At 67.4% G+C, this 55,790-nt stretch carries 54 protein-coding genes and 4 tRNA genes (2 of these 58 only partly in view); 17 read left to right on the top strand and 41 right to left on the bottom strand.

Annotated elements, in window-relative coordinates; all coding sequences use genetic code 11:
* The 4 genes from U5771_RS20690 to hpnI form a co-directional block, all read right to left on the bottom strand.
* On the bottom strand, window positions 1–1,025 hold the 5' portion of the coding sequence (locus U5771_RS20690; protein ID WP_322025692.1) for a lysylphosphatidylglycerol synthase domain-containing protein. Its footprint begins 16 nt before the window's first position; only the first 1,025 of its 1,041 coding nucleotides appear in the window; it begins with the start codon at window positions 1,023–1,025; its stop codon lies beyond the left edge, outside the window.
* Window positions 1,022–1,906 (bottom strand): hopanoid biosynthesis-associated protein HpnK, encoded by an 885-nt coding sequence (hpnK, locus tag U5771_RS20685; RefSeq protein ID WP_322025691.1) that lies wholly within the window; start codon window positions 1,904–1,906, stop codon window positions 1,022–1,024. The genes U5771_RS20690 and hpnK overlap by 4 nt, the downstream gene beginning before the upstream one ends.
* Before the next feature lie 3 nt (window positions 1,907–1,909).
* A complete protein-coding gene (gene hpnJ, locus U5771_RS20680; RefSeq protein WP_322025690.1) occupies window positions 1,910–3,352 on the bottom strand; it encodes a hopanoid biosynthesis associated radical SAM protein HpnJ in 1,443 nt (480 codons plus the stop codon).
* A 165-nt stretch (window positions 3,353–3,517) separates the two neighbouring features.
* A complete protein-coding gene (gene hpnI, locus U5771_RS20675; RefSeq protein WP_322025689.1) occupies window positions 3,518–4,693 on the bottom strand; it encodes a bacteriohopanetetrol glucosamine biosynthesis glycosyltransferase HpnI in 1,176 nt (391 codons plus the stop codon).
* A gap of 639 nt (window positions 4,694–5,332) precedes the next feature.
* Here hpnI and U5771_RS20670 point away from each other — a divergent pair.
* Window positions 5,333–6,331, top strand: coding sequence for an LLM class flavin-dependent oxidoreductase (locus tag U5771_RS20670; RefSeq protein WP_322025688.1), 999 nt, complete (start codon window positions 5,333–5,335; stop codon window positions 6,329–6,331).
* A gap of 43 nt (window positions 6,332–6,374) precedes the next feature.
* On the opposite strand, the gene U5771_RS20665 is transcribed toward U5771_RS20670, so the two are convergent.
* On the bottom strand, window positions 6,375–7,436 hold the full coding sequence (locus U5771_RS20665; protein WP_322025687.1) for an alpha/beta hydrolase: 1,062 nt from the start codon (window positions 7,434–7,436) through the stop codon (window positions 6,375–6,377).
* Between the two features lie 174 nt (window positions 7,437–7,610).
* Here U5771_RS20665 and pdxY point away from each other — a divergent pair, with 174 nt between their 5' ends.
* The 3 genes from pdxY (at window position 7,611) to U5771_RS20650 (ending at window position 12,414) form a co-directional block, all read left to right on the top strand.
* A complete protein-coding gene (gene pdxY / locus U5771_RS20660; protein WP_322025686.1) occupies window positions 7,611–8,471 on the top strand; it encodes a pyridoxal kinase PdxY in 861 nt (286 codons plus the stop codon).
* A gap of 295 nt (window positions 8,472–8,766) precedes the next feature.
* Complete coding sequence (locus U5771_RS20655; protein WP_322025685.1) at window positions 8,767–10,911, top strand: phosphocholine-specific phospholipase C; 2,145 nt, start codon at window positions 8,767–8,769, stop codon at window positions 10,909–10,911.
* A 354-nt stretch (window positions 10,912–11,265) separates the two neighbouring features.
* Window positions 11,266–12,414, top strand: a complete 1,149-nt coding sequence (locus U5771_RS20650) for a branched-chain amino acid ABC transporter substrate-binding protein (RefSeq protein ID WP_322025684.1) — start codon at window positions 11,266–11,268, stop codon at window positions 12,412–12,414.
* Between the two features lie 225 nt (window positions 12,415–12,639).
* Here the strand turns inward: U5771_RS20650 and U5771_RS20645 are convergent, their stop codons facing one another.
* Window positions 12,640–13,401: a FadR/GntR family transcriptional regulator gene (locus tag U5771_RS20645; protein ID WP_057927790.1), complete on the bottom strand. Its 762-nt coding sequence runs from the start codon at window positions 13,399–13,401 to the stop codon at window positions 12,640–12,642.
* 86 nt (window positions 13,402–13,487) lie between these two features.
* On the bottom strand, window positions 13,488–13,838 hold the full coding sequence (locus U5771_RS20640; protein WP_322025683.1) for a hypothetical protein: 351 nt from the start codon (window positions 13,836–13,838) through the stop codon (window positions 13,488–13,490).
* Between U5771_RS20640 and gudD the strand changes: the two genes are divergently transcribed.
* A complete protein-coding gene (gene gudD / locus U5771_RS20635) occupies window positions 13,825–15,177 on the top strand; it encodes a glucarate dehydratase (RefSeq protein ID WP_322025682.1) in 1,353 nt (450 codons plus the stop codon). The genes U5771_RS20640 and gudD overlap by 14 nt on opposite strands.
* A gap of 282 nt (window positions 15,178–15,459) precedes the next feature.
* Here gudD and U5771_RS20630 read toward each other — a convergent pair whose 3' ends face one another.
* The 3 genes from U5771_RS20630 to U5771_RS20620 form a co-directional block, all read right to left on the bottom strand.
* Complete coding sequence (locus U5771_RS20630) at window positions 15,460–15,924, bottom strand: DUF2214 family protein (protein WP_322025681.1); 465 nt, start codon at window positions 15,922–15,924, stop codon at window positions 15,460–15,462.
* 37 nt (window positions 15,925–15,961) lie between these two features.
* A complete protein-coding gene (locus tag U5771_RS20625) occupies window positions 15,962–16,762 on the bottom strand; it encodes a hypothetical protein (protein WP_322025680.1) in 801 nt (266 codons plus the stop codon).
* Between the two features lie 238 nt (window positions 16,763–17,000).
* Complete coding sequence (locus U5771_RS20620; RefSeq protein ID WP_322025679.1) at window positions 17,001–18,065, bottom strand: glycosyltransferase family 4 protein; 1,065 nt, start codon at window positions 18,063–18,065, stop codon at window positions 17,001–17,003.
* 562 nt (window positions 18,066–18,627) lie between these two features.
* On the opposite strand from U5771_RS20620, the gene U5771_RS20615 reads away from it, so the two are divergent.
* The gene (locus tag U5771_RS20615; RefSeq protein ID WP_322025678.1) at window positions 18,628–20,457 is read left to right on the top strand and encodes an ABC transporter ATP-binding protein; all 1,830 of its coding nucleotides are present in this window, start codon (window positions 18,628–18,630) and stop codon (window positions 20,455–20,457) included.
* 112 nt (window positions 20,458–20,569) lie between these two features.
* Here U5771_RS20615 and otsA read toward each other — a convergent pair whose 3' ends face one another.
* Window positions 20,570–21,946, bottom strand: coding sequence for an alpha,alpha-trehalose-phosphate synthase (UDP-forming) (gene otsA / locus U5771_RS20610; RefSeq protein ID WP_322025677.1), 1,377 nt, complete (start codon window positions 21,944–21,946; stop codon window positions 20,570–20,572).
* Complete coding sequence (gene otsB, locus U5771_RS20605; protein WP_322025676.1) at window positions 21,943–22,695, bottom strand: trehalose-phosphatase; 753 nt, start codon at window positions 22,693–22,695, stop codon at window positions 21,943–21,945. The genes otsA and otsB overlap by 4 nt, the downstream gene beginning before the upstream one ends.
* A 284-nt stretch (window positions 22,696–22,979) precedes the next feature.
* Here otsB and U5771_RS20600 point away from each other — a divergent pair, with 284 nt between their 5' ends.
* From U5771_RS20600 to U5771_RS20590, 3 genes are read left to right on the top strand one after another with little or no spacing between them, the layout of a single operon-like run.
* Window positions 22,980–23,627: an SCO family protein gene (locus U5771_RS20600; RefSeq protein WP_322025675.1), complete on the top strand. Its 648-nt coding sequence runs from the start codon at window positions 22,980–22,982 to the stop codon at window positions 23,625–23,627.
* Between the two features lie 15 nt (window positions 23,628–23,642).
* Complete coding sequence (locus tag U5771_RS20595) at window positions 23,643–24,083, top strand: copper chaperone PCu(A)C (protein WP_322025674.1); 441 nt, start codon at window positions 23,643–23,645, stop codon at window positions 24,081–24,083.
* A gap of 10 nt (window positions 24,084–24,093) precedes the next feature.
* On the top strand, window positions 24,094–24,966 hold the full coding sequence (locus U5771_RS20590; protein ID WP_322025673.1) for a cytochrome c oxidase assembly protein: 873 nt from the start codon (window positions 24,094–24,096) through the stop codon (window positions 24,964–24,966).
* Between the two features lie 18 nt (window positions 24,967–24,984).
* On the opposite strand, the gene U5771_RS20585 is transcribed toward U5771_RS20590, so the two are convergent.
* The gene (locus U5771_RS20585) at window positions 24,985–25,476 is read right to left on the bottom strand and encodes a GNAT family N-acetyltransferase (RefSeq protein ID WP_322025672.1); all 492 of its coding nucleotides are present in this window, start codon (window positions 25,474–25,476) and stop codon (window positions 24,985–24,987) included.
* A gap of 134 nt (window positions 25,477–25,610) precedes the next feature.
* Window positions 25,611–26,477 carry a pirin family protein gene (locus tag U5771_RS20580; protein ID WP_322025671.1) on the bottom strand — a complete coding sequence of 289 codons (867 nt, stop codon included), beginning with the start codon at window positions 26,475–26,477 and terminating at the stop codon, window positions 25,611–25,613.
* A gap of 110 nt (window positions 26,478–26,587) precedes the next feature.
* On the opposite strand from U5771_RS20580, the gene U5771_RS20575 reads away from it, so the two are divergent.
* Both U5771_RS20575 and U5771_RS20570 read left to right on the top strand, forming a co-directional pair.
* Window positions 26,588–27,505: a LysR family transcriptional regulator gene (locus tag U5771_RS20575; protein WP_322025670.1), complete on the top strand. Its 918-nt coding sequence runs from the start codon at window positions 26,588–26,590 to the stop codon at window positions 27,503–27,505.
* 163 nt (window positions 27,506–27,668) lie between these two features.
* Window positions 27,669–28,172, top strand: a complete 504-nt coding sequence (locus tag U5771_RS20570) for a GAF domain-containing protein (protein WP_322025669.1) — start codon at window positions 27,669–27,671, stop codon at window positions 28,170–28,172.
* Between the two features lie 130 nt (window positions 28,173–28,302).
* On the opposite strand, the gene map is transcribed toward U5771_RS20570, so the two are convergent.
* Together map and U5771_RS20560 are read right to left on the bottom strand one after the other, a co-directional pair.
* On the bottom strand, window positions 28,303–29,109 hold the full coding sequence (gene map / locus U5771_RS20565) for a type I methionyl aminopeptidase (protein WP_322025668.1): 807 nt from the start codon (window positions 29,107–29,109) through the stop codon (window positions 28,303–28,305).
* Window positions 29,109–29,345: a ParD-like family protein gene (locus U5771_RS20560; RefSeq protein WP_059523699.1), complete on the bottom strand. Its 237-nt coding sequence runs from the start codon at window positions 29,343–29,345 to the stop codon at window positions 29,109–29,111. The genes map and U5771_RS20560 overlap by 1 nt, the downstream gene beginning before the upstream one ends.
* A gap of 149 nt (window positions 29,346–29,494) precedes the next feature.
* Between U5771_RS20560 and U5771_RS20555 the strand changes: the two genes are divergently transcribed.
* The 3 genes from U5771_RS20555 (at window position 29,495) to U5771_RS20545 (ending at window position 31,496) form a co-directional block, all read left to right on the top strand.
* A complete protein-coding gene (locus tag U5771_RS20555; RefSeq protein WP_322025667.1) occupies window positions 29,495–30,154 on the top strand; it encodes a helix-turn-helix domain-containing protein in 660 nt (219 codons plus the stop codon).
* Complete coding sequence (locus tag U5771_RS20550) at window positions 30,151–30,699, top strand: N-acetyltransferase family protein (RefSeq protein ID WP_322025666.1); 549 nt, start codon at window positions 30,151–30,153, stop codon at window positions 30,697–30,699. The genes U5771_RS20555 and U5771_RS20550 overlap by 4 nt, the downstream gene beginning before the upstream one ends.
* Before the next feature lie 248 nt (window positions 30,700–30,947).
* Window positions 30,948–31,496, top strand: a complete 549-nt coding sequence (locus U5771_RS20545) for a hypothetical protein (protein WP_322025665.1) — start codon at window positions 30,948–30,950, stop codon at window positions 31,494–31,496.
* An 81-nt stretch (window positions 31,497–31,577) separates the two neighbouring features.
* On the opposite strand, the gene U5771_RS20540 is transcribed toward U5771_RS20545, so the two are convergent.
* From U5771_RS20540 to uvrC, 6 genes are all read right to left on the bottom strand, one after another.
* A tRNA-Cys gene (locus tag U5771_RS20540) sits at window positions 31,578–31,651 on the bottom strand.
* A 101-nt stretch (window positions 31,652–31,752) separates the two neighbouring features.
* A tRNA-Gly gene (locus tag U5771_RS20535) sits at window positions 31,753–31,828 on the bottom strand.
* A gap of 51 nt (window positions 31,829–31,879) precedes the next feature.
* Window positions 31,880–31,955, bottom strand: a tRNA-Gly gene (locus U5771_RS20530).
* 53 nt (window positions 31,956–32,008) lie between these two features.
* Window positions 32,009–32,084: transfer RNA gene (locus U5771_RS20525), tRNA-Gly, on the bottom strand.
* Window positions 32,085–32,228: 144 nt separating this feature from the next.
* On the bottom strand, window positions 32,229–32,816 hold the full coding sequence (pgsA, locus tag U5771_RS20520) for a CDP-diacylglycerol--glycerol-3-phosphate 3-phosphatidyltransferase (RefSeq protein WP_006757520.1): 588 nt from the start codon (window positions 32,814–32,816) through the stop codon (window positions 32,229–32,231).
* A 107-nt stretch (window positions 32,817–32,923) separates the two neighbouring features.
* The gene (gene uvrC, locus U5771_RS20515; protein WP_322025664.1) at window positions 32,924–34,954 is read right to left on the bottom strand and encodes an excinuclease ABC subunit UvrC; all 2,031 of its coding nucleotides are present in this window, start codon (window positions 34,952–34,954) and stop codon (window positions 32,924–32,926) included.
* A gap of 76 nt (window positions 34,955–35,030) precedes the next feature.
* On the opposite strand from uvrC, the gene earP reads away from it, so the two are divergent.
* The 3 genes from earP to U5771_RS20500 all read left to right on the top strand — a co-directional run bounded on the left by earP (window position 35,031) and on the right by U5771_RS20500 (window position 38,571).
* Complete coding sequence (gene earP / locus U5771_RS20510) at window positions 35,031–36,218, top strand: elongation factor P maturation arginine rhamnosyltransferase EarP (RefSeq protein ID WP_322025663.1); 1,188 nt, start codon at window positions 35,031–35,033, stop codon at window positions 36,216–36,218.
* A gap of 138 nt (window positions 36,219–36,356) precedes the next feature.
* Window positions 36,357–36,914: an elongation factor P gene (gene efp / locus U5771_RS20505; protein ID WP_057928039.1), complete on the top strand. Its 558-nt coding sequence runs from the start codon at window positions 36,357–36,359 to the stop codon at window positions 36,912–36,914.
* A gap of 271 nt (window positions 36,915–37,185) precedes the next feature.
* On the top strand, window positions 37,186–38,571 hold the full coding sequence (locus U5771_RS20500) for a sigma-54 dependent transcriptional regulator (protein WP_322025662.1): 1,386 nt from the start codon (window positions 37,186–37,188) through the stop codon (window positions 38,569–38,571).
* A gap of 154 nt (window positions 38,572–38,725) precedes the next feature.
* Here U5771_RS20500 and nagZ read toward each other — a convergent pair whose 3' ends face one another.
* From nagZ to U5771_RS20405, 19 genes are all read right to left on the bottom strand, one after another.
* Window positions 38,726–39,754: a beta-N-acetylhexosaminidase gene (gene nagZ, locus U5771_RS20495; RefSeq protein ID WP_322025661.1), complete on the bottom strand. Its 1,029-nt coding sequence runs from the start codon at window positions 39,752–39,754 to the stop codon at window positions 38,726–38,728.
* Window positions 39,755–39,770: 16 nt separating this feature from the next.
* The gene (acpS, locus tag U5771_RS20490; RefSeq protein WP_322025660.1) at window positions 39,771–40,211 is read right to left on the bottom strand and encodes a holo-ACP synthase; all 441 of its coding nucleotides are present in this window, start codon (window positions 40,209–40,211) and stop codon (window positions 39,771–39,773) included.
* A 69-nt stretch (window positions 40,212–40,280) separates the two neighbouring features.
* Window positions 40,281–41,057, bottom strand: a complete 777-nt coding sequence (gene pdxJ, locus U5771_RS20485; protein ID WP_322025659.1) for a pyridoxine 5'-phosphate synthase — start codon at window positions 41,055–41,057, stop codon at window positions 40,281–40,283.
* Complete coding sequence (recO, locus tag U5771_RS20480) at window positions 41,054–41,893, bottom strand: DNA repair protein RecO (RefSeq protein WP_014897645.1); 840 nt, start codon at window positions 41,891–41,893, stop codon at window positions 41,054–41,056. Before recO ends, pdxJ begins: the two co-directional genes overlap by 4 nt.
* On the bottom strand, window positions 41,880–42,779 hold the full coding sequence (era, locus tag U5771_RS20475) for a GTPase Era (RefSeq protein WP_122944846.1): 900 nt from the start codon (window positions 42,777–42,779) through the stop codon (window positions 41,880–41,882). Before era ends, recO begins: the two co-directional genes overlap by 14 nt.
* A gap of 60 nt (window positions 42,780–42,839) precedes the next feature.
* Entirely contained in the window at window positions 42,840–44,123 is a 1,284-nt protein-coding gene (rnc, locus tag U5771_RS20470) for a ribonuclease III (protein ID WP_322025697.1), read from the bottom strand.
* Window positions 44,124–44,276: 153 nt separating this feature from the next.
* Window positions 44,277–45,170, bottom strand: coding sequence for a signal peptidase I (gene lepB, locus U5771_RS20465; RefSeq protein WP_322025658.1), 894 nt, complete (start codon window positions 45,168–45,170; stop codon window positions 44,277–44,279).
* A gap of 16 nt (window positions 45,171–45,186) precedes the next feature.
* Entirely contained in the window at window positions 45,187–46,980 is a 1,794-nt protein-coding gene (gene lepA, locus U5771_RS20460) for a translation elongation factor 4 (RefSeq protein ID WP_322025657.1), read from the bottom strand.
* 223 nt (window positions 46,981–47,203) lie between these two features.
* Window positions 47,204–47,440 (bottom strand): glutaredoxin family protein, encoded by a 237-nt coding sequence (locus U5771_RS20455; RefSeq protein WP_257767790.1) that lies wholly within the window; start codon window positions 47,438–47,440, stop codon window positions 47,204–47,206.
* A 7-nt stretch (window positions 47,441–47,447) separates the two neighbouring features.
* Entirely contained in the window at window positions 47,448–48,953 is a 1,506-nt protein-coding gene (locus U5771_RS20450) for a DegQ family serine endoprotease (RefSeq protein ID WP_322025656.1), read from the bottom strand.
* A 16-nt stretch (window positions 48,954–48,969) separates the two neighbouring features.
* A complete protein-coding gene (locus tag U5771_RS20445) occupies window positions 48,970–50,022 on the bottom strand; it encodes a MucB/RseB C-terminal domain-containing protein (protein WP_322025655.1) in 1,053 nt (350 codons plus the stop codon).
* 5 nt (window positions 50,023–50,027) lie between these two features.
* Window positions 50,028–50,645, bottom strand: a complete 618-nt coding sequence (locus U5771_RS20440) for a sigma-E factor negative regulatory protein (RefSeq protein ID WP_322025696.1) — start codon at window positions 50,643–50,645, stop codon at window positions 50,028–50,030.
* 88 nt (window positions 50,646–50,733) lie between these two features.
* Entirely contained in the window at window positions 50,734–51,333 is a 600-nt protein-coding gene (gene rpoE, locus U5771_RS20435) for an RNA polymerase sigma factor RpoE (protein WP_014897654.1), read from the bottom strand.
* Between the two features lie 91 nt (window positions 51,334–51,424).
* Window positions 51,425–51,889, bottom strand: coding sequence for a protein YgfX (locus U5771_RS20430; RefSeq protein WP_322025654.1), 465 nt, complete (start codon window positions 51,887–51,889; stop codon window positions 51,425–51,427).
* 12 nt (window positions 51,890–51,901) lie between these two features.
* Window positions 51,902–53,134 (bottom strand): beta-ketoacyl-ACP synthase II, encoded by a 1,233-nt coding sequence (fabF, locus tag U5771_RS20425; protein WP_322025653.1) that lies wholly within the window; start codon window positions 53,132–53,134, stop codon window positions 51,902–51,904.
* Between the two features lie 164 nt (window positions 53,135–53,298).
* Window positions 53,299–53,538 carry an acyl carrier protein gene (gene acpP / locus U5771_RS20420; RefSeq protein WP_014897657.1) on the bottom strand — a complete coding sequence of 80 codons (240 nt, stop codon included), beginning with the start codon at window positions 53,536–53,538 and terminating at the stop codon, window positions 53,299–53,301.
* Between the two features lie 144 nt (window positions 53,539–53,682).
* Entirely contained in the window at window positions 53,683–54,432 is a 750-nt protein-coding gene (gene fabG / locus U5771_RS20415) for a 3-oxoacyl-ACP reductase FabG (protein ID WP_124611302.1), read from the bottom strand.
* Window positions 54,433–54,468: 36 nt separating this feature from the next.
* Complete coding sequence (gene fabD, locus U5771_RS20410; protein WP_322025652.1) at window positions 54,469–55,401, bottom strand: ACP S-malonyltransferase; 933 nt, start codon at window positions 55,399–55,401, stop codon at window positions 54,469–54,471.
* A gap of 85 nt (window positions 55,402–55,486) precedes the next feature.
* On the bottom strand, window positions 55,487–55,790 hold the final stretch of the coding sequence (locus U5771_RS20405; protein ID WP_322025651.1) for a beta-ketoacyl-ACP synthase III. The gene runs 686 nt beyond the window's last position; the window shows 304 of its 990 coding nt (coding positions 687–990); the start codon falls outside the window, past its right edge; the stop codon is at window positions 55,487–55,489.

Genomic DNA, 55,790 nt, shown 5'->3' with positions numbered 1-55,790 from the left:
GTTTGCACCTCGGCCTCGCGGCTCGCCTGCGGCGCGCGCGCCCCGGCCGGCACGGCCTTGATCCCGCGGCGCGTGCGCACCAGTTCGGCAAGCTGCCACGAACCGAGCGCCAGGCAGCCGAACAGCACCTCGCGGCCGCGCTTGACCAGCGCGAGCGACAGCGCCGTCTCGCGATCGACGCCGAACATCTGCGCGAGCAGCACGACGGTCGCCTCCTGCACGCCGAGGCCGCCCGGCACCATGAACGCCGCATGCCGCACGGCCTGCGTCATCGCCTCGATCGCGATCGCGCCGCCGATCGATACCGGATGACCGAGCAGCGCCAGCGCCCAGTAAATCTCGAGCGCGCCGAGCACGTAGCCGGACAATTGCCAGAAGAACGCGCTGAACAGCAGCGCCGTGCGCGACATCAGCGCGTCGATGTCGCCATCGAGGCGGCGGCCGTCGACGCCCTGCAACAACCGGTGCGAATCGCCGAGCAGACGCCCCGCGAACCGCTCGATCGCATGGAAGATCCCGCCGCGCCGCATCAGCACGACGCCGAGCACCGGCAGCGGCAGCGTCAGCAGCAGCGCGAGGCCGATCGTGCCGCCGCCCATGTCGTGCGTCGTCGCGAGCAGCAGCACGAGGCCGAGCGCCGCGAACGCATACTGCACGACGATCGTCACCAGCACCTCGACGATCACCGACGCGGTCACGCGGCTCGCGTCGGGCACCTGCCAGCGCGCCATCCGGATCCCGACCAGTTCGCCGCCGATCCCGACCACCGGCAGCAGCCGGTTCACGGCTTCACGCACGGTCGCGACCCACCACAGGAACGCCAGCGACGCGCGCCGGTCGAGCAGCTGGTGCCACGCATACGCGTCGAGCAGCAGCGGCAGCGCGTGAAACGGCACGAGCCACAGCAGCGCGAAACCGGCGCGCTCGAGCATCCGCGACACGTCGCCGACGCCTTCGTGCAGCCCGAGCGCGAGCAGGATCCCGATGCCGATCGGCCAGCCGAGCCATTTGATCCACTTGGTCATGACGCCTGCGCCCCCGCTTCGCGCGACGTGCGCGTGCCGCGCGGGGCCGCGCGCTGACCGAACACGTCCGCAAAACCGCCGGTCGCGACGCCGGCCGCCTTCAGCGCGGCCGCGACGCGCGGCGACAGCAGCGCGTCCAGTTCGTCGACCGGCCGGTAAGCGGCCATCGTCGGCGTGATCGGGCCGTCGCCGGCCTCGGCCGGATGACAGTAGATTTCGCCGACACCGGGCGGCAGCTTGGCAAGTGCGTCGAGCAGCACGGCCTCGTCCATCGCGCCCGTATGCTCGATCCCGACCACGTAGTCGTTGTGCGCGAGCCCCGCGCGATCGAGCCGCGCGCGCACCAGCGCGATCCACGGCTTGAGCAGCGCGGGCGCGCTCGTCTCGTACGGCAGCCGCACCGCGCGCAGCCCGTAGTCGCGGCCGATCTCGATGATCATCGACAGCACGGTCGGATGCAGGTGGAAATGCTTGTGCGCGTTCACGTGGTCGAGCGGCAGGCCGCTGGCCGCGAACGCGTCGAACTGCGCGCGGATCTCGCGGCGCAGCTGCGCACGCACGTGCGGCAGGAAGAAGAAGCGGCAGCCGTCCTTCGCCATCGCATCGCCGAAGCGCCCGTCGGGGCCGACGAGCGCGGGTATCTCATGCGCGGGCAGCGTGGCCGGCCCGTCCGCGAGGACCAGATGCAGGCCGACCGCGAGCGACGGCAGGCGCCGCGCGCGTTCGATCGCATCCTGCGCCGCGGGCGCACCGACCATCAGGCTCGCGGCGTTCAGCACGCCGTCGCGATGCGCGCGCTCGACCGCCGCGTTGACACGCGGATGCAGCCCGAAGTCGTCCGCGGTGAAGATCAGCGCCCGCGCCGCCGGCTGCGTCGTCACGAATCAGGCCTCGTGCGCGCGCAGGAAGCGGAAGAACTCGACGCCTTCGCGCAGGCGGCGCTTCATCATGTCCCAGCTCGTCAGCATTTCACGGACGATCTCCCAGATCTTCGACGGACGGAAGTAGAACTGGCGATAGAACTGCTCGAGGTGATGATAGATCTCGTCGCGCGACAGGTGCGAATAGCCGATCGCCGCCAGTTGCACGCCTTCCTTGCTCACCAGGTTGATGGTCTTGTTCTCTTCCATCCAGCCGTTTTCCACGGCCTGCTTGTAGAGCGTCGTGCCCGGATACGGCGCGGCAAGCGACACCTGGATCGTGTGCGGATTGATTTCCTTCGCGTACTCGATCGTCTTCCTGATGGTCTCCTGCGTCTCGCCCGGCAGGCCGAGGATGAAGGTGCCGTGGATCTTGATGCCGAGCTTCTTGCAGTCCGCGCTGAAGCGGCGCGCGAAATCGGTGCGCACGCCCTTCTTGATGTTCACGAGGATCTGGTCGTCGCCGGATTCGAAGCCGACCAGCAGCAGGCGCAGGCCGTTTTCCTTCATGACCTTGAGCGACTTGTACGGCACGTTCGCCTTCGCATTGCACGACCACGTCATGCCGAGCTTGCCCAGGCCGATGGCGATGGCTTCGGCGCGCGGCAGGTCGTCGGTGAAGGTGTCGTCGTCGAACATCAGTTCCTTCACTTCCGGCATGTTGTCGCGGATCCACTTCGCTTCCGCGAGCACGTTCTCGACCGAGCGCGTGCGGTAGCGATGGCCGCTGACCGTCTGCGGCCACAGGCAGAACGTGCAGCGCGACTTGCAGCCGCGGCCCGTGTAGATCGACACGTACGGGTAGTTCAGGTAGCCGATGAAGTAGTTGTCGATCTTCAGGTCGCGCTTGTAGATGGGCGCGACGAACGGCAGTTCGTCCATGTTCTCGAGGATCGGACGCGCTTCGTTGTGCTCGATCGAGCCGTCCTTCGCACGCCAGCTCAAGCCCTTGATCTCGGCGAACGGCCGGCCTTCGGCGATTTCCTTGCAGGTGTAGTCGAATTCCTCGCGGCACACGAAGTCGATTGCCTCGCTCGCCGTGAGCGAGTTGTGCGGATCGACCATCACCTTCGCGCCCACCATGCCGACCACCAGCGACGGCTTCATCTTCTTCAGATCCTGCGCGAACATCGCGTCGGTCGGAAACGACGGCGTGCTCGTGTGGATGATCACGAGATCGTAGTCGTTGGCGATCTTCAGCGTCTCCTCGACCGACAGGCCGTCGGCCGGCGCGTCGACGACGCGGCTGCCCGGCACGAGCGCGGCCGGCTGCGCGAGCCACGTCGGATACCAGAAGGAACGGATTTCGCGCTTCGCCTGATAGCGCGAGCCGGCTCCGCCGTCGAAGCCGTCATACGAAGGGGCCTGCAAGAACAGCGTTTTCATGAATGCTCCGGTAGCCTGCATAGTTCGATTCGTCACAACGATTCAGTCAAAAAACCGCGGGCCGCCCTGCCGGCGCCCGCCTCTCTGTCATGTCGCGTCGCGCGGCGGTGCCGCGCGGCGCGTCTCGGCCCTCGGGCCGGATTCGATCGGAAGCGGGCGCACGGCCGCTCCCTCGAGGAGCCGCGCTCAGCGGCCGTCCCCGCCCTCCACCGCTGCCGTCGCGCGTTCGCCGCCGACGACCGTCATCCTCGCGCCGCGCCACACGACGTGCGTGCCGAACGCGGCCGCGAGCCATTCGAGCGCGAGCAGCGTGTCGCGCACCGCGACGAGCGGCAGATCGCGCCAGAACGCGCGCCAGCCGTCCTCGCCGCGCGCGTGCAGCACGAGCCGCCCGAACGCCCCCACGGCCGCCGCCCCACCCGCCAGCGTGCCGGCCACGGTGCCGTCGAGACGCAACGCGAGCGCCGCGCCGATCGCGAGCCACGGCGCGGTAAACGTGATGAACAGGAACGCGAAGCCGGCCGGGTTCAGCGAACGGATCGTGCGCAGCCAGCGCGTCTCGCGGTGCCAGAGCGGGCCGAACGACGGCTCGATCACGTCGGTCGCGACCTCGACCTCGGACAGCACGGTGCGCCGCCCGAGGCGGCGCGGCAGCTCGGACAGCCAGAAGTCGTCGGCCAGCTCGTCCTTCAGCGCGAGAAAACCGCCGATCCGGTCGAGCGTGTCGCGCGTCAGCGCGAGCGTCGCGCCGAAGCCGAAGCGGCTCGAGTGGCCGAGGTGCGTGATCCGCACCGACGGCGCGAACCAGGCATCGACGAACTGCGCGCCGATCCGCGTCCAGAACCCGCCGACGCTGCGCGCATGATACAGGCACGTGACGACCCCGACCGACGCGTCGGCGAGCGGCGCCGTCACGCGCTCCAGATAATCCGGCTTCACCGCGATGTCGCTGTCCGCGATCACGATGCGGCCGTACTTCGCGCGCTCGGCGAGATTGATCAGGTTGCTGACCTTCAGGTTCTTGCCGTGCACGCGCGCGTCGATCACGAGCGTGATGTCGCATTCCGGATAGTCGGCACGCAGCCGCTCGACGACGGCGATGGCCGGATCGGCCGCCGACGCGACCCCGAACAGCACTTCATGGCGCGGATGGCGCTGCTCGCAGAACGTCGCGAGATTCTCGTACAGGTGCGGCTCCGCGCCGCACAGCGGCTTGAGCACGCTGACGGGCTCGAAACCGTCGCGCGCGGCGGTGCGCGGCGTGCGCGGGCGCGGCGCGAATGCCGCGACGAGCGCATAGCCGGCCGCGGCCAGCGTGAACACGGTCAGGAGCCAGTCAAGCAGCGTGACGGTCGGCGTCATGCGCGACGCCCTCCGGCAATGCGGGCGCGCTGCCGATCGATCGAACCGGGTTGAACGTAATTGGATATTCCGTCAGCAACGAACGCGGGCACGACCCGACTCCTTGTTCCAGCAGCGTCTGTAATGGGGAGGCACGGCCCATTCCCCGAAAGCGGCCATGCCCGGCTTCGCGTGGCACATCCTCGCGCGATGCCCGGACGGGATGCGGGAAGACTCGAATGGCTAGCCTCGGCACAACATGGGCAGGCGCCGGATTTTAGCAGCCCGCGCCAGCCCGCGCTTGGGCACCTCGCGAAACGGACTGGTGCGATTTCGGCAAAGCTGTGCGGCCGAGGAACCATTCTGGTACCACCACGTTCACGTTAGCGTAAGCGCTTTGCAGGCGTATTGCAGTCTTGAAAATCAAACGTTTCGTGGAATTTTGTACGTCGATGCGAAGACAAGCCCAATCTCAGTAAAGTTTGGTAATTATTCGGCGATTGGATCGATTTTTGCAACGATCCCCTGGCCCTACCTTGCACCCCTGAAAGGCGCATGGGTATCCGCGCGTCGCCAGCGCGTTCCGGAACCCTTTGGCAAAATCGTCGGCATCTGTTGCGCATGCGCATCACCGCGCCCCTCCCTTTCGAAGGCCACCCGATGATTCCGTTTTCCGTACTCGATCTCACCCCCATACCCGCCGGCGCCGACGCCGCGCAGGCGTTCCGCAACACCGTCGATCTCGCGCAGCACGCGGAGCGCCTCGGTTACCGGCGCTACTGGCTCGCCGAACATCACAACATGCCCGGCATCGCGAGCGCGGCGACCGCCGTCGTGATCGGTCATGTGGCGGGCGCGACGAAGACGATCCGCGTCGGCTCGGGCGGGATCATGCTGCCGAACCATGCGCCGCTCGTGATCGCCGAGCAGTTCGGCACGCTCGCGTCGCTGTATCCGGGCCGCATCGACCTCGGGCTCGGCCGCGCGCCCGGTACCGACCAGACCACGTCGCGCGCGCTGCGTCGCGACCTGATCGGCAGCGCCGACTCGTTTCCGGACGACGTCGCCGAGCTGCAGCGCTACTTCGCGGAGCCGGTGCCCGGCCAGCGCGTGCGCGCGGTGCCCGGTGCGGGGCTGGACGTGCCCGTGTGGCTGCTGGGTTCGAGCCTCTTCAGCGCGCAGCTCGCCGCGATGCTCGGGCTGCCGTTCGCGTTCGCGTCGCACTTCGCGCCGGACTACCTGATGCGCGCGCTCGAGCTGTATCGCGCGCAGTACCGGCCGTCGGCCGCGTGGCCGAAGCCGCATGCGATGGTCGGGGTCAACGTGTTCGCGGCCGATACCGACGACGAGGCGCGGCGCCTCTTCACGTCGCTGCAGCAACAGTTCATCAACCTGCGCCGCGGCACGCCGGGCAAGCTGCCGCCGCCCGTCGACGCGCTCGAGGCGAGCGAGTTCGAACTCGCGAACGTCGCGCATGCGCTGTCGTTCGCGGCCGTCGGCTCGCGCGACACGGTGCGCGACAAGCTGCGCGACCGGATCGCGCAGACGGGCGCGGACGAGGTGATCATCACCGCGCAGATCTACGATCACGCGGCACGGGTGCGCTCGTTCGAGCTGGCCGCGCAGATCCGCGACGAACTCGCGAACGAAACCCGCTGACCGGACGGTCGCGCCCGCGCCGGCAGGTGCGCCCGCCGGCGCGTCACTGCGGGTGCACCGCTTCCATCCCGTCGAGCAGCGCCTTGTGGAACGCGTCCGGGTCCTGGATCTGCGGCGCGTGCCCGAGCGCCGGGAATTCGACGAGCTGCGCGCCGGGAATCGCCGCCTGCGTGCGTTTCGCGAGCTCCGGATAACGGCCGAGCTTCGCGTGCACGTCGGGCGGGGCCACGTCCTTGCCGATCGCGGTCGTGTCCTTGTCGCCGATCAGCAGCAGCGTCGGCACGCGGATCGCGCCGAGTTCGTAGACCACCGGCTGCGTGAGGATCATGTCGTAGATCAGCGCGGAGTTCCACGCGACCGCGTCGCGGCCCGGGCCGCGATACATGCCGGCGAGCATCTGCACCCAGCGCTCGTAGGACGGCGCCCACTTGCCTGCGTAGTAGGTCGTCTGCTCGTAGCGGCGGATGCCGTCCGCCGTCGTCTTCTGCTCGCGTGCATACCAGTAGTCGACCGGCAGCGGCGGCACGCCGAGCGCCTTCCAGTCCTCGAGGCCGATCGGGTTCACCAGCACGAGCTGGTCGGTCGCCTTCGGGTACATCAGCGCGTAACGCATCGCGAGCATCCCGCCCGTCGAATGGCCGACGATCGTCGCCGACTTCACGCCGATCGACTCGAGCAGCCCATGCGTGTTGCGCGCGAGCTGCTGGAAGCTGTACTGATAGCGCTCGGGCTTCGACGACTTGCAGAAGCCGATCTGGTCCGGCGCGATCACGCGATAGCCGGCGCGGCTCAGCACGCCGATCGTGTCCTCCCAGGTCGCCGCGCAGAAGTTCTTCCCGTGCAGCAGCACGACGGTGCGGCCGTTCGGGTGCGCCGGCTGCACGTCCATGTACATCATCTCGAGGGTTTCGCGCTGCGAGACGAACGCGTAGCGGTGCACCGGCTCCGGATAGGCGAAGCCTTCCAGGCGGGGGCCGTACGCGGGCCCGTCGTTGCCGGCCGGTGCCGCGACGGCGGCCGCGGCCGACGTCGCGCATGCGGCGGCGACGCCCGCACCGAGCACGGCGGCGCGCGCGAGGGACAACATCTTGCAAGTCGAAGGCATGGCGATCACGATAAAGGGAAATGCACGCGGGCAGCCGGGCGGCTTCGTGATCCGCGATTCTACGCGGTCGGACTGACGACGGCGCGCAACACTCGATGGCCGCGCGACTTCCGCGCGCGCGACGAACTCGGGTATCGTGTGACGTGACCCTGAAACGCCTGCAGGCGAACGCTCATGAAAAACGTCCTCAGCATTCAGTCGCACGTCATCTACGGACACGCCGGCAACAGCGCGGCCGTGTTCCCGATGCAGCGCCTCGGCGTCAACGTCTGGCCGCTCAACACCGTCCAGTTGTCGAATCACATGCAGTACGGCCACTGGGCCGGCAGCGCGATCGACGCCGCGAAGATGGAGCAGCTCGTCGACGGCGTCGCCGCGATCGGCGCGCTCAAGCGCTGCGACGCGGTGCTGTCCGGCTTCCTCGGCTCGCCGGCGCAGGCGCGCGCGACGGTCGAGATCGTGCGCGCGGTGAAGGCGACGAACCCGAACGCATGGTACTTCTGCGATCCGGCGATGGGCCAGACGGGCGGGATCCGGCCCGAGCCCGGCGTCGAGGAATTCATCGTCCAGGAGATGCCGGCGCTCGCGGACGGCATGTCGCCGAACCACACCGAGCTGCAGAAGCTCGCCGGGCGGCGCATCGAGACCGTCGCCGAAGCCGTCGACGCCTGCCGCGCGCTGATCCGCCGCGGCCCGAAGGTCATCCTCGTCAAGCACCTGCACGACCGCAACAGCCCGGCCGACCGCTTCAACATGCTCGCCGTCACCGAGACCGAAGCGTGGATCGGCCAGCGCCCGCTGTATGCGTTTCCGCGCCATCCGGTCGGCGTCGGCGACCTCACCAGCGCCATTTTCGTCGCGCGCCGGCTGCGCGGCGACTCGGTGCGCGCCGCGTTCGAGCACACGCTCGCGGCCGTGCACGCGGTCGTGAAGGCGACCTACGACGCGCGCCGCTACGAGCTCGAACTCGTCGCCGCGCAGGACGAAATCGCGCGCCCGAGCGAATGGTTCGGTGCGTGGGTCACCGACGCCTGACGCGCCCGCATCGACTCGCCCCCCTGCCGCTCCGGCGTTCCACGCACGCCGCCTAACCGCCCCTTCGCCCCTTCGCCGTTTCGTCCCCCCTGCAGCCCGATCGTCGGCGCGACGCCGTCCGAATCCTGTCCGGCCCGCACGTGCAAACGTTTCCGGACTTCACATGAATGACACCGAATCCTCGCTATGCTCGCGGCGGCACGACCGGCGCAGCCGCATCCTGCGCCCCGGACGCGCCCGTTTTTTTCCGCATGTCCCGCCAACCGGCTCCCCCCTTTACCGCACGATAACGACCATGACCCGATCGAACCGTCGTGACTTCCTGCGCGTCGCCGCCGGCACTGCCGGCGCCGCCGCGCTGAACCTGTTCCCGCCCGTGATCCGCGATGCGCTCGCCATCCCCGCGAACCGCCGTACCGGCACGATCCGCGACATCGAACACATCGTGATCCTGATGCAGGAGAATCGCTCGTTCGACCATTACTTCGGCACGATGCGCGGTGTCCGCGGCTTCGGCGACCCGCGCCCGCTGCGCCTCGCGAACGGCAAGTCGGTGTTCCACCAGCCGGTCGGCCCGGCCGAGCTGCTCCCGTTCCACCCGGGCGCCGACAAGCTCGGCCTGCAGTTCCTGCAGGACCTGCCGCACGGCTGGCAGGACATGCACGCCGCATGGAACAAGGGCCGCTACGACCAGTGGGTGCCGAACAAGGGCACCACGACGATGGCGTACCTGAAGCGCGACGACATCCCGTTCCACTACCAGCTCGCCGATGCGTTCACGATCTGCGACGCGTACCACTGCGCGATCCCGAGCTCGACCGACCCGAACCGCTACTACATGTGGACCGGCTACGTCGGCAACGACGGCACGGGCGGCGGCCCGGTGCTCGGCAACGAGGAAAAGGGCTACGGCTGGACGACCTATCCGGAAGTGCTCGAGCAGGCCGGCGTGTCGTGGAAGATCTACCAGGACGTCGGCACGGGGCTCGACGCGAACGGCTCGTGGGGCTGGACGCAGAACCCGTACATCGGCAACTACGGCGACAACGCGCTGCTCTACTTCAACCAGTACCGCAGCGCGCTGCCCGGCACGCCGCTGTACGACAAGGCGCGGACCGGCACCAACATCAGCGCCGGCGGCACGCTGTTCGACGTGCTGCAGCAGGACGTGAAGAACGGCACGCTGCCGCAGGTGTCGTGGATCTGCGCGCCGGAAGCGTACTCGGAGCACCCGAACTGGCCGGCCAACTACGGCGCGTGGTACATCGAGCAGGTGCTGAAGGTGCTCGTGTCGAATCCGGAGGTGTGGAGCAAGACCGCGCTCTTCATCACCTACGACGAGAACGACGGCTTCTTCGACCACGTGCCGCCGCCGTTCGCACCGCAATCGCGCGACAACGGGCTGTCGACGGTCGCGACGACCAACGAGGTGTTCGCCGGCGACGCGACGCACATGGCCGGCCCGTACGGGCTCGGGCCGCGCGTGCCGATGATGGTCGTGTCACCGTGGACCAAGGGCGGCTGGGTCTGCTCGCAGACCTTCGATCACACGTCGCTGCTGCAATTCATCGAGGCGCGGTTCGGTGCGCAGTACCCGGTGACGGCCGCCAACGTGTCGCCGTGGCGCCGCACGGTATGCGGCGACCTGACGTCGGCGTTCGACTTCGCGACCGCCGACGCCGCGTGGCCGACGCTGCCCGACACGACCGGCTATGCGCCGCCCGACCGCCTGCGCCACCCCGACTACATCCCGGTGCCGCCGGTGCTGCAGAAGCTGCCGAAACAGGAGGCCGGGCTGCGTCCGGCGCGCGCGCTGCCGTACGAGCTGTTCGTGCACGGCCGCGTCGAAACCGCGAACGGCCAGTTCCGGCTGACCTTCGCGAACACCGGCCGCGCGGGCGCCGCATTCCAGGTGCAGTCGCGCAACCGCCTCGACGGCCCGTGGGCGTACACCGTTGAAGCCGGCAAGCGGGTCGCCGATACGTGGAGCGCCGCGGCATCGCTCGGCCTGTACGACCTCGACGTGTACGGTCCAAACGGCTTCTACTGCCATTTCCGCGGCCCGTTCGCGACCGGCGTCGGCAGCGCGAACGTGAACCCGGAGGTGATCTACGGCTACGACGTCGCGAACGGCAACATCACGCTGCGCCTGATGAACCGCGGCCACAAGGCCGTGCAGCTCAAGGTGACGAACGCGTACGGCCACGGCCGCGCGCGCACGTTCGACCTCGCACCGGGCGCGCACGTCGACGACTACTGGGATCTGCGCGGCAGCCACGGCTGGTACGACCTGACCGTCAGCGACGGCCGCCTGCTCGGCTTCCTGCGCCGCTTCGCGGGCCACGTCGAGACCGGCCGCCCGAGCACGAGCGACCCGGCCATCCGCACGAACGCGTCGCATGACGACGCCGAAGCCGCGTCGGACGCCCTGTCCGACTGACGACGGCGAACGCGGCGCGGCCCCGCCGGGGCCGCGCCGCCCGCCCGCACCCGCCTCCCGTCCGTTCGTGACGGGAAACTCCCGATACCGGCCGCCCGCGCTCGCGCGGAAGCTATGCGCAAATCCGCACCGAATGCGCGGCAAATTGCCAAGACCCGCGCATATCGGCGACCTATATATCGAGGCGATCGGGGCTCCTCGCCGAGCCTGACGGGAGATTCTTCCGGGAATCATCAGCATGCCGACCTCCCCGCCCGATTCCGAGAAGCGGTCGAACCGCCCGCCCGTCGCACGCATCCGGCCCGCCGGCTGCGTGCGGTATCCACCCGCTGGTGTAGAACAAGAGGAACGAACATGAAATTCCGTCATTCCCTGTTGTCGGTATCGGTCGTATCCGCGGTAGCCCTCCTCTCGCAACAGGCCGCCCAGGCCGCCGACGCAACCGACGTGAAGGTCGGCTTCGCCGCGCCGCTCACCGGCGTGAATGCCGGCTACGGCAAGGATCTCCAGAACGGCGTGCAACTGGCGCTCGACGACGCCGCCGCGCAGAAGGTGCAGATCGCCGGCAAGCCCGTGCACTTCAACCTCGTCGTGCAGGACGACCAGGCCGACCCGCGCATCGGCGTGCAGGCCGCGCAGGCGCTCGTCGACCAGAACGTGTCGGTGGTGGTCGGCCACTTCAACTCGGGCACGACGATTCCGGCATCGGTGGTCTACGACAAGGCCGGCATCCCGGTGATCGACCCGGCCGCCACCAACCCGACGCTCACGTCGCGCGGGCTCGCGAACATGTTCATGGTGATCGCGACCGACGGCCAGAACGCGGGCAACGCGGGCAAGTACGCGGTCGACGTGACCAAGGCGAAGCGCATCGCGATCATCGACGACCGCACCGCGTTCGGCCAGGGTGAGGCGGACGAGTTCGAGAAGGCCGTGAAGGCGGCCGGCGGCAACATCATCGGCCGCGAGTTCACCAGCAACCAGGCGGTCGACTTCCGCGCGCAGATCACGAGCCTGAAGGGCAAGAACCCCGACCTGATCTTCTTCGGCGGTCTCGATTCGCTCGCCGCGAACTTCATCAAGCAGATGCGCCAGCTCGGGCTGAACGCGCAGTTCGTCGGCGGCGGCGGCGTGAAGGACAACGAGTTCATCAAGATCGCCGGCCCGGCCGCGGAAGGCGCGATGGCGTGGGAATACGGACGGCCGCTCGACGAGCTGCCGCAGGGCAAGGATTTCGAGCAGCGGTTCAAGAAGCGCTTCGGCGTCGACGTGCTGTCGTACGCGCAGTTCGGCTACGACGCGGCGTGGGCTGCGATCAAGGCGATGCAGGCGGCCAACTCGACCGATCCGAAGGTCTATCGCCCGGCGCTGAAGAAGGTCGACTTCGAAGGCGTCACCGGCCGCATCTCGTTCGCGAACGACGGCTCGCTGAAGAGCGGGATGTCGACGCTGTACCAGGTGAAGAGCGGCACGTGGAAGACCATCGTGACGAAGGGGGGCTGATCGGGCAGGACCGGCGGTCCGGGCAGCCAGACCGCCCGGGCGCGGGGGTGGGGGCAACGGCGGGAACGCCGCCGCGCCTCCCCGCGCACGATGCGGGTACCGGCGCATACGCAGCCGGCAGCAAAGCGATCAGCGTGATCGCACCGATCTCATACGATGACTGATGTTGGGGCGATGTTCGTCACGGCCTGCGGCAATGCACAGGCCGTGTCAGGCGGCCACGCGTCAGTTGGCCTGCGTGTCGCGCTCCGCCTCGGCCGCCTCGTGCGCACGGCGCAGCCGCTCGCGGCTGTTGGTCAGGTGCGTGCGCATCGCGGCACGCGCGGCTTCCGGGTCGTGACGCGCGATCGCCTCGTAAATATCTTCATGCTCGTGATTGAGCCGGCCGACATAGCGCTCGAGGTCGTCGCCGGCGAAGCGCGCCGAATTCACGCGCGTGCGCGGGATGATCGACGCGCCAAGCTGCGTCATGATGTCGACGAAATAGCGGTTGCCGGTCGATTGCGCGATCTGCAGGTGGAACTGGAAGTCGAGTTGCGCGGTGTCGCGGCCGCCGCCCGCCCCCGACGCGATCGCGTCGAGCGCGCGCCGCAACGCGGCGAGGTCGGTATCGTTCGCGCGCTGCGCGGCGAGGCTTGCGCATTCGCTTTCGAGGCTGATGCGCAACTCGAGCACCGCGAGCACGTCGCGCAGCGTCGTGATTGTCGCGGGATCGATGCCGAGCGTCTGGCGGCGCGACGGTTCGAGCACGAAGCTGCCGATGCCGTGGCGCGTCTCGATGAGGCCGCTCGCCTGCATCCGCGAGATCGCTTCGCGCACGACCGTGCGGCTGACGCCCTGCGCCGCCATGACTTCGGTTTCGGTCGGCAGCTTGTCGCCGGGACGCAGCGTGCCGTTTTCGATCTGCGCGGTCAGCGCGTCGACGACATCTTGTGCGAGGCTGCGTGCGCGACGGCGCGGCGCTGCGGGAAGCGTGGGCACGGACATGAGGCCGGTTCCTTTTTGAATGATCGTAATGTGAGCCGAGGGTTTACGCGGGGTTTGAGCGAACGCCGTTGATTCATTATACTGCGTCACAAGTCATCCGACGACTGATGATCGCGACACGGATCTCCTGTCGACCGAGACCGGCGCACCAGCGCCTGCCGGGTCCCGTGCTTCGCGATCGGCCGGCATTCGCGCTTGTGCGCGGCTGCCGGCGCCGGTTTCGCGGCCGATCGAAGCGCGCCTCCGCGCTTGCTCCGGTCCGCCGCGACACCGGCATCGAGCGGGTCGCCCCACCCTTTCGGGTTGCTGTCGACATGCGGGGCTTGCGCGCCGCGCACGTCGGTTGTCGAATGATCGCACCTCCCGCCGCGCGCGGCAAAGATTTTGCCGCACGGCATTGCCCACTCTTTTGCCATCGCCGCCATGAACGCCGTCACTGCCTCGCCTTCCCACGACACGCCGCGCATCGTCGACCTGCAAGCCATTCCGGTCGCCGGCCACGACAGCATGCTGCTCAACCTGAGCGGCGCGCACGGCCCGTTCTTCACCCGCAACCTCGTGATCCTGAAGGACAGCGCGGGCCGGACCGGCGTCGGCGAAGTGCCGGGAGGCGAAAGCATCCGCCGCACGCTCGAAGACGCGCGCGCGCTCGTCGTCGGTCAGCCGGTCGGCAACTACCATGCGGTGCTCAACGACGTGCGGCGCACCTTTGCCGACCGCGACGCGAGCGGCCGCGGCCTGCAGACCTTCGACCTGCGCACCACGATCCACGCGGTCACCGCGCTCGAAGCCGCGCTGCTCGACCTGCTGGGCCAGCATCTCGGCGTGCCCGTGGCCGCCCTGCTCGGCGAGGGGCAGCAGCGCGAGCGCGTCGAGATGCTCGGCTACCTGTTCTACGTCGGCGACCGCACCCGAACCGCGCTGCCCTATCGCGACGGCCGCGGCGCGACCGACGACTGGACCCGCGTGCGCGACGAGGCCGCGCTGACGCCCGAGGCGGTCGTGCGCCTCGCCGAAGCCGCGCACGCGCGCTACGGGTTCAACGACTTCAAGCTGAAGGGCGGCGTGTTCGAAGGCGCGCGCGAGATCGAAGCCGTGACGGCGCTCGCCGAGCGCTTCCCCGACGCGCGCGTGACGCTCGATCCGAACGGCGCGTGGTCGCTCGACGAGGCCGTGCGTCTGTGCCGCGACCTGCATCACGTGCTCGCGTATGCGGAAGATCCGTGCGGCGCGGAAAACGGCTACTCGGGCCGCGAGGTGATGGCCGAATTCCGCCGCTCGACCGGGCTGCCGACGGCGACCAACATGATCGCGACCGACTGGCGCCAGATGGGCCACGCGGTGCAGTTGCAGGCGGTCGACATCCCGCTCGCCGATCCGCACTTCTGGACGATGCAGGGCTCGGTGCGCGTCGCGCAGATGTGCCGCGACTGGGGCCTCACGTGGGGCTCGCATTCGAACAACCACTTCGACGTGTCGCTCGCGATGTTCACGCACGTCGCGGCCGCCGCGCCCGGCCAGGTCACCGCGATCGACACGCACTGGATCTGGCAGGACGGCGAACGGCTGACGCGCGAACCGCTGAAGATCGAGAACGGGCTCGTGGAAGTGCCGAAGCGTCCGGGCCTCGGCATCGACATCGACATGGATGCGGTCGCGGTCGCGCACGAGCTGTACAAGCAGCATGGGCTCGGCGCGCGCGACGACGCGGCGGCGATGCAGTATCTGATTCCGGGGTGGACGTTCAACAACAAGCGCCCCTGCCTCGCGCGCTGAGCGCGGGACGAACCGGGCGGCGGGTTCGCCCGGTCGACAGGGAATGTATCGGGTTCGCCCGCGCGCGTGCGGGTGCCGGACGGGAAAAGATTGCCGACAGGAAACGGGATCCGGCTGGTCAGCGCCGGCCGGTCGCGGTCGAACCAGGCCCGGGAACAGGACCCGGCACAATCAGCCGGTCAACCCTGTCCCGCCACACCAGGCCGGACGCACATATCGGGCCGGACTGGCGGCGGTACGTACCCGGCCACGCCTCTGGCCGACCGCCCCTACCCGGCCAGCCTAGCCGACCGCCCCAATCCCCCGCGCCATCCCCGACGCGGCGAACACGATGACCATCACGAGCAGGGCCTGCCAGTGGCCGATCCGCACATAGGTCCGTGCGCGGCCCAGATCGGGCATCTGCTGTTGCCGCGCGGCGATGCGCCAGCGGATCAGCCCGAGCATCGGCACGATCTCGAGCAGCAGGATCAGCACGAGCGCAGTCATCTTGAGGTGAAAGAGCGGCTCATGAAGGTAATACGCCGAGCCTTTCTCGACGCCGCCGAATGCGCGCGTGAGCCCCGTCGCGATCAGCACCAGCGCGGACAGCCCCCAGGCCGCGTCGGCCTTGAACACGCCGGGCAGGTCGGCGGCCTGCGCCGACGCGATGACCCGGCGCAGCGCGCGGTTGCGCCCCGCGATCGCGGCGAACGCGACGCCGAACGCCATCAGGTGAACGGCTGCCAGCAACCAGCGGACGATCATTGCGCCTCCTTGTCGCCCGCGCGCCGCGCAGGCCGTGTCAGACGATCTGCTTGAGCGCCGCGTCGAGCGCGAGCACCGCGACGCGGTCGCCCTCGGTGGCGAGCGGCGTGCGCATCACGATCTGCCGGTTATGGCCGACGGCCGCCGGCGAATCCCACAGCAGTTCGACCTTCGGCCGCCGGAACAGGCTGCCGCGACGCGGCGGCACGGCGGCCGGCTGCGCACCCGGCTCGACCGTGGCGGGCGCGGCCCGGCCGGGCCAGCGCACCGACAGTTCGCGCGCGTCATACTGGCCGACCTTGCGGCTCTCCATCCAGACGATTGCAGTGCGCGTGAGCGTATCGAGCGAGATCGCGTAGCGGCCGACCGCGAAGCGGCGCGCGGCCACGTTGGTGCGCCACAGCGGCCGCGGGCGGCACATCCAGACGATCGCCGCATACAGCGCCGGCGCGGCGACGAGCCAGCCGTTGGTCGCCGTCACCGCGTGCAGCGCGGGGCGCCAGCCGTCCGCCCACGCGAACGCGCCGATCGACCACACGGCAAACAGGAAACCGATCAGCGCGAAGACCCGCAGCGCCTGGCGCAGCCACTGCGGCAGCGGATGGAACGGCCGCTCGGCGCGCGCGACGGCGCCCGGCAGCGCGAGCAGCAGGAAGATCAGCACGAGATAGACGAACGCCCAGGGCGACGACACCATCGCCGACAGCGACGCGCGATAACCCATCTGGGACATCGAGAACAGCCAGCGCGCGAGCAGCACGAGACCGATCGCGCGCAACGCGAAGATCACGCCGGCGCCGGGGGCCGGCGCTGCGCGCGTGGTTTTCGTTCTCGCCAAGACTGCTCTCCTCTCGATGTTCGTGCGGGGCCGGATTTCACGGCACGGCCATTATAGGGACATTACCGTCTGGACAGACGGTCGGATGACGTGCCGGACCGCTTCCGGTGCCGTTCGCGGCGCCGGGCGCGGCGAGAATACAACAGATCCGCGCCGCAGATGTGACAACGCCCCGCCGGGAACCCGGACGGGGCGTCGATGAGGGGGCGTCAGCCGCAAAGCGGCCGGCGGCCCGGCATCAGCCTGCGTTGACTTCGCGCAGCACCGTGCGGCGCTTCTGGCGCAGCAGTTCCTCGTAGCCCTTCACGTAGTTCTGCGCCATCACCTTCGACGAGAAACGAGCTTCGAACGCGGCGCGCACGTTCTCGCGCGGCAGCGTATCGAGGCGCTTGAGCGCCGCGACGGCCGACAGTTCGTCTTCGACGACGAAGCCCGACACGCCGTTTTCGATCACTTCCGGCACCGAGCCGCGCTTGAACGCGATCACCGGCGTGCCGCAGGCCATCGCCTCGATCATCACCAGGCCGAACGGCTCCGGCCAGTCGATCGGGAACAGCAGCGCGTGCGCGTTGCCCAGGAATTCGGTCTTTTCCGACTCGCTGATTTCGCCGATGTACTCGACGTGCGGCAGCGCGAACAGCGGCTTGATCTTCTCTTCGTAGTACGCGCGGTCAGCCTTGTCGAGCTTCGCGGCGATCTTGATCGGCAGGCCGGCCTGCTCGGCGATGCGGATCGCGGTGTCGACGCGCTTTTCCGGCGAGATGCGGCCGAGGAACGCGAGGTAGCCCGGCTTCACGTTCGGGATCGGCGTCAGCAGGTTTTCCGGCAGGCCGTGGTACACGGTCGACAGCCAGTTCGCCTGCGGCAGCGGGATGCGCTGGTTGTCGGAGATCGACACGACCGGCACGTCGCTGAACGCGTTGAAGATCGGCTGCAGTTCCGGCAGGTCGAGACGGCCGTGCATCGTCGTCAGATGCGGGACCGGCTGGCGCGAGAACAGCGAGAACGGGTAGTAGTCGATGTGGCAGTGCAGGACGTCGAACTCGTCCGCGCGGCGGCGCACCTGCTCGAGGAGCAGCATGTGCGGTGCCATCACGTCGCGGATCGTCGGGTCGAGGCGCAGTGCCTGCGGCCAGCACGCTTCGAGCTTGGCCGACGTTTGCGAATCGCCGCTCGCGAAGAGCGTGACGTCATGCCCCATCTCGACAAGTGCTTCGGTGAGGTAGGACACCACTCGCTCGGTACCACCGTACAGTTTCGGGGGCACCGCTTCATGCAACGGAGCGATTTGGGCGATTCGCATGCGTAACTCCTAAAAAATCGGCTAAAAACCAGGTATGGGTCGGCAACCTGCCGGCGGTCCGGGCTGGATGCATTTCGTCCGAAAATCGGACGAATCAGCCTGCCGGGGGCGTCGAACCCGCGCTGCTCAAGGAGCGTCGGCGACGCGACAGGCATAGAACGTTTGAAACGAAGACCCGTTGACAGGGGTTCGTAAAAACCTGGAATCGAACCCGGAGCCGATTATCTAGGGTTATTCCCGATACGGCGCACGACATTTCAAACACTTTACTTTGTTACAAAGGCGCAACACTTTGCAACCCGCGGACTTGGGTGTCCGTTCTAGAGTGGAAGGCCCTTTTGGCGTTCCGAGTCATCCCGCCACTGCCGGCATCGTGATTCCGGCACATGCGGCAGGACGGATGCCGGATTTTATCTCAAAATTGATCGCGCGCCCCTGACCAAGGCAAGATTCGCGCAGCGCAATGCACGGCCTTGTTTACAATGCCGGATTATTCAGTCCGGGCGACCGTGGGCTGCGATCCAGCCGATCCGCTCAATCACCGAATCACCGCACGCATATTTTGGAATCTCTCACCCCTGCCCAGCGCAACGCCCACAACGCGAAGCTGTCGAGCTACGCGCATCGGCCGCTCGCCTTCCTGTTCCGCTACATCCGCCTGCATCCCGTCGCGCACCTGATCGTGCTCTGCAGCGTGCTGGCCGCCGTCGGCTGCGCGCTCGGCTCGCAATACGCGATCAAGCACCTGATCGACGTGCTCGCGGCCGGTCGCCATCATCCGGGCCCGCTGTGGAGCGCGTTCGCGCTGCTCGTCGGGCTGATCGCGGCCGACAACCTGCTGTGGCGCGTCGGCGGCTGGGTCGCCGCGCACACGTTCGTCGCGGTCACCGGCGACCTGCGGCGCGACCTGTTCCAGTACCTGATCGGCCATTCGCCGACCTACTACTCGGAAAAGCAGCCGGGCACGCTCGCGAGCCGCATCACCGCCACGTCGAACGCCGTCTATACGTCCGAGAACACGATGGCGTGGAACGTGCTGCCGCCGTGCATCGCGGTGATGGGTGCGATCCTGATGATCATCGTCGTGAACCCGCTGATGGCCGCCGGCCTGCTCGGCTGTTCGGCCGTGCTCTCCGTCGTGCTGTTCAAGCTCGCCGGGCGCGGCTCCGCGCGCCATCACGCGTTCGCGTCGAAGGCCGCCGCGGTCGACGGCGAGCTCGTCGACGTGATCGGCAACATGGGCCTCGTGCGCGCATTCGGGATGACGCTGCGCGAACAGAAGCGCTTCGGCGCGACGGTGAAGGCCGAGATGGACGCGCGCCAGCAAAGCCTGCTCTATCTCGAGAAGCTGCGCCTGCTGCACGCGGTGATCACCGCGATGCTGTCCGCCGGCCTGCTCGGCTGGGCACTGTGGCTGTGGGACCAGGGCCGCGCGACCTCCGGCGACATCGTGCTCGTCAGTTCGCTCGGCTTCACGATCCTGCACGGCACGCGCGATCTCGCGGTCGCGCTGGTCGACGTCACGCAGCACGTGGCACGCCTGTCCGAAGCCGTGAAGACGCTGCTCGAGCCGCACGGGATGCCGGACCGATCCGACGCGCAGCCGCTGTCGGCCAAGGGCGGGCGCGTCGATTTCGAGCGCGTGACGTTCGCGTATCCGCACCGCCGCGCGATCCTCGACCACTTCGACCTCCACATCGAACCGGGCCAGCGCGTCGGCCTGATCGGCAAGTCGGGCGCCGGCAAGTCGACCGTGCTCGCGCTGCTGCAGCGCTTCTACGACACGCAGGACGGCGCCGTGAAGGTCGACGGCCAGGACGTGAAGGCGATCACGCAGGACAGCCTGCGCCATGCGATCGCGCTGGTGCCGCAGGACATCTCGCTGCTGCACCGGACCATCTACGACAACATCGCGTACGGCCGTCCCGAGGCAACCCGCGAGGAAGTGCTCGCCGCCGCGCGCGACGCCCGCTGCGCGGAGTTCATCGAGGCGATGCCGGAAGGCTATGACACGATTGTCGGCGACCGCGGCGTGAAGTTGTCGGGCGGCCAGCGCCAGCGCATCGCGATCGCGCGCGCGATCCTGAAGAACGCGCCGATCCTGCTGCTCGACGAAGCGACGTCGGCACTCGACAGCGCATCCGAGGAAGCGATCCAGAGCGCGCTCGACCGCCTGATGGTCGGCCGCACGGTGATCGCGATCGCGCACCGGCTGTCGACGCTGCGCAACTTCGACCGGATCATCGTGATGAGCAACGGCAAGGTGATCGACGACGGCAGCCCCGACGTGCTGCGCAATCGTCCGGGCCTGTACCGCGACCTGCTCGCGAAGCAGCACGGCCGCCATCACGCACCCGACGGCACCACGCCGACCGGCGAACGCGCGGCCTGACGCCGCCCGGGCAGTCTCCCGTCCTGGCAGCAGCCGATAAAAAAGCCGCCGTGCGCGAAGCACGGCGGCTTTTTGCATGGCATCGCGCGGCCTGCGCCGCGCCGTGCGCGGGCTACACGCGCTGCAGGTCGCGCAGGAAGTTGTCGCGCCACACCGACACGTTGTTCTCGCGCAGCTGCGCGATCATGTCCGCATAACGCGCGCGCCGCTCCGCGAGCGGCATCGTCAGCGCCTGCGACAGCGCATCGGCCATCCCGTCGATGTCGATCGGATTGACGATCAGCGCGCCCGTCAGCTCGCGCGCAGCCCCCGCGAAGCGCGACAGCACGAGCACGCCCGGATCGTCCGGATTCTGCGCGGACACGTACTCCTTCGCGACGAGGTTCATCCCGTCGCGCAGCGGCGTCACGAAGCCCACGCGCGCGAGGCGATACAGCGCAGCCAGCACCTGCCGGTCGTACTGGCGGTGAATGTAGAGGATCGGCGCCCAGTCGAGCTCCGCGTAGCGGCCGTTGATGCGCCCCGACTCCGCTTCGAGCTGCAGGCGGATGTCCTGGTACGCGCGCAGGTCGGCGCGCGTCGACGGCGCGATCTGCAGGAACGACACGCGGTTGCGGATCGACGTCTGGTGCTCCAGCAGCTTCTCGAACGCGCGGAACCGCTCGACGAGCCCCTTCGAATAATCGAGCCGGTCGACGCTCATGATCAGCTGGCGCCCGCGCAGCGACGTGGCCATGCGCGCGGCCTTGCCGTTCTCGCCGGCCTGCGCGAGCGACGCGATCTCGTCCGGATACACGCCGATCGGATAGGCGGCCGCGCGCAGCGTGTTGCCGAACGCGCTCACGCGCACCGTGTGCCCTTCGCGCGCCACTTCGCCGCCGGCCTCGAACTCGATGTAGTCGCAGAACGCGCGCAGGTCCGGCTCGGTCTGGAAGCCGAGCAGGTCGAACGCGCACAGCGACTCGACGAGCTCGCGATGCGGCGGCACATTGACGAGCACCTGCGCGGCCGGAAACGGGATGTGCAGGAAAAAACCGATGCGGTTCTTCACGCCGGCCGCACGCAGCGCACGCGCGAACGGGATCAGGTGATAGTCGTGCACCCAGATCACGTCGTCGTCCTGCAGCAGCGGCACGAGCTGCTGCGCGAGCCAGACGTTCACGCGGCTGTAGCCGTCGAACTCGTGACGGTCGTACTGGATCAGGTCCGCGCGGTAATGGAACGCGGGCCACAGTGTCGCGTTCGAGAAACCGCGGTAGTACTGGTCGTAATCGCGGCGCGACAGCCCGACGGTCGCGAACGTCACGGGCCCGCGCTCCTCGATGCGGATCTGCGGCGCGCCGGACGCGACCACCTCGCCGCTCCAGCCGAACCACATGCCGCCCGTCTCCTTCAGCGCATCGTAGACGCCGATCGCGAGGCCGCCCGCCGCCGGCTCGCCTTCCGAAATCGGGGCGACGCGGTTCGAAACGATGATGAGTCGGCTCATGCGCCCGGCTGCTCCGCGCCAAGCCAGCGGGCGATCTGCGCGTGCAGCGCGTCGACCGAGTCGAGCCGCGTGCGGGCCGACGTCTCGCCCGCGCCGACCTTGATCGACAGGCCGCCGCGCGCGTTGACCACCGCGAAGCCCTTCTCGTCGGTCAGGTCGTCGCCCGCGAACAGCGGCACGCGGCCCGCGAACGGCGGCTCGTCGAGAAATGCGGCCAGCGCACGCCCCTTGTCGACGCCCTTCGGCTTGATCTCGAACACCATCTTGCCGGGCTGCAGCACGTACGCATCCGCATACTCGGCGACGAGACGCTCGGCCGCAACGCGCGCGACCGGCTCGCGCTCGGGCGCATTGCGGTAGTGCAGCGCGACGGCCGCGCCCTTGATTTCGAGCAGCATGCCCGGATGACGATCGACGACGGCCGCGAGCTCGCGCTCGATGCGCAGCAGCCGTTCGTCGTTGAAGCCGATGCGCTGCGTGTCGCCGTTCGCATCGCGACGCTCGGCGCCGTGCAGGCCCGCGATCGGCAGGCCCGGCATGTTCAGGAACGAGTCGAGGTTGTCGATGCCGCGACCCGACACGATGGCGACCGCACCGTGCGAGCGGCGCCGCAGTTCATCGAGCAGCGTCAGCAGCGACGGCGGCACGTGAATGCTGTCGGGCGTCGGCGCCAGCTCGACGAGCGTGCCGTCGAAGTCGAAAAAGAACGCGGTATCGGTCAGGGACAGGGAAGCCGGAACGGATTGCATCGATTCGATAGTCTGAGGAGCGGCCTGCAAACGCGGGGCCGCCGCTGCGAGAATGGAATTGTGCGCATCTTACCGCGCCTGCGTATCGAGTTGGGCGAAACCGGTGCAGGGCAAGCCTCGCGCCACCCCGTGCGTCAACTGCGACATATTGCCCCGCTCGCCCGTGCCGTACCGGTTTCGAAAGGACGCGGGCGCGGGAATTGCGCTACAGTCGGCAACCGTCGGACGGCGCGACGCATGGCGCCGCGCCGTCCGACGACCGTTCCGTCCGATCGAGCCCCAGGATGTCGCCTGCCCGTCCCGCGCCGCACCGGCGCTTCTTCAGCCTCACCCGCTTCGTCCGCACGGCCGCGGCGCTGACCGCCGCCGTCGCGCTCGCCGCCTGCACGCACGACGAGCCGAACTGGCACCTGACCAACGTCTCGGGCCACCTGCCCGACCTGTCGTTCACGCTCACCGGCGGCGACGGCCACCCGGTCGACGCGAATGCGTTTCGCGGCCGCGTCGCGCTCGTCTACTTCGGCTATACGCACTGTCCGGACGTCTGCCCCGAAACGATGGCGCGGCTGATGGAAGTGCTGGCGAAGCTCGGCCCCCAGGCGAACGACGTGCGCATCCTGTTCGTCTCGGTCGATCCCGCGCGCGACACGCCGCAGGCGATGCAATCGTACGTCGCCGCGTTCGATGCGGCGCACGCACGCGGCCTGACCGGCACCGACGGCCAGATCGAATCGCTCGCGAAACGCTATCGCGTCGCGTACCAGATGGAACAACGCGATCCGTCCGGCGGCTACGAAGTCACGCACAGCTCGGCCGTGTACATCTTCGACGCGAACGGCCGCGCACGCCTGCTCGCGACCGACCGCGATTCGCCCGACGCCATCGCCGCCGATGTGCGCCGGATCATCGACACCGCCTCCACCCCCTCCTGAATTCCGAACTCCGACATGAAGACGACCCTCAAGACGTTCGCCCTCCTCGCCGCGCTGTGCACCGGCGCGCACGCCTACGCCGCCGGCGCGATCACCGCGCAGAATGCGTGGGTGCGCTGGCTGCCGAACCAGCTGCCCGCGGGCGGCTACGTGACGCTCGTCAACACGGGCGACAAGCCGGTCGATCTGGTCGACGTCGACAGCCCCGACTACGGGATGGCGATGCTGCACCAGTCCGTGTCGAACGGCTCGACGCAGAAGATGGAAATGGTCGACAAGCTGACGATCCCCGCGCGCGGCAAGGTCGACATCGCGCCGGGCGGCTATCACTTCATGCTCGAGGAACCGAAGCACGCGATCAAGCCCGGCGACACCGTGCGCCTGCGCCTGAAGTTCTCCGACGGCGAGACGGTCGACACGCCGTTCGCCGTGAAGTCGCCGGCCCAGGCAAAGTGATGCGCGCGCGATGAACGTCCTGTACTGGCTCGATCCGTGGGAACCGTCGCCGACCGTGGTCATCGCGGTGCTGACGGCCGCCGTGCTGTTCGCGCGCGGCGTGAAGAAGGCGAAGGTGTCGCCGCTGCGGCAGTTCTCGTTCTGGCTCGGGCTGACGGCGCTCTACGTCGCGCTGCATACGCGGCTCGACTACTTCTTCGAGCACGAATTCTTCTTGCACCGCGCGCAGCACCTCGTGCTGCATCACCTCGGGCCGTTCTTCATCGCGCTGGCCTATCCGGGCGCGGCGATCCGCGCGGGCATTCCGTTTCGCTGGCGGCAGCGCTTCGTGCGCCCCGCGCTCGCGTGGGCACCCGTGCGCGCGACGCTCGACGTGGTGTTCCATCCGGTCGTCGCGGTCGTGCTGTTCGTCGGGCTGATCTATTTCTGGCTGCTGTCGCCGATCCACTTCATCGCGATGCTCGACTGGCGCCTGTATCGCGTGATGAACTGGAGCATGGTGATCGACGGGCTGCTGTTCTGGTGGCTCGTCGTCGATCCGCGTCCCGCGCCGCCCGCGCGGCTGTCGCCGGGTCGCCGGATCCTGATCGTCGTCGCGGCGATCCCGCCGCAGATCGCGCTCGGCGCGCTGATCTTCTTCACGCCGCACGAGCTGTATCCGATCTACTCGATCTGCGGACGCGCATTCACGTGGCTCAGCCCGCTGCGCGACCAGCAGATCGGCGGCCTGCTGTTGTGGATTCCGGGTTCGATGATGAGCGTGATCGGCGCGCTGATCGCGCTGCGGCACTGGCTGCGGCTGTCGGCACGCGGCCGCCTGATCGACGAGCGAGCCGCCGCCCGGCACGCAGAGCGTCAGCCGGTGACGCGCGCCGCCCACTGACGGCGCGCCGCGCGCGCGTCAGCCGCGCGCGCTGGTCATCCACACGTGCGGGATGCCGTCCTCGTCGTGCACGTCCGAGCTTGGCGTGAAACCGAACGCCCCATAGAAGCGCTGCAGGTGCGCCTGCGCATGCAGGCTCACCTGCGCATCCGGCCACTGCGCGCGGATGTGCTCGATCGCGCGCGAAATCAGCGCGTTGCCGAGGCCCGCGCCGCGAAACGGCGCGGTCGTCAGCACGCGGCCGATGCGCACGTCGGTGTGCTGCGCATCCGGCAGCAGCACGCGCAGGTAGCCGGCGAGGCGGCCCGCGGGATCGTAGGCGGCCAGGTGCCACGCGGCCTGGTCCGCATCGTCGATGTCGCGATACACGCAGTTCTGCTCGACGACGAACACGGCGCTGCGCGCGTCGAGGATCGAATAGACTTCACGCGCCGTCAGCGCGTCGAAGGATTTCCAGCGCCAGTCGAGATCGTCGGCGTGCAGGGATGCGGCAGGTGCGGAAGCGTTCATGGTCGGTCCTGAGTCGGGCGCGCCGGCCGGCGCGCGGCAACCGTCGATTATGCCTCGAAGCGCACGCGGCACGCGACCGCCCTTCCGTTGTCACGTGCATGAAAAAAGGCCCCGCATCGCGCGGGGCCTGTCCGTCATGCCGGCATTTGACCGAAGCGGCCGCCGTTGAAATCGTCGATCGCAGTCCGGATTTCCTCTTGCGAGTTCATCACGAACGGCCCGTACCCGACGACCGGCTCATCGATCGGCTCGCCGCTCAGGATCAGCAGCTTGGCGTCGCCGTTCGCTTCGAGCTCGACATCGCGGCCGTCGCGGCTCAGTTGCACGAACTGCGCTTCGCGGGCGACCGTCTCGCCGTTCACCAGCAACGTACCGCTCAGCACGACCACCGCGAGCGTCCGCCCTTCGGCGATCGGGAACCGCACACGGCCGCCGGCTGCGAGCCGCACGTCCCATACGTCGATCGGCGTATGCGTGCGGGCCGGGCCGCGCCGCCCGTCGAACTCGCCCGCGATGATCCGTGCACGACCTGCGCCGTCCGGCAGCTCGACCACCGGGATGTCCGCGTCCAGAATCGTCTGGTAGCCGGGCGCACCCATCTTGTCGGCTGCAGGCAGGTTCACCCACAGCTGCACCATCTCGAGCGGACCGCCACGCTTCGTGAACGCTTCCGAGTGGAATTCCTCGTGCAGGATCCCGCTCGCGGCCGTCATCCACTGCACGTCGCCCGGGCCGATCACGCCGCCCGCGCCGGTCGAGTCGCGGTGAGCGACTTCGCCGTCGTAGACGATCGTCACCGTTTCGAACCCGCGGTGCGGGTGCTGGCCCACTCCGCGCGGCGCCGAAGCCGACTCGAAGTTCGCGGGACCGGCATAGTCGAGCAGCAGGAACGGGCTCAGGTGGGTCCCGTGAGACTGATAGCTGAACATCGAACGCACCGGGAAACCGTCGCCGACCCAATGACCGCGCGGCGCACTGTAAACACCCTGGATCTTCTTCATTTGCCTTCTCCGAATTGCGGCGAAACACGTGTTTCGCATCCTGAGCAGGAATATAGAGGTGGAACGATCGATCCGGTAGACTGCCAAAATCGCACTCAGCGTTCTATTTCATGAACGATAACGAACGGGATCTGAACGATCTCTACTACTTCGTGCAGGTGGTCGAACACGGCGGCTTCGCGCCGGCCGGGCGCGCACTCAACATGCCGAAATCAAAGCTGAGCCGGCGTATCGCGCTGCTCGAGGCGCGGCTCGGGATGCGGCTGATCCAGCGGTCGACACGCCGCTTCACCGTCACCGACGTCGGCCAGACCTACTACGCGCATTGTCGCGCGATGCTCGTCGAAGCGGACGCCGCCGACGAAGCGATCGCGCTGCTGCACGAGGAGCCGCGCGGCATCGTGCGGGTCAGCTGCCCGGTCGTGCTGCTCGATTCGCTGGTCGGCAAGATGATCGCCGCGTTCATGGTCGCGTGCCCGCGCATCGAGATTCACCTGGAAGCGACCAACCGGCGCGTCGACGTGGTCGGCGAAGGGATCGACGTCGCGCTCCGCGTGCGCCCGCCGCCGCTCGAGGACAGCGATCTCGCGCTGCGCGTGCTGGCCGAACGCGGCCAGTGTCTCGTCGCGAGCCCCGCGTTGCTGCGCGAGCACGGCGTGCCGGCCGTCCCCGCCGACCTGACCCGCCTGCCGAGCCTCGATCACGGCGTGCCGCAGGCCGCGCACGTGTGGCGGCTGCGCGGCCCCGACGGCGCGCAGGCGGAAATCCACCACCAGCCGCGGCTTGTGACGGGCGGCATGCTCGCGCTGCGCGCGGCGGCCGTCGCGGGCGTCGGCGTCGTGCAGTTGCCGACGATGATGGTGCGCGACGAAGTCGCGCGCGGCGAACTGGCGACCGTGCTGTCGGACTGGACGCCGCGCCGCGAGATCGTGCATGCGGTGTTCGCGTCGCGGCGCGGGCTGCTGCCCGCGGTGCGCGCGCTGCTCGATTTCCTGGCCGAGCGGTTCGCCGAACTCGAACCCGATTGAGCGGCGGCGCGGCGCGTCCGGCACGGCACCCGCGAACCACGCGCTGCAAACAGGCCGCGCGTGCCGTAGACTGCGGGACGCGCATCGCGCTTTTCACGACGCCGCGGTTCGCAACCCCGCTGTTCACAACCCCGCGGTTCACAACCCTTTTCGCCTTTCAGCCATGTTCACGCTGTCCACCGACCCTCACGCCTCCAAGGCCGAACTCTATGCGACGCTCGTCGAGCAGGCACGCGCGCTCGTCGAATCGGAACGCGACCTGACCGCGAACGCCGCGAACTTCTCCGCGCTCGTCTATCACTCGCTCGACCGCCTGAACTGGGCCGGCTTCTATTTCTTCGACGGGACGGAACTCGTGGTCGGCCCGTTCCAGGGCAAGCCCGCGTGCGTGCGGATCGCACTCGGCAAGGGCGTGTGCGGCACGGCCGCGCAGACCCGCGAGACGCAGGTCGTGCGCGACGTGCATGCATTCCCCGGCCATATCGCCTGCGATGCCGCATCGGAATCGGAAATCGTCGTGCCGCTGGTGGCCGCCGACGGCACGCTGATCGGCGTGTGGGACGTCGACAGCCCCGTCGCCGCGCGTTTCGACGACGAGGACCGCAACGGGATGGAAGCGCTGTGCCGCGTGTTCGTCGAACACGCGTGGCAGAAGGCGCGCGGTTGAGCCGTGTGACGCTGCCGGTCGCGGCAGTGGCGACGACCGCCTGCTGATCGCGCCGCGCGACTGCAAATGAATCGGGCCCCATGTGACGGGGCCCGCTTTCATTGCGCCGCTGCGTGCGGCTCGCCGCGCGTCAGGCCACGTGCGTGCCGGAAAGCGCCACGAACGCCGGCGGCCTCACATCGTCCGACAGGATCTCGAAGCCCTGCTCCGTCACCACGACCATATGCTCCCATTGGGCGGACAGCGAATGGTCCTTCGTGACGACCGTCCAGCCGTCCGCCAGCACGCGCGTATCTCGCTTGCCCGCATTCAGCATCGGCTCGATCGTGAAGATCATCCCCGGCCGCAGCGGCACGCCGGTGCCCGGGCGGCCGTAGTGCAGCACCTGCGGCTCGTCGTGGTACACGTCGCCGATCCCGTGCCCGCAGTATTCGCGGACCACGCTGAATCCTTCGCGATGCGCGACCTGCTGGATCGCATAGCCGACGTCGCCGAGCGTCGCGCCGGGACGCACCGCGCGGATGCCCGCATGCATCGCCTCATAGGTCGTCGCGACGAGGCGCCGCGCCAGTTCGCCCGGCTCGCCGACGAAGTACATGCGGCTCGTGTCGCCGAACCAGCCGTCCTTGATCACCGCGATGTCGAGATTCACGATGTCGCCGTCGCGCATCGGCCGCGACGACGGAATGCCGTGACAGACCACGTGGTTGACCGACGTGCACAGGGTTTTCGGATAGCCGTGATAGCCGATGTTCGCCGGAATCGCGCCGAGTTCGTCGACGATGTATTCGCGGCAGCGCACGTCCAGTTCGTCGGTGGTGACGCCCGGCTTCACGTATTCGGCGATCATCGTCAGCACCTGGGACGCGAGCTTCGCGGCCTCGCGCGACTTGGCGATTTCCGCGGCACCGCGGATCGGGATTTCGCGTCTCGCCATTACGCCACCTGCTCGATGCCGTGGGCCACCGACTCCGTCGGACCGGCATCGCCGCCGCGTGCTTCGGTCTCGATCAGCATCCGGCAGATATCGCCGTAGGACAGCGACGGATTGAGTTCCGCCAGCATCCCGACGCGCAGCCAGTGCTCCGCCTGCGCATTGATCGAACGGCTCAGCGCGGTACTGGTCGAGCGCAGCCGTTCGTGCATGTGCTCGGATATCTTGATGATTCCCATATGTCTCTAATTAAACGAAATATAGCCGTTTCGTATATTACGCTCGACCTGACCGCCCGGCAAGCGCTCGGCCGCCGGCGAATCGCCGATCCGGGGCAGCAGGAATCTCGTTGACATCGAATTCCAACTTGCTGGAAAATAAATCCATCATGCGAGAATCGACCAGCGCCCCTGCCGACGACACCGGCATCAACGAACGCATCGCCCGGCGCGTGCGCGACCTGCGCACGCTACGAGGCTACACGCTCGATGCGCTCGCCGCGCGTTCCGGTGTCAGCCGTTCGATGATCTCGCTCATCGAGCGTGCGTCGGCGAGCCCGACGGCCGTCGTGCTCGACAAGCTCGCGGCGGGTCTCGGCGTGTCGCTGGCCGGGCTGTTCGGCGGCGACCGCGACGACGCGCCCGCGCAACCGCTGGTGCGGCGCGCGCAGCAGGCGGAATGGCGCGATCCGGCGTCCGGTTACGTGCGGCGCAATCTGTCGCCGCCCGGCTGGCCGTCGCCGATCCAGCTCGTCGAGGTCGATTTCCCGCCCGGCGCGCGTGTCGCGTACGACTCCGGCGGGCGCGAAAGCGCGCTGCATCAACAGGTGTGGGTCGTCCACGGGCGTGTCGACGTCACGTTCGGCGACCAGCTTCACGAACTTCACGAAGGCGACTGCCTGGCCATGCGCGTCGATCAGCCGCTGGTTTTCAGCAACCCGTCGTCGCACGTCGCGCGCTATGTCGTCGCGATCTGCGATGCCCACGCCGCCGCCGGCGCGCGGAGTATGTCATCCGTTCAAAGCCGACAGGCGCAGGAGCCCGTATGAATTCCCCGAAACCGCGCGACGACGTGCGCCTGATCGATTGCAGCGAGGCCGAGCATGCCGCGGCCATCCTCGACATCCTGAACGATGCGATCGTGAACTCGACCGCGCTGTACGACTACCGGCCGCGCCCGCCGGAAGCGATGGTGACGTGGTTCGCGGCGAAGCGCGCGGGCGGTTTTCCGGTCGTCGGCGCGGTGGACGAATCCGGCACGCTGGTCGGCTTCGCGAGCTGGGGCACGTTCCGCGCGTTCCCCGCGTACAAGTACACGGTCGAACACAGCGTCTACGTCCACCGCGACCATCGCGGCCGCGGGCTCGGCGAGCTGCTGCTGCGCGAGTTGATCCGGCGTGCGGGCGAAGCTGAAGTACACGTGCTGGTCGGCTGCATCGACGCGACCAACGGCGGCAGCGTCGCGCTGCACACGCGCCTCGGCTTCGTGCACTCGGGCACGATCACCGAAGCGGGTTTCAAGTTCGGCCGCTGGCTCGATGCGGCGTTCTATCAGTTGAAACTCGACACGCCGGCGCAGCCGGTCGATGGCTGATCGAGATCGCGCAGGCCAATCCCTCGCCGTTCGGGCAGCATGAACCGTCTCACCGCCTCGACGGCCGCGCCTGCGCCACGCACCGCCCTCTCCAAGATCGGACAAGGTGGCGTCACGAGCAGTACGTTCGCAGGGTGACTTCTGCTCTATGGTTCTCGGTCAGCAACCTTCCGAGAATGTGCGCAGCGGCATGACCGCATCCCGCGGTCAACCGTTGCATTCGCCACATTCAACGAAGGAGAACGACCATGTACCAGCCCCAGGATATCGCACCCAAAACGATCATCGGGTGGGCGGAAGGCGCGCTTGTCGAAAGAAGCAAGCCCACGCAATACCGCCAGACGCCCGAGCCCGTGGATTACTTTCTCGAAAAAGGCGGCTGGGAGACCGTACTGAAACTCTGGCTGTCCAGCAAATTTCGCGCGCTACCCGGCAATCCGACCGTGGAGTGCGAACAGGCGATCTATCAGGATCCGCGCCAAGACGTCGACATCCTGATCCGCCCGGTGCTCGGCAAGGTGATCTGCATCGAACTGAAGGCGGAGTCCCTCTTCCACTCCGCACTGCAAGGGCGACAAACCGTACCTCATAAATTTTTCGACGAAGTCGCCGACGACATCGTGAAGCTCCATTCGGTGAAGCAGCAGTATGCCGACGCGATCAAGATGGTCATCGCGGTTTGCTTCAGCGTCGAAGCGGCACAGTCGATGCGCAATCGCGATTTCGAGGAAGACACCGTCATGCTGGGCGAGGGTACGGATAGCTGGCCGGTCACGATCTTCTGGCGCGTGATCTGAGTGGTGCCAGCCAATCGAACTTCCAGGACGAGCCGCGAAAAAGAAAAGCCCCGCCGAAGCGGGGCTTTTTCTCGTGCTACCTGGAGGCGCGAGCCGGAGTCGAACCGGCCTAAACGGCTTTGCAGGCCGCTGCATAACCGCTTTGCTATCGCGCCAAAAGCGGACTGTCCGGATGCCGTGAAGGCAAGCGACAGATTTTTTATTCGAGGACCGTCGGTCCGTCAAATAAAAAGGGAAGCGTGGCTTCCCCATGACTTGGAGCGGGAGACGAGTCTCGAACTCGCGACCTCAACCTTGGCAAGGTTGCGCTCTACCAACTGAGCTACTCCCGCATTGTCCTGCACCTGCAGCGCTTTGCCGTACAACACGCTGCCAGAAAAATCTGGAGCGGGAGACGAGTCTCGAACTCGCGACCTCAACCTTGGCAAGGTTGCGCTCTACCAACTGAGCTACTCCCGCATGTGTCTTGCATCTGCAGCGCTTTGCCGTACAACACGCTGCCAGAAAAAATCTGGAGCGGGAGACGAGTCTCGAACTCGCGACCTCAACCTTGGCAAGGTTGCGCTCTACCAACTGAGCTACTCCCGCGTATTGCTGCGCTACTGCTTCCCCGTCACACACTTACTTCGTCGTGCAGCGGAGAAGCGAGATTATGTCGAAGGCACATTCGTGTGTCAAGGGCTTTTCCAGCCCTTTTTCCAAAAACCTGCGCAACCGACCGTGCGGGGCCGATCACGCGCCGCCGCGCTCGCGAATCTGCGGCCACGCGAGCTTCATGTAGTACAGCATCGACCAGATCGTCAGCACTGCCGCCAGGTACATCAGCCACTCGCCCCACACGCGCGTGTCGATCGTCGCGATGCCGAGCGGTAGCGGGCCGTAGTACAGCAACATCGGGATCGCGACCATCTGGCACGCGGTCTTGAACTTGCCGAGCTGGTTCACCGCGACGCTCTTCGACGCGCCGATCTGTGCCATCCATTCGCGCAGCGCCGAGATCGCGATCTCGCGACCGACGATCACGAGCGCGATCGCCGCATCGACCCGCGAAATCTGCACGAGGATCAGCAGCGCGGCCGTCACCATCAGCTTGTCCGCGACCGGATCGAGGAACGCGCCGAACGACGACGTCTGGTTCCACTTGCGGGCGAGAAACCCGTCGAACCAGTCGGTCAGCGCGGCGAGGATGAAGATCGCCGCTGCCGCGAGGTTGCGGTGCGCGCCGCCCATCACCGTGTCCGGCAGATAGAACACGCCGACGACGAGCGGAATCAGCACGATCCGTACCCACGTCAGGAAAATCGGGAAATTGAACGGCATGGCATGCGGGTCAGTAAAGGATTCGCAATTGTGCCGTGTCGACCGGCCTGCCACAAGAACGCGAGAACGCGAGATCGCGGGCAGGCGCGGCCGGTCGCACGGCCGGATCAGTGAAGCTGCTTGTAGATCTGCTCGGCGAGCGCGTGCGAGATGCCTTCGACGCTCGCCAGTTCCTCGACGCTCGCCGCGACCACGCCGCGCAGCCCGCCGAACCGCGCGAGCAGCCGCTGCCGGCGTTTCGCGCCGACCCCTTCGAGTTCCTCGAGCCGCGAGGTCTGGCGCGCCTTCGCCCGCTTCGCGCGCATCCCGGTGATTGCAAAGCGGTGCGCCTCGTCGCGGATCTGCGCGACGAGCATCAGCGCCGCGCTCTCCTTGCCGAGTTCGAGCGGCGTGCGGGCGTCCGCGAACACGAGCGTCTCGAGGCCGACCTTGCGCCCCTCGCCCTTCGCGACGCCGACCAGCATCGACGTATCGAGCCCCAGCTCGGTGAACACCTGGCGCGCGATCTCGACCTGCCCCTTGCCGCCGTCGATCAGCACGATGTTCGGCAGCAGGCTCGATGCCTCGGCCTGGCGCGTCGATTCGCCGTCGATGCCGGCCGCGTCGTCGGCGGCCGCCGCCTGCGCGGCCTGCTCGACCATCTTCTCGTAGCGGCGCGTCAGCACCTGCCGCATGGCCGCGTAATCGTCGCCCGGCGTAATGCCGGTGATGTTGTAGCGACGGTACTCGCCCGACTGCATCTTGTGATGGTGATAGACGACGCACGACGCCTGCGTCGCCTCGCCCATCGTGTGGCTGATGTCGAAACATTCGATCCGCAGCGTCGCGAGATCGTCGCTTTCGAAGCTGAGCGTCTCCGCCAGCGCGCGCGTGCGCGCCTGCTGCGAACCCTGCTCGGACAGCAGCCGTGCGAGCGCGATCTGCGCGTTCTGCTCGGCCATCGACAGCCACGCGCGCCGCTGCCCCTGCGGCTGCCGCACCAGCGATACCTTGTGACCGGCCTGCTCGGACAGCAGCTCGAGCAGGTCGCGGCTCGCGGGCGCATGGCTCACGACCAGCACCGGCGGCACGCGATTGCCGAGATAGTGCTGCGCGATGAACGCATCGAGCACCTCGGCCTCCACCGGCGCCCCCGCGTCACGCGCGGCGGCAGCTTCTTCCGCGGGCCGGTCGGGCAACGCCGCGGCGGCTTCGTCGGCAGCCTCCGCCACCTCGGCTTCGTCGCCGAGCCCGCCTTCGGCCAGCGTCAGCGCACTTTCGACGTGCGTCGGGAAATAGGCCTTGTCGCCAAGATGCCGGCCGCCGCGCACCATCGCCAGGTTCACGCATACACGCCCGCCCTGCGCGACCACCGCCAGGATGTCGACGTCGCTGTCGCTGCCGACCTCGATCGCCTGCTGGTGCAGGACCGTCGCGAGCGAGCTCATCTGATTGCGCACGGCGGCCGCCTGCTCGAACTTCAGTTCGGCCGCGAACGCGTGCATCTTCTGCTCGAGTTCCTTCATCACTTCCGACTGCCGGCCGAGCAGGAAGCGCGCGGCATTCGACACGTCGATCGCGTAGTCGTCCTCGGAAATCGCGCCGACGCACGGCGCCGTGCAGCGCCCGATCTGATGCAGCAGGCACGGCCGCGTGCGGTTGTTGAAGACCGAATCCTCGCAGGTGCGCAACTGGAACACGCGCTGCAGGATCTGGATGCTCTCGCGCACGGCCCACGCGCTCGGGAACGGCCCGAAATACTGGTTCTGCTTGTCGACCGAGCCGCGGTAGTAGGCCATGCGCGGAAAGCGGTGCGCGGTGAGCTTCAGGTACGGATACGACTTGTCGTCGCGAAACAGGATGTTGTAGCGCGGCGCGAGCGCCTTGATCAGGTTGTTCTCGAGCAGCAGCGCCTCGGCCTCCGAGCGCGTGACGGTCGTCTCGATGCGCGCGATGCGCGTGACCATCATCGCGATGCGCGGCGACAGCTGCGTCTTCGTGAAATAACTCGAGACGCGCTTCTTCAGGTCGCGCGCCTTGCCGACGTAAAGCACGGCGCCCGCCGCGTCGTAGTAGCGGTAGACGCCCGGCATGTGCGGCAACTGCGCGAGGATCTTCTTGGGTTCGAACGGGGTGTCGGCGGCTTCTGGGGATGTCATGCGTGATCCGGGTGCCTTGTGGCGCGGAACGGGTCCATTAGAATCGCCAGTTTAGAGCATTCAACGGCCCGCTTCGATGCCCCGCACCGCCCCCGCCTCCCCTTCGCCGCTTGCGCCCGACGAACCGATCGCGTGCGACCTGTTCTGCACCGTGATCGACAACTTCGGCGACATCGGCGTGTGCTGGCGCCTCGCCCGCCAGCTCGCGCACGAGCACGGCTGGCAGGTACGCCTCTTCATCGACGACCTGCGCACGTTTGCGCGGCTGCTGCCGGGGGTCGATCCCGATGCCGGACGGCAGACGCTCGACGGCATCGTGGTCGAACACTGGCATGCGGAAGTCGGCGACGCGCTGGAGATCGCCGACGTCGTGATCGAGGCATTCGCGTGCGAGCTGCCCGGCGCGTATCTCGCGGCGATGGCGCGCCGCGCGCGCCGCCCCGTGTGGATCAATCTCGAATACCTGAGCGCCGAGGACTGGGTCGCCGACTTCCATTTGCGGCCGTCGCCGCATCCGCGCTACCCGCTGCTGAAGACGTTCTTCTTCCCGGGCCTGTCGGCCGGCACGGGCGGCGTGCTGAAGGAGCGCGACCTCGACGCGCGCCGCACGGCCTTCGAAGCCGACGCGGCGGCGCGCGCCGCATGGTGGCGCCATGCGACCGGCGACACGCCGCCGGCGCCGGGCACGACCGTCGTCAGCCTGTTCGCGTATGAAAATCCGGCCGTCGACGCACTGCTCGCGCAGTGGCGCGACAGCCCGTCGCCCGTCGTCGCGCTCGTACCGGCCGGCCGCGTGTCGCCGGCCGTCGCCCGCTTCTTCGGGGTCGAATCGTTCGGCGCCGGCGCGCGCGCAACCCGCGGCAGCCTGACCGCGTACGGGCTCGCGTTCGTCCCGCAGGCCGACTACGACCCGCTGCTGTGGGTGGCCGACGTCAATTTCGTGCGCGGCGAGGATTCGTTCGTCCGCGCGCAGTGGGCGCGCAAGCCGTTCGTGTGGCACATCTACCCGCAGGCCGACGATGCGCACCTGCCGAAGCTCGACGCCGCGCTCGCGCACCTGTCGGCCGGCCTCGCCGATGCGCCGCGCGCGGCGCTCGAGCGCTTCTGGCATGCCTGGAACGGCACCGGCACGCCCGACTGGGCCGATTTGCTGCAACACCGTGCCGCGCTGGACGCCAACGCGGCATGCTGGGCCGATGCGCTGGCGGGCGTCGGCGATCTCGCCGGAAAGCTGGCGGAATACGCAAAATCTCAGTTAAAATAAGCGGTTATCCGACGGCTGACCACGCAAGCGCTCGCGTTTGGGGTTCTTGGCACCCACCGGAACGCCCCCCGCTTGCGCCGTCAGCCGTTGTGCAACGCTCAGGCACCTATTTATTTGATTGGATCAGGACAGTTTTTTATGAAGACCGCACAGGAACTCCGCGTAGGCAACGTCGTGCAGATCGGCAGCGACGCATGGGTCATCGCCAAGGCCGAATACAACAAGTCGGGCCGTAACTCCGCCGTCGTCAAGATGAAGATGAAGAACCTGCTGACGAACGCAGGCCAGGAATCGGTCTACAAGGCCGACGACAAGTTCGACGTCGTCGTGCTCGACCGCAAGGAAGTGACGTACTCGTACTTCGCCGATCCGATGTACGTGTTCATGGACGCCGACTACAACCAGTTCGAAGTCGAAGCGGAAATGATGGGCGAAGCGCTCAACTACCTCGAAGACGGCATGGCTTGCGAAGTCGTGTTCTACAACGAGAAGGCGATCTCGGTCGAACTGCCGACGGTCCTGGTGCGCGAGATCACCTACACGGAACCGGCCGTCAAGGGCGACACGTCGTCGGGCAAGGTGCTGAAGAACGCCAAGCTCGCAACGGGCTTCGAACTGCAAGTGCCGCTGTTCTGCAACACCGGCGACAAGATCGAAATCGATACGCGCACGAACGAATATCGCAGCCGCGCGTAATCGCCTGCGATTTCCGTATCGAACAAAGCGCCCTTCGGGGCGCTTTTTGTTTGCCTGCCGCCAACAGCACCGGTGCGTGGGCACCATGGGCAATACAAAATCCAGCACTAAAAGTATTCAATTTGTATCATCGGTAACTGTTTTATAGCGTGAAAGAAATAATGCACGTCAGGCGTTCAGCGGGGCATAAAATCAGTTTTTAATCTGACATGCGGCTGCGGCCGGCTCGATGGCCGACAGCCCGCCTCTCTTGACTCGACTCGCGTCCACCATGCCACACGCCCTGATTGTCGAAGACGATCCCAACAGTCTGTCCGGCCTGACCGCGCTGCTCGCCGCAGACGGCTTCTCGGTCGACACGGCCACGTCGCTCGCCGAGGCACGCACGGCGCTCGGCCGCTCGATTCCCGATGTCGTCCTCGTCGACCTGAACCTGCCGGACGGCAGCGGGTTCGACCTGCTCCAGCACCTGCCGCAGCATCAGCCGAACGGCTCGTTGCCGGTGATCGTGCTGACGGGCAACGCAACGGTCGAGAGCGCGATCGAAGGCCTGCGTCACGGCATCTGGGACTACCTGCTGAAGCCGATCAACATTCCGCGCCTGCGCAGCCTGCTGGCCCGGATTCCGCGTCCCTACGAACTGATCGACGAAGTGCGGACGCTGCGCGCGTCGCTGCGCCACCTCGGCCGTTTCGGCGCGCTGGTCGGCCGCAGCGAGGCGATGCAGCACGTGTACGACATGATCGAGCACAACGCGGGCACCGAAACGGCCGTGCTGTTCACGGGGGAAGCCGGCGCCGGCAAGAAGCTGGCCGCGCGCACGCTGCACGACCTGAGCCGGCGCCGCAAGGGGCCGTTCGTGTCGTTCGACTGCCGCACGATCGCGCAGGCCGGGCGTCACGGCGCGTCGCTCGACAGCGTGCTGTTCGGCCATGAACGCGGCGCGTTCGACGGCGCCGAGCGGCGCGAATCGGGCCTGTTCGAACAGGCCGGCGGCGGCACGCTGTTCCTCGACGAGATCACCGCCCTGCCGCTCGTGCTGCAGGAGGCGCTGCTGCATGCGCTCGACTCGCAGAATTTCATGCGGATCGGCGGCACGAGCTCGATCGCGAGCGACTTCCGGCTGATCGCGACCACGCGCCGCCCGGCCCGCGAGGCGGTCGCGAACGGCACGCTGCGCGAGGATCTGTGGCTGCGTCTCGATGCGGCATCGATCACGATGCCGCCGCTGCGCGAACGCGACGGCGATGCACTCGCCATCGCGGACGCGCTGATCGACGAACTCAACCGCGAAGCGCGCGCCACCGGCCGCAGCACGACCGACAAGCGCACGGCGCCGGGCTTCGTGCGCGAATGCGTGTCCTACGAATGGCCCGGCAACGTGCGCGAACTGCAGGAGCGTGTGCGCTTCGCCTACGACGCATCCGGCGATTTCATCGAAACGCTGCGCGCGGGCGAAGCGAGCTTCGCGGCCGGCGCCGCGCTGAACGGCAGCAGCGTGCAGATCAAGGTCGGCACGCCGCTGTCCGACGTCGAGGATCTGCTGATCCGCGCGACGCTCGACGCGGTCGGCGGCACGCGCCATCGCGCGGCGACGCTGCTCGGCATCAGCCCCAAGACGCTGTACAACAAGTTGCAGCGGATGAAGGTCAACTGAACGCGCCGCAGTTGTTCGGGGCGCCAGTTGGGGATGACGGTTAGTTGCGTAAAGACGTGCCGCCCCGCGCTTCGCCCCAATGAAAAAGCCGCGCAAGCGCGCGGCTTTTCGCTTTCGGCAACGGGACAGGCGGCCTCGCGCCGCCCTTCCCCGCTTACGCCAGCGCGCTGCTCAACAGCGCCTGCGCCTGCAGATACTCGGGTTGCCCGATCAGCTTGTCCCACTTGAACGGCTTGCCGCGCGCCCGCATCCGCTTGATGCGTCGCACCGACTCGGCCGACGCCTGCGCCTTCAGCCCGTTCAGCACGACCTCGGCCGCGTCCGGCTGGTTGCAGACAAGCACCATGTCGCAGCCGGCGGCGAGCGCCGCGTCGGCCGCCTGCGTGAGCGTGCCGCCTTCGCGTGCCGCCTCCATCGACAGGTCGTCGCTGAAAATGGCGCCCGTGAAGCCGAGCTGCCCGCGCAGGATGTCCTGCAGCCACACGCGCGAGAAGCCGGCCGGCCGCTTGTCGACCTGCGTGTAGATCACGTGCGCGGGAATCACCGCGGACAGCGACAGGCCGAGCCAGTCGTACGGCGCGACGTCCTGCTTGAGGATCGCGTCGAGCGGCCGGTCGTCGGTCGGCAGCGCGACGTGCGAATCGGCTTCCGCGAAGCCGTGCCCCGGGAAATGCTTGCCGCAGTTCGCCATGCCCGCGAGCGACAGCCCGTGGTTCAGGCTCTTCGCGAGCAGCGTGACGACGCGCGGGTCGCGATGGAACGCACGATCGCCGATCACCTTCGAGTGCCCGTAGTCGAGGTCGAGCACCGGTGTGAAACTCATGTCGATCCCGCATGCGCGCAGCTCGGCGGCCAGGATGTAGCCGACCGCGGTCGCGACCTTCGTTGCGAGCAGCACATCGCGGTCCCACAGTTCGCCGAGGCGGCGCATCGCCGGCAGCATGGTGAAGCCGTCGGTGCGGAACCGCTGCACGCGGCCGCCTTCGTGATCGACGGCGATCAGGATGTCCTCGCGCACCGCGCGGATCGAGTCGGTCAGCGCGGTCAGCTGCGCGCGGTTCTGGAAATGCCGCGCGAACAGGATCACGCCGCCGGTGTTCGGATGCGCAAGGCGCCGCGCGTCGTCGCGCGACAGGGCCGTGCCGACGACGTCGAGCATGACCGGGCCGGGAGTCGTTTTCATCGAATCGGGAAGTCCGTCAGGGAGTGGTTCGGGAAACAGGTGCGGGTGCAGGCGGCGGCGCGGCGTCGGTTTCTGCGACCACGAACGACACCGCGTAATCGCGCTCGTCGCTGACCGTCACGCGCGCCGTGATGCCGCGCGCGGCAAGCCAGTCGGCCAGCTCGCCCGACGCGACCACGTACGGTTCGCCGCTGCGCTGGTTGAGGGTCTGCAGCGCGCGCCACGTCATCGGCCAGTGCATGCCGAGCCCGATCGCCTTCGAGAACGCTTCCTTCGCGGAAAAGCGCGTCGCGAGAAACGCGATGCCGCGCGCCTCGGAGCGCGCGCGGCGCGCATGGAACACGCGCAGTTCGTCGGGGCCCAGCACCTTGTCGGCAAACCGGCCGCCCGTACGCTCGAGCACGGCCGCGATGCGGCTCACCTGGACGATGTCGGTGCCGATGCCGTAGATCGCCATGTCAGCGTCCGCCTTGATGCGTGGACGATGCCGGGTGGCGAGCGACGCGCGCGCACACGGAATGCATCATCAACGCGCGCCGCCGTGCAGTGCGGCGACCCGCGCGGCGACCATGATCGCCTTCATCTCGCGCACCGCGTTGTCCCAGCCGGCGAAGATCGCGTGCGCGACGATCGCGTGGCCGATGTTCAGTTCGACGATGCCGTCGATCGCGGCGATCTGCTGCACGTTCGTGTAATGCAGGCCGTGACCGGCGTTGACCTTCAGGCCCAGTTGCGCGCCGGCCTGCACGCCCGCGACGATGCGCTCGTATTCGCGCTGCTGCTCGGCTTCGTCGTGCGCCTCGGCGTAGCGGCCCGTGTGCAGCTCGACCACCGGCGCGCCGGCTTCGTGCGCGGCGCGGATCTGCGTTTCGTCCGGATCGATGAACAGCGATACACGCACGCCGGCGTCGGCGAGCTGCCTGCATGCCGCACGCACGGCCTCGAAGCGGCCGGCGACATCGAGACCGCCTTCGGTCGTCAGTTCCTCGCGCTTCTCCGGCACGAGGCATGCGTCGTGCGGACGCACTTCGCATGCGATATCGAGCATCTCGGCCGTCACCGCGCATTCGAGGTTCATCCGCGTCTTCAGCAGCGGGCGCAGCGTGCGCACGTCGGCGTCGACGATGTGGCGGCGGTCCTCGCGCAGGTGCAGCGTGATCGCGTCCGCACCGGCCTCTTCGGCCGCGAGCGCCGCGCGGATCGGATCGGGATAGGTCGTGCCGCGTGCGTTGCGCAGCGTCGCGACGTGGTCGATGTTCACGCCGAGGTCGATGGCGGTGGGCGTTGTCAGGAAGAAGCTCATAGGTTTTGCAGGTCGATCAGGATCTGACGCGTGGCAAGCGGCGTACCGCCGAGATAGGTGTTCAGCAGGAAGCGCATCAGCGTCTTGCTTTGCGCGACCGTCTGGGCTCGATGGTAATCGTCCTGCTCCATGTCGAGCAATGTCTGTCCGGTAATCACCGGCCAGTGCGACGGTACGTCGTCGTCCGCGTTGCGCACGCCTCGCTCGGGATCGAACACGTAGCGACGATCGGGTTCGACCGCCCGGCGCGCGACCGTGCGGTTCAGCGCCATCGCATAGCCGGTCTCGCGCAGCAGCACGCGCTCGAACGAGCGCAGCACCTGCACCGCGGGTTCGCCGTGCGCGAGGCGCGTGAGGGTCAGCACGTAATGATTGAAGAGCGGCGGCTGGGGATCCTCGCGCGCGCAGAATTTCACGAGCAGCTCGTTCGCGTAGAAGCCGCACAGCAGGCCGTCGCCGCCGAGCGGCAGCATCCCGCCCACCCACTCGGCGCCCGTCAGCGTGCGCACTTCGGATTTGCCCGACCAGGACAGCAGCAGCGGCTGGAATGTCTGCAGCACGCCGCGCAGCGCGGAGTGCGGGCGCTTCGCGCCCTTCGCGACGAGCGCGAGCCGGCCGTGATCGCGCGTGAGCACGTCGATGATCAGGCTCGTTTCCCGGTACGGATAGCTGTGCAGCACGAACGCCGGCTGCTCGGCGACGCGGAAATCGGACGTGCGAGACGTCGCACGCCGCGCCTTGCGACGCGGCGGTTCGGGCGGTGCCGGCAACGGCGCGTCGTTCGCGCCGGCGGTCACCGCGTCTTCGGTCGACGTCAGCGCGTCATTCGTACCCATAGGCGCGCAGCCCCGCCTCGTTGTCGGCCCAGCCGCTCTTCACCTTCACGAAGGTCTCGAGGTACACGGGGCCGTCGAACAGCTTCTCCATGTCCATCCGCGCCTCGGTGCTGATCTGCTTGAGCTTCTCGCCCTTCTTGCCGATCACCATCGCCTTGTGCGAATCGCGTTCGACGAGGATCGTCGCGAAGATGCGCTTCAGGCGCCCTTCCTCCTCGAACTTGTCGATCAGAACGGTGCTCGTGTACGGCAGTTCGTCGCCGGTCCAGCGGAACACCTTCTCGCGCAGGATTTCGGCCGCGAGGAAGCGCGAGCTGCGGTCGGTCAGCTCGTCCTCGCCGTAGATCGGCTCGCCTTCCGGCAGGTACGGCTTGATCGTGTCCAGCAGGCGCTTGATGTCTTCCGGCCGCTGCGCCGACAGCGGCACGAGTTCGGTGAATTCGCGCAACCCGCTCATCTGTTGCATGAACGGGAACAGCGTCGCCTTGTCGTTCACGCGGTCGATCTTGTTCGCGATCAGCAGCGTCGGCATGCCGGGCGGGATCAGGTCGAGCACCTTCTGGTCGTCGGGCCCGAAGCGGCCGGCCTCGATCACGAACAGGATCACGTCGACCGACGTGAGCGTCGACGTGACCGCGCGGTTCAGCGAGCGGTTCAGCGCGGTGCTGTGACGGGTCTGGAAACCCGGCGTGTCGACGAACACGAATTGCGCGTCGTCGAACGTGTTGATGCCGGTGATGCGATGGCGGGTCGTCTGCGCCTTGCGCGACGTGATGCTGATCTTCTGGCCGACGAGTGCGTTCATCAACGTCGACTTGCCGACGTTCGGGCGGCCCACGATCGCGATCATGCCGCAACGGAAACCGGTAGGAGCGGGAGTGTTCATATCGTTTGGGAGACAGGTTCGGAAACGGCCGCGCGGCGCGCGGCACGATCGATGGGCAATTCAGTGGTCGGCATCGGCCACGCGTGCCTGCGCGGCTGCGAGGCTTGCGCCGCCCTGCGGCGTCTCGGGGCCGGGCGCCGCGGTGTCGCGGGCGCGCGGCGTCGCACGCGAAGCGGCGTCCGAACCGGCAGCAGGCTTGTCGGCGGACGACACGGCCGGATCGGTCGCCTGGCCCGCCGGCTTGTCGGCTGCACGGGGTGCGCCTTCCGCGGGCTTGTCGGCGCGCTCGGCCGGCTTGTCCGCCGCGCGCGAGCCGGCTTCGTTGCGATCCGACGACTTCTCGGACGGCTTCTCGGACAGCTTCTCGGCAGATTTGTCGGCCGTCGGCTTCGCGGGCCGGTCGGCCTTGTCCGCCGCGGCTTCCACATGCGCCGCGCGAATCGCGGCCATCGGCGCCTGCGTCGGCCGGTCGGTCGGCTGCGCGCCGGCGTCGGTCGCGGCCGACGCGGCAGCGGCCGCCTTCGCGTCGCGTGCCGCCGCACGTTCCTTCCGTTCCGGGGAACGCAGGTCGAGCGCTTCCTGCACGCCCTTCACGCCCGGGACGATTTCAGGCTCGACATGCTTCGACCCGCGCGCATTCTTCGAACGCTTCGGCTTCGCGGCCAGCATCGGCGCGGCCGCCAGCACCTCGTCGAGCGCCTTCTTCGCGGCAGCCTGCTCGGCAGCCCGCCGGCTCGCGCCGGAGCCCGACACCTTCACGTCGAGCTTCGGCACCGTGCATTCGACCTCGAACTGCTGATTGTGCGCCGCACCATGAGTCGCGACGACCGTGTAGGTCGGCAGCGCGATCTTGTGCCCCTGCAGGTACTCCTGCAGCAACGTCTTCGCGTCCTTGCCGAGCGTGCGCGGATCGATGTGGTCGAGAATCGGGATATAGAGGCGCTTGATGACCCCTTGGGCGGCTTCGAAGCCGCCATCGAGGAACACCGCCCCGATGATGGCTTCGAATGCGTCCGCGAGGATCGACGGGCGGCGGAAGCCGCCGCTGCGCAACTCGCCCTCGCCCAGCCGCAGCCCATCCGAGATATTCAGGGCCTGAGCAATTTCATACAGCGACTGCTGCTTGACGAGGTTGGCGCGCACGCGCGACAGGTCGCCTTCGTCCAGTTTGCTGAAACGCTGGAACAAAAGGGCGGCCACCGCGCAATTCAGAACGGAATCGCCGAGAAACTCGAGCCGTTCGTTGTGCGTGGCACTGTGACTGCGATGGGTCAAAGCCTGGCGCAATAATTCCGCATTGCGAAATTCGTAGCGCAGCCGGCTTTCCAACTGGGATAGGGGCATGTGCAGGAGTATAACGCGGGCGCCGGTCGGGCCGAAACGGCACGGCCGGACGCGAAAAGGCGTGACGAGGCGGTGTTGCCGCCGGTTCTTAAAGTAGTTCGGCAATACGCAACGCGGCCCGTGCGTCGCGTATTGCGTGCGAGTCGAACGCGATCAGTTGAAGGAACCGATGCGCTTCAGGTCGCCGAAGTTCATCCAGATGAAGAACGCACGGCCGACGATGTTGTTGTCCGGCACAAAACCCCAGTAGCGGCTGTCCGCGCTGTTGTCGCGGTTGTCGCCCATCATGAAGTAGTGACCCGGCGGCACCTTGCAGATCACGCCGCGGCTGTTGTACGTGCAGTTGTCGCGATACGGATAGTCGTAGGCGCCCATCACGAACGGCGGCACGGCGGGATTGTTGAGGATCGCATTCTTCTTCGCGCCGATCGTTTCCTCGAACTGCTTCGCGTAGTTCTGGCGCTCGTCGTCGAAGAAATCCGGCAGCGGCGTTTCGGGCACCGGCTGGCCGTTGATCGTCAGTTGCTTGTCCTGGTAAGCGACCGTGTCGCCCGGCAGGCCGATCACGCGCTTGATGTAGTCGACCGACTCGTCCTTCGGATAACGGAACACGACGACGTCGCCGCGCGACAGCGGGCTGCCCTGCGTGAGCTTCGTGTTCGTGACCGGCAGGCGCAGCCCGTATTCGAACTTGTTGACGAGGATGAAGTCGCCGACCAGCAGCGTCGGCACCATCGAGCCCGACGGAATCTTGAACGGCTCGACGACGAACGAACGCACGACGAACACGGCCAGGATTACCGGGAAGAAGCTCGCGGTGTACTCGAGCCACCACGGCTGGCGCAGCTTTTCGTCGCGCAGCTTCGAACGCGTCTGCACCGCATTTTCGTCCGCGAAACGCTTGTCGATGCGCGACTGCTGGCGATCGAACGCCTCGATCGCCTCGTCGGCCGCCTTGCGTCGCCGCGGCAGGAACACCAGTTTGTCCAGCACCCACGCTACGCCCGTCACGACGACGAGCACAAAAAGAATCAGCGCAAAATTCATAAAAGGATCAGTCCTGTTATTTGTCTTCGACGCGCAAGATCGCGAGGAACGCTTCCTGCGGAATCTCGACCGAACCCACCTGCTTCATGCGTTTCTTACCTTCTTTCTGCTTCTCGAGCAGCTTCTTCTTTCGCGTGATGTCGCCGCCGTAGCACTTCGCGAGCACGTTCTTGCGCAGTGCCTTGATGTTCTCGCGCGCGACGATGTGCGCGCCGATCGCGGCCTGGATCGCCACGTCGTACATCTGGCGCGGGATGATCTCGCGCATCTTCGCGGCCACCTCGCGACCGCGGTATTGCGACTGCGACCGGTGCACGATGATCGACAGCGCGTCGACCTTGTCGCCGTTGATCAGCATGTCGACCTTCACGACGTCCGACGAACGGTATTCCTTGAACTCGTAGTCCATCGACGCATAGCCGCGCGACACCGACTTCAGGCGATCGAAGAAGTCGAGCACGATCTCGGCCATCGGGATTTCGTACGTGAGCTGCACCTGACGACCGTGATACTGCATGTTGATCTGCGAGCCGCGCTTCTGCTCGCACAGCGTGATCACGGAACCGACGTAGTCCTGCGGCATGTACAGGTTCACGGTGACGATCGGCTCGCGCACTTCGGCGATGCGGCCGGGCTCCGGCATCTTCGCCGGGTTCTCGACCATGATCGTCGAGCCGTCGCTCTGCACGACCTCGTAGACAACCGTCGGTGCGGTTGTGATGAGGTCCATGTCGAACTCGCGCTCGAGCCGCTCCTGCACGATTTCCATGTGCAGCAACCCGAGGAAGCCGCAGCGGAAACCGAAGCCGAGTGCCTGCGACACTTCCGGCTCGTACTGCAGCGACGCATCGTTGAGCTTCAGCTTCTCGAGCGATTCGCGCAGCGCGTCGTACTGGTTCGCCTCGACCGGATACAGCCCCGCGAACACCTGCGGCTTCACTTCCTTGAAGCCCGGCAGCGGCTCGGCGGCAGCCTTGGCCACATGCGTGACGGTATCGCCGACCTTCGCGGCCGTCAGTTCCTTGATGCCGGCGATGATGAAGCCGACCTGCCCTGCCGACAGCGAATCGAGATTGCGCGACTTCGGCGTGAACACGCCGACGTGCTCGACCGGATACTGCGCGCCGGTCGCCATCATCTTGATCTTGTCCTTCGGACGCAGCGTGCCGTTGACGATCCGCACGAGCATCACGACGCCGACGTAGTTGTCGAACCACGAGTCGATGATCAGCGCCTGCAGCGGCGCGGCCGGATCGCCCTTCGGCGGCGGCACCTTCGCGATCAGCGCTTCGAGCACGTCCTCGACGCCGAGACCCGTCTTCGCGCTGCAGCGCGTCGCGTCGGTCGCGTCGATGCCGATCACGTCCTCGATCTCCTCGATCGCGTTCTCGGGGTTCGCGGCCGGCAGGTCGATCTTGTTCAGCACCGGCACGACCTCGACGCCGAGCTCGATCGCCGTGTAGCAGTTCGCGACCGTCTGCGCCTCGACGCCCTGGCTCGCGTCGACCACGAGCAGCGCCCCTTCGCACGCGGACAGCGAACGGCTGACTTCGTACGAGAAGTCGACGTGCCCCGGCGTATCGATCAGGTTGAGGTTGTAGACCTTGCCGTCGCGGGCGCGATAGGACAATGCGGCCGTCTGCGCCTTGATCGTGATGCCGCGCTCGCGCTCGATATCCATCGAGTCGAGCACCTGCGCTTCCATTTCACGGTCGGCGAGGCCGCCGCATACCTGGATGATGCGATCCGCGAGCGTCGACTTGCCATGGTCGATGTGCGCGATGATCGAGAAATTGCGAATATGATCCATTCAGTGCCGATCAAGCGAAAAAGGCGCGCTCGACGACTGCGGAGCACGCCTTGTAAGTCGGTGAAAAAACGGCTTATTTTAGCCGAAAAGGCCTTTGCCGGGCGGTAATTTGGGACGCCCAGTCAGGGGCGACCGGTCAGGACGCCCCGCCGGAGGCGCTGGCGGGCGAGTCCACCGCCGGACGCCCCGCGCAGGGCGCTGCCGGCCGGCAGCGGAGCCGGGGTCAGCGCCGCGCCGCGAGCGCGCCGCGCACCCTCGCCTCGTCGAACCGGTGGCGACACACTTCCGTGCCGTCCAGCAACAGCACCGGCACGTCCTCGTCGTAGCGGGCAACGAGTGCCGGATCCGCATCGATGTCGACGTAGTCGACCGCGACACCGAATTCAGCCGCCACCGGCGCCAGTGCATCGCGCAGGTCGTCGCACAGGTGGCACCAGCCGCGGCCGTAGAGCGTGAACATCGGCGCGTTACTTCTGACCCGGGCGCGGGCGCACCGGCACGAACTGCGTGTTGTCGCCGCGCCGCACGAGCACCGCGACCGCCTTCTGCGGATCGAGCTGCGCGGTCACGTCGGCGAACTGCTTCGCGCTCGTGATGTCGGTGTCGCCGACGCGCAGCACGATGTCGCCGCGCTGCAGGCCCGCACGGGCCGCCGGGCCGTCGACGCCGTCGATCTGCACGCCGTTCTTGAGCTTCAGCGACTTCATCTGATCCGCGGAAAGGTCGCTGACCGTCAAGCCGAGCGAATTGGCCTGGCGCGGCTTCTGCGGCACATTCTTCCGCTGCTCGGCCTTCGCCGTCGTCTCCGCCGGCGTCTCGGCGATCGTGATCGGCAGATCGCGCGCCTGACCCTTGCGCCACACGCTGACGGTCGCCTTGGTGCCCGGCTTCGTGTCGCCGACCATGCGCGGCAGATCCGACGCCGTATCGACCGACCGGCCGTTGAACTTCAGGATGATGTCGCCCGGCTGGATGCCCGCCTTGTCGGCCGGACCGCCCGGCTCGACGCTGCTGACGAGCGCGCCTTCCGCCTTCGGCAGCCCGATCGAGTCGGCCACGTCCTTCGTCACCTCGCCGATCGCCACCGCGATGCGGCCGCGCGTGACCTTGCCGGTCGCCTTCAGCTGGTCGGCCACGCGCATTGCCTCGTCGATCGGAATCGCGAACGAAATGCCCATGAAACCGCCGGTGCGGCTGTAGATCTGCGAGTTGATGCCGATCACCTCGCCCTGCATGTTGATCAGCGGGCCGCCCGAGTTGCCGGGATTCACCGCGACGTCGGTCTGGATGAACGGCAGGTAATCGCCCGTGTTGCGACTCTTCGAACTCACGATGCCGGCCGTCACGGTGTTGTCGAGGCCGAACGGCGAACCGATCGCGACGACCCACTCGCCGACGCGCACCTTGTTCGAATCGCCGATCGCGACGACCGGCAGGTTCGACGCCTGGATCTTGACGACCGCGACGTCCGTGCGGTCGTCGACGCCGATCAGCTTCGCCTTGAATTCGCGCTTGTCGGTCAGCGTCACGTAGATGGTGTCCGCGTCGTCGACGACGTGCGCGTTGGTCATCACGTAGCCGTCCGCCGACACGATGAAGCCCGAACCGACGCCGCGGTTCTGCTCGGTGTCGGGCGGATTGTCCGGCGCGGGCGCGTTCTTCGGGTTGCCATTGCCGCTACCGCCGCCGTTACCGGGCGCCTGCGGCAGCGGAATGCCGAAGAAGCGCCGGAAGAATTCCGACATGTCGCCGTTGTCGAAGCCCGGCGGGAGCACGCCGCGCGGGCCGGCCGTCGGCACGTTCGCGGTGGTCCGGATGTTCACGACGGCCGGCCCGACCCTTTCGACCAGATCGGCGAAATCGGGAAGGCTGGCAGCGGGAGGCGTGACCGCGGCCGCGGTATGCGGGGCAAGCGGCAGGCTGGCAAACAGCACCGCCGCCGCGAGCACTTTGCGCAGCGTGAGTTTCGTCATGTCGGAAGCCGTAGCGTTACTTGGAAGCCTTGTATTCTATGGCAGACGCGAACTGCTGCAACGTGGCCGGCGGCACTTCGCCGAGCACGGTGATCCAGTAGTCGCCACGACGCTTCACGAGAACGTGGGTCGCGCCGGTGCTGCCCGCGCCTTCCTTGCGCGTGTTCTTTTCGGCCGGCTCGATGAAGACGGAGATCGTCGCGAGGCCATCGGTGAAGACGGCCTGATCGACCGGAATCGGCGGATCGCCGGCGTCGCGCGCGGCCATCGGCCGGCGCACCTCGCGAATCTTCCGGAAGCCGGCGATGGTCGGTGCGATCTGCCAGCCCTGCGCTTCCATGTCGACCGCCGCAACCGGCGGGCGAACCACCGTCCAGCCGCTCAGGTTGCGCATGCCGGCCGCGATCGCGGATTTGTCGCCGGCCGCGCCACCCGTCTGCAGCTGCGAAAACGCGACCTGCTCGAGCACGTGATCGCTCGCATCGAGCGTCTGCGAACGCAGCAGCAGCCCGGTGCGGGTGTCGGCCCACAGCTTGTACGTGAAGCGATACGCATCCTTCGGCACGAGTTCGACCACCTGCGCGTCGATCCCGGCCACACGGTCCTTGCCGAGCAGCTTCGCGTCGTAGACGGACATCACGTGCTCGCCGCCCGCGCCGAGCAGCGCAGGGAACGAATCGCGCGTCTGGCGGCGCTCGACCACGCACAGCTTGCGCTCGGGCACGAACGTGTACAGCTCGTCGTTATGCCGCAGGACCTTGCGCGGCTTGCCGTCGAGCGACTCGATCCGCTCGAACTCGCCGTCGCGGGACGCCACGTGCGCAATGCGCGACGACTGGACATACCCGCCGCGCTGGTAGACGAACGTTCCCTCGTAGCTCTGCTGCTGCGCCGCCTGCTGGATGCGGTCGAGCCAGTCCGCCGCACCCTTGCGGGTCGCGACGGGATCGTCCGGTTGCTGGGCGCTGGCTGGGAGGGACTGAACGGACAACAGGGCGGCTGCGCAAAGCAGGAGGGCCGGCAGCCGCTTCCATCCGGAGATGGCGTGATTCAACTGCAATGTCCGCATCGGGTTTATTGGCCTGGCGTGGTGGTCACGGCAGCGCGGATCAGCGGCATCGAGCCCGTGACGACGGGCTGCTGCGCGAATTGCTGGTGCGCTTCAAGGTATTGGTCGAGACTTGCGTCGCGGATGATGTTGACGTCCTGCAGGCCCGGCTGCGCCGATGCCTGTGCGACCGTCACGCGCTGCAGGTTGCCGCTTTGCGGCGCGCCTGCCGAGGCGACCTGGACGGCGCCCGGCGCACCGGCCGTCTGCATCTGCGGGACGACGATCCACGTCAGCGTGGCTGCCGCGGCGGCCACCGCGAACGCAGGCACGACACGCCGGCGCAGCGACAGCAGCTTGCGTGCGACCGGCGCGGCGGCCGGCGCGAGCAGGTGCGGCTCGCTTTCGAGCGCAGCCGACATGCGCGCGGTGAACGCGACGCTCAGCGCAGGCGACAGCGCGAGCTCGTCCGAGCGCAGCGCATCGCCGATCAGGTGGTAATGGGCCCACGCAGCGCGATCCGCGCGGTCGAGCTCAGCCAGAAACTGCCCGTGATCCGGGCCGTCGAACGATTCACCGTCGACCAGAGCGGAAAGGCGCTCGCCGCGCGAGCACGCTTGCGACTGCGTATTGACCGACCCCATGATGCTCCCCATCTTGCACACACCCCGTCGTGATTTCACGACTCTATCCGTAACTAGACCCCGACCCGCGTCGTTACGCCCGTCGCGCTTACCAGCGCTTGCCTTCGGGCGTATCGAGCAGCGGACGCAATTTCGCAGCGATTGCCTCGCGCGCACGGAAGATCCGCGACCGGACCGTCCCAATCGGACAATCCATCATTTCCGCGATCTCTTCGTAGCTCAGGCCCTCGATCTCGCGCAGCGTGATTGCCTGGCGCAGTTCCTCGGGCAGCAGAGCCATTGCAGCGTTGACCGTCTCGGCAATCTGCTTGCTCATCAACATCGACTCAGGCGTGTTGATATCCCTTAGTTGGTCTGCGTCGGAGAAAGTTTCCGCTTCCTCGGCATCGGCCTCGGTGGAGGTCGGTGCCCGGCGACCCTGCGTCGCAAGGTAGTTCTTCGCCGTATTGACGGCAATCCGGTACAACCACGTGTAGAACGCGGACTCGCCGCGAAATTGCGGCAGCGCACGATACGCCTTGATGAACGCGTCCTGGGCCACATCCTCGACCTCGGCGGGATCCCGCACGAGGCGCGAGATCAGCCGAATGATCTTGCGGTGGTATTTGGAGACCAGGAGTTCGAACGCTGCCTTGTCGCCTTTCTGTACGCGCTCGACCAGAGCCTGATCGATTTCTTTTTCACTCACCTGACAAATCCGTTAACTAGGGATGCAACGCGGAACGTTATTGTAGCGGTCCGGCGCCGGCCGCTGGTTACGGTCGGTAACCGCGCCGCCGTCATGCCCGCCCCGCCGTGCCCGCGGTACGCGCCAGCACGGACAGCGCGCTGAACGACGCGGCGTCGAGCGCATCGGCCGGAATCAGCAGCGGCCGCGCGCGCCGGGCGCCCTGCCCGACCGACAGCACGAGCAGCAGGCTGCTCCAGTGTGCATGGCCGGTCACGCGGCCCCGGGCCAGCAAGCGCCCGGTGCGACCAAACGCCGCAACCTCCCCGAATGCATCGATCCGCAGCTCGGCCGGCAGCCGGCGGGCACAGGCCCGCGCGGCACACGCGGCAAGCAGCGCGGCCGTTGCCGCGGACACGCACGCGCCGGCGGCGGCACCGGCCCGCGGCGCCCAGAACAGGTACGCGGACGCGGCGGCCGCCGCGACGAACGCGGCCAGCACGACATACGACACGGCCGAGGCCCGCAACGCAAAGCGCTGCGGACGCCCGGCCGGAGCATCGAATGGACTCGTCAAGCGATTTCAGCGTCAGACGCGCTTGAACACCAGCGTGCCGTTGGTACCGCCGAAGCCGAAGTTGTTCTTTACGGCCACGTCGATCTTCATGTCACGCGCTGTGTTCGCGCAGTAATCGAGATCGCACTCGGGGTCCTGGTTGAAGATGTTGATGGTCGGCGGCGACACGTTGTTGTGCAGCGCCAGCACCGTGAACACCGACTCGAGGCCGCCCGCGCCACCCAGCAGGTGACCCGTCATCGACTTCGTCGAGTTCACGACGAGCTTGTACGCGTGCTCGCCGAATGCCGCCTTCACCGCGTCGGACTCGTTCTTGTCGCCGAGCGGCGTCGACGTGCCGTGCGCATTCAGGTAGTGGACCTCGTCCGCGTTCACGCCGGCGTCGCGCAGTGCCGCGACCATGCAGCGACGCGGACCATCCATGTTCGGTGCGGTCATGTGGTACGCATCGCCCGTCATGCCGAAGCCCGAGACTTCCGCATAGATCTTCGCGCCGCGTGCCTTCGCCGCCTCGTACTCCTCCAGCACCATCACGCCCGCACCCTCGCCCAGCACGAAGCCGTCGCGGTCCTTGTCCCACGGACGGGACGCGGTGGCCGGATCGTCATTGCGGGTCGACAGCGCGCGCGCGGCCGCGAAGCCGCCGATGCCCAGCGGCGACACCGTCGATTCGGCGCCGCCCGCGACCATCACGTCGGCGTCGCCGGCCTGGATCAGGCGTGCCGCCAGGCCGATGCTGTGCAGACCGGTCGTGCAGGCCGTCACGGCCGCGAGGTTCGGGCCCTTCAGGCCGAACATGATGCTCAGGTGACCCGAGATCATGTTGATGATCGAACCCGGCACGAAGAACGGCGAAATCCGGCGTGCGCCGCGATCGACGTAGGTCTGGTGCGTGTCTTCGATCATCGGCAGGCCGCCGATGCCGGAACCGACCAGCACGCCGATGCGTTCCGCATTGGCTTCGTTCACTTCGAGGCCGCTGTCCCGGATCGCCTGGACGCCGGCTGCGATGCCGTAATGGATGAACGTATCCATGTTGCGGGCTTCCTTCGCCGGAATGTATTCCTCGGCGCTGAAACCCTTCACTTCGCCCGCGAAATGGCAGGCGAGGTTCGACGGATCGAACTTCGTGACGGTGGCGATGCCGGACTTGCCGGCGACGAGATTGGCCCAGCCGTCGGCAACATTATTGCCAACAGGCGAAATCAGCCCCAGGCCTGTAACAACAACACGACGGCGGCTCACGGTAACCTCTTTTCCATTATTGGATGACAAAAACAAAAGCCACAGTGGCCACAGGAACCAGCCCTGCGAGCCCTGTGGCTGTTAGTCCGTCCGGCACGAAGCCGGCAGGATGGCGCGTCAATCGCGAAGATCGCGGCGACGTGGCGGACAAGCGCGAAAGGCGCTTACGCCTTGACGTTTGCGCGAGCGTAGTCGATCGCTTGCTGAACGGTCGTGATCTTCTCTGCTTCTTCGTCCGGGATTTCCATGCCGAACTCGTCTTCCAGAGCCATCACCAGTTCGACCGTGTCGAGCGAGTCCGCGCCCAGGTCGTTCACGAACGATGCTTCGGTCTTGATCTCGGCTTCCGCGACGCCCAGTTGCTCAGCGACGATCTTCTTGACACGTTGTTCGATGTTATCCATTACCCCTCCGAGGGAAAGTTCAGATTTACAAGTGCGCGCATTTTATCAGGTTTGCTGACGCCAAAACGCGCGTTGGCTTGATGGTCGATCAAGCGCCTATCCGCCTGAAAAACGGGATACGGCGCGGATGGTAAACGAAAACCGTTACGACATGTACATGCCGCCGTTCACGTGCAGCGTCGTGCCGGTGATGTAACCGGCCTGCGGCGATGCGAGGAACGCGACGGCATGGGCGATGTCCGCCGGGCTGCCGAGGCGGCCGAGCGGAATCTGGGTCTTGAGCGCGGCCTGCTGCTCTTCCGGCAGCGTCTTCGTCATGTCGGTATCGATGAAGCCCGGCGCGACGCAGTTCACCGTGATGCCACGGCTGCCGATCTCGCGCGCGAGCGCACGGGTCATGCCCGCGACGCCGGCCTTCGCCGCCGCGTAGTTGGCCTGGCCCGGGTTGCCGGCCGAGCCGACCACCGACGTGATGTTGATGATGCGGCCGCCGCGGGCCTTCATCATCGGGCGCAGCACCGCACGCGACAGGCGGAACACCGACTTCAGGTTGGTGTCGATCACCGCGTCCCAGTCCTCGTCCTTCATCCGCATCGCGAGCTGGTCCTGCGTGATCCCCGCGTTGTTGACGAGCACGTGGAGCGCGCCGAACTCCTTCACGGTCGCGTCGATCAGCGCTTCGGCCGCAGCCGCGTCGTTGACGTTCAGCACCGCGCCGCGGCCCGTCACGCCCGCTTCCGCGAACCCGGCGGTAATCGCGGCAGCGCCCGATTCGCTCGTCGCCGTGCCGATCACCGTCGCGCCCAGGCGCGCGAGTTCGAGCGCGATCGCCCGGCCGATGCCGCGCGATGCGCCAGTCACGATCGCGACCTGTTTATCGAGAGTCTTTTCCATGAATCGAATATCCGTCTCTTGAGGAAAGGCGCCGCGTCAGGCGGTCGCCAGCTTCAGTGCTTCGTCGAGCGAAGCCGGATCGAACACCGATGCGCCGACCAGGTTGCCGTCGATGCGCTTCGTCAGGCCCGCCAGCACCTTGCCCGGACCGCATTCGATCACGTGCGTGACGCCCGTGCCCGCGATGTGCTGCACGCATTCGACCCAGCGCACCGGGCCCGCTGCCTGGCGCACCAGCGCGTCCTTGATCGCGGCCGGATCGCTGACCACGGCGACGTCGATGTTGTTGACGACCGGAATCTGCGGCGCCTTCACGTCGACGCTCGCGAGATAGTCGCGCAGCTGGTCCGACGCCGGCTTGAGCAGCGACGAATGGAACGGCGCCGACACCGGTAGCGGCAGCGCGCGCTTCGCGCCCTTCGCCTTCGCGATCTCGCAGGCCTTCTCGACGGCCGCCTTCGCGCCCGCGATCACGACCTGCGCCGGCGCGTTGAAGTTCACGGCTTCGACGACGCCCGCTGCCGCGGCTTCGGCGCACACCGCGCGCACCGTGTCGTCATCGAGACCCAGGATCGCGGCCATGCCGCCCTCGCCGACCGGCACGGCCGTCTGCATCGCCTGCGCACGGAAGCGCACGAGCGGCACCGCGTCCTTGAACGCGATCGCGCCCGCGGCGACGAGCGCCGTGTATTCGCCGAGGCTGTGGCCCGCGACGATCGACGGCACCGGGCCGCCGGCCTGCTGCCAAGCGCGATAGCACGCGTAGGCGGCCGTCAGCATCACGGGCTGCGTGTTGGTGGTCAGATTCAGTTCTTCGGCCGGACCTTCGGCGATCAGCTTGCCGAGATCCTGATTGAGTGCATCGGATGCTTCCTGGAGCGTCTCGCGCACGACGGCCAGATCGGCGAATGCGTTGAGCATGCCGACCGACTGCGAGCCCTGCCCCGGAAAAACGAATGCAAATTTCATATCGTCCCCAATTGAATCGATTCGGACGGCGCGCGCGAACGGCGCGCCGGTTCGGGATCCGCGCGCAGCGTTCGCGCGCCGCGGATCAGAAGCGGAAGACCGACGCGCCCCAGGTGAAGCCGCCGCCGACGCCTTCGATCAGCACGTGCTGACCGCGCTGGATGCGACCGTCGCGCACCGCGGTGTCGAGCGCCAGCGGGATCGATGCAGCCGACGTGTTGCCGTGCTGGTCGACCGTCACGACCATGCGCTCCTGCGGCAGGCCGAGCTTGCGGCAGGTGCTGGTCATGATGCGGATGTTGGCCTGGTGCGGAATCAGCCAGTCGACCTGCTCGGGTGCGAGGTTTGCCTTGGCGAGCGCCTCGATCGCGACCTTTTCGAGCACGTTG

The sequence above is a fragment of the Burkholderia sp. BCC1977 genome (assembly GCF_905339595.1).
Taxonomy (GTDB): domain Bacteria; phylum Pseudomonadota; class Gammaproteobacteria; order Burkholderiales; family Burkholderiaceae; genus Burkholderia.
The sequence above is the reverse complement of the archived record's forward strand: the minus strand, read 5'-3'. Positions and strand labels throughout refer to the sequence as shown.

Excerpts from the sequence above, each read along its gene's own strand:
- earP (WP_322025663.1), top strand. The coding sequence starts at position 35,031 with ATGCCCCGCACCGCCCCCGCCTCCCCTTCGCCGCTTGCGCCCGACGAA.
- map (WP_322025668.1), bottom strand. The coding sequence starts at position 29,109 with ATGGCGAGACGCGAAATCCCGATCCGCGGTGCCGCGGAAATCGCCAAG.
- U5771_RS20445 (WP_322025655.1), bottom strand. The coding sequence starts at position 50,022 with ATGCGGACATTGCAGTTGAATCACGCCATCTCCGGATGGAAGCGGCTG.
- recO (WP_014897645.1), bottom strand. The coding sequence starts at position 41,893 with ATGGGTACGAATGACGCGCTGACGTCGACCGAAGACGCGGTGACCGCC.
- efp (WP_057928039.1), top strand. The coding sequence starts at position 36,357 with ATGAAGACCGCACAGGAACTCCGCGTAGGCAACGTCGTGCAGATCGGC.
- pgsA (WP_006757520.1), bottom strand. The coding sequence starts at position 32,816 with ATGCCGTTCAATTTCCCGATTTTCCTGACGTGGGTACGGATCGTGCTG.
- lepB (WP_322025658.1), bottom strand. The coding sequence starts at position 45,170 with ATGAATTTTGCGCTGATTCTTTTTGTGCTCGTCGTCGTGACGGGCGTA.
- U5771_RS20440 (WP_322025696.1), bottom strand. The coding sequence starts at position 50,645 with ATGGGGTCGGTCAATACGCAGTCGCAAGCGTGCTCGCGCGGCGAGCGC.
- U5771_RS20450 (WP_322025656.1), bottom strand. The coding sequence starts at position 48,953 with ATGACGAAACTCACGCTGCGCAAAGTGCTCGCGGCGGCGGTGCTGTTT.
- U5771_RS20670 (WP_322025688.1), top strand. The coding sequence starts at position 5,333 with ATGATTCCGTTTTCCGTACTCGATCTCACCCCCATACCCGCCGGCGCC.
- U5771_RS20550 (WP_322025666.1), top strand. The coding sequence starts at position 30,151 with ATGAATTCCCCGAAACCGCGCGACGACGTGCGCCTGATCGATTGCAGC.
- era (WP_122944846.1), bottom strand. The coding sequence starts at position 42,779 with ATGAACACTCCCGCTCCTACCGGTTTCCGTTGCGGCATGATCGCGATC.
- pdxY (WP_322025686.1), top strand. The coding sequence starts at position 7,611 with ATGAAAAACGTCCTCAGCATTCAGTCGCACGTCATCTACGGACACGCC.
- U5771_RS20655 (WP_322025685.1), top strand. The coding sequence starts at position 8,767 with ATGACCCGATCGAACCGTCGTGACTTCCTGCGCGTCGCCGCCGGCACT.
- otsA (WP_322025677.1), bottom strand. The coding sequence starts at position 21,946 with ATGAGCCGACTCATCATCGTTTCGAACCGCGTCGCCCCGATTTCGGAA.
- U5771_RS20630 (WP_322025681.1), bottom strand. The coding sequence starts at position 15,924 with ATGATCGTCCGCTGGTTGCTGGCAGCCGTTCACCTGATGGCGTTCGGC.
- U5771_RS20580 (WP_322025671.1), bottom strand. The coding sequence starts at position 26,477 with ATGAAGAAGATCCAGGGTGTTTACAGTGCGCCGCGCGGTCATTGGGTC.
- U5771_RS20500 (WP_322025662.1), top strand. The coding sequence starts at position 37,186 with ATGCCACACGCCCTGATTGTCGAAGACGATCCCAACAGTCTGTCCGGC.
- U5771_RS20595 (WP_322025674.1), top strand. The coding sequence starts at position 23,643 with ATGAAGACGACCCTCAAGACGTTCGCCCTCCTCGCCGCGCTGTGCACC.
- gudD (WP_322025682.1), top strand. The coding sequence starts at position 13,825 with ATGAACGCCGTCACTGCCTCGCCTTCCCACGACACGCCGCGCATCGTC.
- fabD (WP_322025652.1), bottom strand. The coding sequence starts at position 55,401 with ATGAAATTTGCATTCGTTTTTCCGGGGCAGGGCTCGCAGTCGGTCGGC.
- U5771_RS20600 (WP_322025675.1), top strand. The coding sequence starts at position 22,980 with ATGTCGCCTGCCCGTCCCGCGCCGCACCGGCGCTTCTTCAGCCTCACC.
- acpP (WP_014897657.1), bottom strand. The coding sequence starts at position 53,538 with ATGGATAACATCGAACAACGTGTCAAGAAGATCGTCGCTGAGCAACTG.
- U5771_RS20590 (WP_322025673.1), top strand. The coding sequence starts at position 24,094 with ATGAACGTCCTGTACTGGCTCGATCCGTGGGAACCGTCGCCGACCGTG.
- fabG (WP_124611302.1), bottom strand. The coding sequence starts at position 54,432 with ATGGAAAAGACTCTCGATAAACAGGTCGCGATCGTGACTGGCGCATCG.
- U5771_RS20665 (WP_322025687.1), bottom strand. The coding sequence starts at position 7,436 with ATGCCTTCGACTTGCAAGATGTTGTCCCTCGCGCGCGCCGCCGTGCTC.
- hpnJ (WP_322025690.1), bottom strand. The coding sequence starts at position 3,352 with ATGCAGGCTACCGGAGCATTCATGAAAACGCTGTTCTTGCAGGCCCCT.
- pdxJ (WP_322025659.1), bottom strand. The coding sequence starts at position 41,057 with ATGAGCTTCTTCCTGACAACGCCCACCGCCATCGACCTCGGCGTGAAC.
- U5771_RS20555 (WP_322025667.1), top strand. The coding sequence starts at position 29,495 with ATGCGAGAATCGACCAGCGCCCCTGCCGACGACACCGGCATCAACGAA.
- acpS (WP_322025660.1), bottom strand. The coding sequence starts at position 40,211 with ATGGCGATCTACGGCATCGGCACCGACATCGTCCAGGTGAGCCGCATC.
- U5771_RS20545 (WP_322025665.1), top strand. The coding sequence starts at position 30,948 with ATGTACCAGCCCCAGGATATCGCACCCAAAACGATCATCGGGTGGGCG.
- rnc (WP_322025697.1), bottom strand. The coding sequence starts at position 44,123 with ATGCCCCTATCCCAGTTGGAAAGCCGGCTGCGCTACGAATTTCGCAAT.
- hpnI (WP_322025689.1), bottom strand. The coding sequence starts at position 4,693 with ATGACGCCGACCGTCACGCTGCTTGACTGGCTCCTGACCGTGTTCACG.
- nagZ (WP_322025661.1), bottom strand. The coding sequence starts at position 39,754 with ATGAAAACGACTCCCGGCCCGGTCATGCTCGACGTCGTCGGCACGGCC.
- otsB (WP_322025676.1), bottom strand. The coding sequence starts at position 22,695 with ATGCAATCCGTTCCGGCTTCCCTGTCCCTGACCGATACCGCGTTCTTT.
- U5771_RS20575 (WP_322025670.1), top strand. The coding sequence starts at position 26,588 with ATGAACGATAACGAACGGGATCTGAACGATCTCTACTACTTCGTGCAG.
- U5771_RS20585 (WP_322025672.1), bottom strand. The coding sequence starts at position 25,476 with ATGAACGCTTCCGCACCTGCCGCATCCCTGCACGCCGACGATCTCGAC.
- U5771_RS20650 (WP_322025684.1), top strand. The coding sequence starts at position 11,266 with ATGAAATTCCGTCATTCCCTGTTGTCGGTATCGGTCGTATCCGCGGTA.
- U5771_RS20570 (WP_322025669.1), top strand. The coding sequence starts at position 27,669 with ATGTTCACGCTGTCCACCGACCCTCACGCCTCCAAGGCCGAACTCTAT.
- U5771_RS20620 (WP_322025679.1), bottom strand. The coding sequence starts at position 18,065 with ATGCGAATCGCCCAAATCGCTCCGTTGCATGAAGCGGTGCCCCCGAAA.
- uvrC (WP_322025664.1), bottom strand. The coding sequence starts at position 34,954 with ATGACATCCCCAGAAGCCGCCGACACCCCGTTCGAACCCAAGAAGATC.
- U5771_RS20645 (WP_057927790.1), bottom strand. The coding sequence starts at position 13,401 with ATGTCCGTGCCCACGCTTCCCGCAGCGCCGCGCCGTCGCGCACGCAGC.
- U5771_RS20455 (WP_257767790.1), bottom strand. The coding sequence starts at position 47,440 with ATGTTCACGCTCTACGGCCGCGGCTGGTGCCACCTGTGCGACGACCTG.
- lepA (WP_322025657.1), bottom strand. The coding sequence starts at position 46,980 with ATGGATCATATTCGCAATTTCTCGATCATCGCGCACATCGACCATGGC.
- U5771_RS20560 (WP_059523699.1), bottom strand. The coding sequence starts at position 29,345 with ATGGGAATCATCAAGATATCCGAGCACATGCACGAACGGCTGCGCTCG.